The sequence below is a fragment of the Micromonospora sp. NPDC053740 genome, from assembly GCF_040677775.1.
In the GTDB taxonomy this organism is placed as follows: Bacteria; Actinomycetota; Actinomycetes; order Mycobacteriales; family Micromonosporaceae; genus Micromonospora; species Micromonospora alfalfae.
Genome location: NZ_JBFASO010000003.1, coordinates 394,305 through 451,753, shown reverse-complemented (window position 1 = coordinate 451,753; position 57,449 = coordinate 394,305). Strand labels below are relative to the sequence as shown.

53 protein-coding genes and 1 pseudogene (2 of these 54 cut by a window edge) are annotated in these 57,449 nt (G+C 71.7%); 21 read left to right on the top strand and 33 right to left on the bottom strand.

The features are described 5' to 3' along the window. On the top strand, window positions 1-851 hold the 3' portion of the coding sequence (locus tag AB0K35_RS10930) for an AMP-binding protein (RefSeq protein ID WP_238672744.1). Its footprint begins 712 nt before the window's first position; only the last 851 of its 1,563 coding nucleotides appear in the window; the start codon falls outside the window, past its left edge; the stop codon is at window positions 849-851. 55 nt (window positions 852-906) lie between these two features. Here AB0K35_RS10930 and AB0K35_RS10925 read toward each other — a convergent pair whose 3' ends face one another. From AB0K35_RS10925 to AB0K35_RS10900, 6 genes and pseudogenes are all read right to left on the bottom strand, one after another. Further along, a complete protein-coding gene (locus tag AB0K35_RS10925) occupies window positions 907-2,109 on the bottom strand; it encodes a hypothetical protein (RefSeq protein ID WP_363884916.1) in 1,203 nt (400 codons plus the stop codon). Between the two features lie 5 nt (window positions 2,110-2,114). Further along, on the bottom strand, window positions 2,115-2,699 hold the full coding sequence (locus AB0K35_RS10920; protein WP_238672742.1) for a SigE family RNA polymerase sigma factor: 585 nt from the start codon (window positions 2,697-2,699) through the stop codon (window positions 2,115-2,117). Window positions 2,700-3,190: 491 nt separating this feature from the next. After that, a complete protein-coding gene (gene purD, locus AB0K35_RS10915) occupies window positions 3,191-4,441 on the bottom strand; it encodes a phosphoribosylamine--glycine ligase (RefSeq protein WP_363884914.1) in 1,251 nt (416 codons plus the stop codon). A gap of 105 nt (window positions 4,442-4,546) precedes the next feature. Continuing rightward, window positions 4,547-5,266, bottom strand: coding sequence for an endonuclease domain-containing protein (locus tag AB0K35_RS10910; RefSeq protein WP_238672881.1), 720 nt, complete (start codon window positions 5,264-5,266; stop codon window positions 4,547-4,549). 72 nt (window positions 5,267-5,338) lie between these two features. Continuing rightward, window positions 5,339-5,476 (bottom strand): annotated as a pseudogene (locus AB0K35_RS10905) (type IV toxin-antitoxin system AbiEi family antitoxin domain-containing protein); the annotation flags it as partial. 202 nt (window positions 5,477-5,678) lie between these two features. Then, window positions 5,679-6,968 (bottom strand): adenylosuccinate synthase, encoded by a 1,290-nt coding sequence (locus AB0K35_RS10900; protein ID WP_238672740.1) that lies wholly within the window; start codon window positions 6,966-6,968, stop codon window positions 5,679-5,681. Window positions 6,969-7,092: 124 nt separating this feature from the next. Here AB0K35_RS10900 and AB0K35_RS10895 point away from each other — a divergent pair, with 124 nt between their 5' ends. Further along, a complete protein-coding gene (locus AB0K35_RS10895) occupies window positions 7,093-8,172 on the top strand; it encodes a diacylglycerol kinase family protein (RefSeq protein WP_363884911.1) in 1,080 nt (359 codons plus the stop codon). Between the two features lie 683 nt (window positions 8,173-8,855). Beyond that, entirely contained in the window at window positions 8,856-10,823 is a 1,968-nt protein-coding gene (locus AB0K35_RS10890; protein WP_363885267.1) for a chromosome partitioning protein, read from the top strand. Window positions 10,824-10,868: 45 nt separating this feature from the next. Here AB0K35_RS10890 and AB0K35_RS10885 read toward each other — a convergent pair whose 3' ends face one another. After that, complete coding sequence (locus tag AB0K35_RS10885) at window positions 10,869-11,297, bottom strand: DUF3151 domain-containing protein (protein WP_238672738.1); 429 nt, start codon at window positions 11,295-11,297, stop codon at window positions 10,869-10,871. A 249-nt stretch (window positions 11,298-11,546) separates the two neighbouring features. Between AB0K35_RS10885 and AB0K35_RS10880 the strand changes: the two genes are divergently transcribed. Next, complete coding sequence (locus tag AB0K35_RS10880) at window positions 11,547-12,740, top strand: hypothetical protein (protein WP_363884909.1); 1,194 nt, start codon at window positions 11,547-11,549, stop codon at window positions 12,738-12,740. A 59-nt stretch (window positions 12,741-12,799) separates the two neighbouring features. Here the strand turns inward: AB0K35_RS10880 and fbaA are convergent, their stop codons facing one another. Together fbaA and AB0K35_RS10870 are read right to left on the bottom strand one after the other, a co-directional pair. After that, window positions 12,800-13,825 (bottom strand): class II fructose-bisphosphate aldolase, encoded by a 1,026-nt coding sequence (gene fbaA, locus AB0K35_RS10875; RefSeq protein ID WP_124853722.1) that lies wholly within the window; start codon window positions 13,823-13,825, stop codon window positions 12,800-12,802. A 135-nt stretch (window positions 13,826-13,960) separates the two neighbouring features. After that, window positions 13,961-14,344, bottom strand: coding sequence for a phage holin family protein (locus tag AB0K35_RS10870; RefSeq protein ID WP_030491363.1), 384 nt, complete (start codon window positions 14,342-14,344; stop codon window positions 13,961-13,963). A gap of 123 nt (window positions 14,345-14,467) precedes the next feature. On the opposite strand from AB0K35_RS10870, the gene AB0K35_RS10865 reads away from it, so the two are divergent. Together AB0K35_RS10865 and AB0K35_RS10860 are read left to right on the top strand one after the other, a co-directional pair. After that, the gene (locus tag AB0K35_RS10865) at window positions 14,468-14,680 is read left to right on the top strand and encodes a hypothetical protein (RefSeq protein ID WP_238672736.1); all 213 of its coding nucleotides are present in this window, start codon (window positions 14,468-14,470) and stop codon (window positions 14,678-14,680) included. Window positions 14,681-14,827: 147 nt separating this feature from the next. After that, window positions 14,828-16,399 (top strand): LPXTG cell wall anchor domain-containing protein, encoded by a 1,572-nt coding sequence (locus tag AB0K35_RS10860; protein ID WP_363884906.1) that lies wholly within the window; start codon window positions 14,828-14,830, stop codon window positions 16,397-16,399. Window positions 16,400-16,473: 74 nt separating this feature from the next. On the opposite strand, the gene AB0K35_RS10855 is transcribed toward AB0K35_RS10860, so the two are convergent. After that, window positions 16,474-17,535, bottom strand: coding sequence for an LCP family protein (locus AB0K35_RS10855; RefSeq protein WP_363884904.1), 1,062 nt, complete (start codon window positions 17,533-17,535; stop codon window positions 16,474-16,476). Between the two features lie 2 nt (window positions 17,536-17,537). Next, window positions 17,538-18,017, bottom strand: a complete 480-nt coding sequence (locus AB0K35_RS10850) for a SigE family RNA polymerase sigma factor (RefSeq protein WP_112586142.1) — start codon at window positions 18,015-18,017, stop codon at window positions 17,538-17,540. Between the two features lie 28 nt (window positions 18,018-18,045). Between AB0K35_RS10850 and AB0K35_RS10845 the strand changes: the two genes are divergently transcribed. Beyond that, the gene (locus AB0K35_RS10845; protein WP_363884902.1) at window positions 18,046-18,681 is read left to right on the top strand and encodes an LPXTG cell wall anchor domain-containing protein; all 636 of its coding nucleotides are present in this window, start codon (window positions 18,046-18,048) and stop codon (window positions 18,679-18,681) included. Between the two features lie 130 nt (window positions 18,682-18,811). Then, entirely contained in the window at window positions 18,812-19,633 is an 822-nt protein-coding gene (locus AB0K35_RS10840; RefSeq protein WP_238672732.1) for a DedA family protein, read from the top strand. 166 nt (window positions 19,634-19,799) lie between these two features. Here AB0K35_RS10840 and AB0K35_RS10835 read toward each other — a convergent pair whose 3' ends face one another. The 15 genes from AB0K35_RS10835 to AB0K35_RS10765 form a co-directional block, all read right to left on the bottom strand. Continuing rightward, window positions 19,800-20,177 carry a metalloregulator ArsR/SmtB family transcription factor gene (locus AB0K35_RS10835; protein WP_030332125.1) on the bottom strand — a complete coding sequence of 126 codons (378 nt, stop codon included), beginning with the start codon at window positions 20,175-20,177 and terminating at the stop codon, window positions 19,800-19,802. A gap of 57 nt (window positions 20,178-20,234) precedes the next feature. Continuing rightward, window positions 20,235-20,774 (bottom strand): orotate phosphoribosyltransferase, encoded by a 540-nt coding sequence (gene pyrE / locus AB0K35_RS10830; RefSeq protein WP_112586136.1) that lies wholly within the window; start codon window positions 20,772-20,774, stop codon window positions 20,235-20,237. Window positions 20,775-20,943: 169 nt separating this feature from the next. Next, window positions 20,944-21,753, bottom strand: coding sequence for an SDR family oxidoreductase (locus AB0K35_RS10825; RefSeq protein ID WP_238672731.1), 810 nt, complete (start codon window positions 21,751-21,753; stop codon window positions 20,944-20,946). Window positions 21,754-21,763: 10 nt separating this feature from the next. Further along, complete coding sequence (locus AB0K35_RS10820) at window positions 21,764-22,420, bottom strand: hypothetical protein (protein ID WP_363884899.1); 657 nt, start codon at window positions 22,418-22,420, stop codon at window positions 21,764-21,766. Window positions 22,421-22,492: 72 nt separating this feature from the next. Then, entirely contained in the window at window positions 22,493-23,257 is a 765-nt protein-coding gene (locus tag AB0K35_RS10815; RefSeq protein ID WP_238672729.1) for a hypothetical protein, read from the bottom strand. A 102-nt stretch (window positions 23,258-23,359) separates the two neighbouring features. Further along, entirely contained in the window at window positions 23,360-23,938 is a 579-nt protein-coding gene (locus tag AB0K35_RS10810; RefSeq protein WP_238672728.1) for a DUF4178 domain-containing protein, read from the bottom strand. An 82-nt stretch (window positions 23,939-24,020) separates the two neighbouring features. Further along, window positions 24,021-24,872: a hypothetical protein gene (locus AB0K35_RS10805; RefSeq protein WP_363884897.1), complete on the bottom strand. Its 852-nt coding sequence runs from the start codon at window positions 24,870-24,872 to the stop codon at window positions 24,021-24,023. Window positions 24,873-24,941: 69 nt separating this feature from the next. Then, window positions 24,942-25,313 carry a hypothetical protein gene (locus AB0K35_RS10800; RefSeq protein WP_238685262.1) on the bottom strand — a complete coding sequence of 124 codons (372 nt, stop codon included), beginning with the start codon at window positions 25,311-25,313 and terminating at the stop codon, window positions 24,942-24,944. Window positions 25,314-25,434: 121 nt separating this feature from the next. After that, the gene (locus tag AB0K35_RS10795; protein WP_363884895.1) at window positions 25,435-27,027 is read right to left on the bottom strand and encodes a polyamine aminopropyltransferase; all 1,593 of its coding nucleotides are present in this window, start codon (window positions 27,025-27,027) and stop codon (window positions 25,435-25,437) included. A 52-nt stretch (window positions 27,028-27,079) separates the two neighbouring features. Continuing rightward, window positions 27,080-27,502: a DUF350 domain-containing protein gene (locus AB0K35_RS10790; protein WP_363884893.1), complete on the bottom strand. Its 423-nt coding sequence runs from the start codon at window positions 27,500-27,502 to the stop codon at window positions 27,080-27,082. A gap of 33 nt (window positions 27,503-27,535) precedes the next feature. Next, on the bottom strand, window positions 27,536-27,961 hold the full coding sequence (locus tag AB0K35_RS10785; RefSeq protein WP_238672724.1) for a DUF4247 domain-containing protein: 426 nt from the start codon (window positions 27,959-27,961) through the stop codon (window positions 27,536-27,538). Continuing rightward, the gene (locus tag AB0K35_RS10780) at window positions 27,958-28,470 is read right to left on the bottom strand and encodes a DUF2617 family protein (RefSeq protein ID WP_363884891.1); all 513 of its coding nucleotides are present in this window, start codon (window positions 28,468-28,470) and stop codon (window positions 27,958-27,960) included. Before AB0K35_RS10780 ends, AB0K35_RS10785 begins: the two co-directional genes overlap by 4 nt. Window position 28,471: 1 nt before the next feature. Next, complete coding sequence (locus AB0K35_RS10775; RefSeq protein WP_238672722.1) at window positions 28,472-29,098, bottom strand: DUF4178 domain-containing protein; 627 nt, start codon at window positions 29,096-29,098, stop codon at window positions 28,472-28,474. 178 nt (window positions 29,099-29,276) lie between these two features. Beyond that, window positions 29,277-31,868, bottom strand: coding sequence for an ATP-dependent chaperone ClpB (gene clpB / locus AB0K35_RS10770; RefSeq protein WP_238672721.1), 2,592 nt, complete (start codon window positions 31,866-31,868; stop codon window positions 29,277-29,279). A gap of 85 nt (window positions 31,869-31,953) precedes the next feature. Beyond that, a complete protein-coding gene (locus AB0K35_RS10765; RefSeq protein ID WP_363884889.1) occupies window positions 31,954-32,598 on the bottom strand; it encodes a helix-turn-helix domain-containing protein in 645 nt (214 codons plus the stop codon). Between the two features lie 85 nt (window positions 32,599-32,683). Between AB0K35_RS10765 and AB0K35_RS10760 the strand changes: the two genes are divergently transcribed. The 4 genes from AB0K35_RS10760 to AB0K35_RS10745 all read left to right on the top strand — a co-directional run bounded on the left by AB0K35_RS10760 (window position 32,684) and on the right by AB0K35_RS10745 (window position 36,519). Then, window positions 32,684-33,820, top strand: a complete 1,137-nt coding sequence (locus tag AB0K35_RS10760) for an epoxide hydrolase (protein ID WP_363884887.1) — start codon at window positions 32,684-32,686, stop codon at window positions 33,818-33,820. A gap of 255 nt (window positions 33,821-34,075) precedes the next feature. Beyond that, the gene (locus tag AB0K35_RS10755) at window positions 34,076-34,576 is read left to right on the top strand and encodes a TrkA C-terminal domain-containing protein (RefSeq protein ID WP_030332098.1); all 501 of its coding nucleotides are present in this window, start codon (window positions 34,076-34,078) and stop codon (window positions 34,574-34,576) included. Window positions 34,577-34,581: 5 nt separating this feature from the next. Next, window positions 34,582-35,796: a cation:proton antiporter gene (locus AB0K35_RS10750; protein WP_238669753.1), complete on the top strand. Its 1,215-nt coding sequence runs from the start codon at window positions 34,582-34,584 to the stop codon at window positions 35,794-35,796. Between the two features lie 291 nt (window positions 35,797-36,087). After that, the gene (locus AB0K35_RS10745; protein ID WP_030332093.1) at window positions 36,088-36,519 is read left to right on the top strand and encodes a hypothetical protein; all 432 of its coding nucleotides are present in this window, start codon (window positions 36,088-36,090) and stop codon (window positions 36,517-36,519) included. Between the two features lie 310 nt (window positions 36,520-36,829). On the opposite strand, the gene AB0K35_RS10740 is transcribed toward AB0K35_RS10745, so the two are convergent. The 5 genes from AB0K35_RS10740 to dnaK form a co-directional block, all read right to left on the bottom strand. Further along, window positions 36,830-37,024 carry a hypothetical protein gene (locus AB0K35_RS10740; RefSeq protein WP_238669752.1) on the bottom strand — a complete coding sequence of 65 codons (195 nt, stop codon included), beginning with the start codon at window positions 37,022-37,024 and terminating at the stop codon, window positions 36,830-36,832. Between the two features lie 136 nt (window positions 37,025-37,160). Beyond that, window positions 37,161-37,601, bottom strand: coding sequence for a helix-turn-helix transcriptional regulator (locus AB0K35_RS10735; protein ID WP_030332087.1), 441 nt, complete (start codon window positions 37,599-37,601; stop codon window positions 37,161-37,163). A gap of 30 nt (window positions 37,602-37,631) precedes the next feature. Continuing rightward, a complete protein-coding gene (gene dnaJ / locus AB0K35_RS10730) occupies window positions 37,632-38,813 on the bottom strand; it encodes a molecular chaperone DnaJ (protein ID WP_238669751.1) in 1,182 nt (393 codons plus the stop codon). A gap of 85 nt (window positions 38,814-38,898) precedes the next feature. Beyond that, complete coding sequence (gene grpE, locus AB0K35_RS10725) at window positions 38,899-39,654, bottom strand: nucleotide exchange factor GrpE (RefSeq protein ID WP_238669750.1); 756 nt, start codon at window positions 39,652-39,654, stop codon at window positions 38,899-38,901. 48 nt (window positions 39,655-39,702) lie between these two features. Beyond that, complete coding sequence (gene dnaK / locus AB0K35_RS10720) at window positions 39,703-41,580, bottom strand: molecular chaperone DnaK (RefSeq protein ID WP_112621243.1); 1,878 nt, start codon at window positions 41,578-41,580, stop codon at window positions 39,703-39,705. Between the two features lie 220 nt (window positions 41,581-41,800). Between dnaK and AB0K35_RS10715 the strand changes: the two genes are divergently transcribed. Genes AB0K35_RS10715 through AB0K35_RS10705 form a run of 3 tightly spaced genes read left to right on the top strand, consistent with a single transcriptional unit; the run spans window position 41,801 to window position 46,584 of the window. After that, complete coding sequence (locus AB0K35_RS10715; protein WP_363884883.1) at window positions 41,801-43,621, top strand: ABC transporter; 1,821 nt, start codon at window positions 41,801-41,803, stop codon at window positions 43,619-43,621. After that, entirely contained in the window at window positions 43,618-45,303 is a 1,686-nt protein-coding gene (locus AB0K35_RS10710) for a GTPase (RefSeq protein ID WP_363884881.1), read from the top strand. The genes AB0K35_RS10715 and AB0K35_RS10710 overlap by 4 nt, the downstream gene beginning before the upstream one ends. 57 nt (window positions 45,304-45,360) lie before the next feature. Continuing rightward, entirely contained in the window at window positions 45,361-46,584 is a 1,224-nt protein-coding gene (locus AB0K35_RS10705) for a hypothetical protein (protein ID WP_238669747.1), read from the top strand. A gap of 85 nt (window positions 46,585-46,669) precedes the next feature. On the opposite strand, the gene AB0K35_RS10700 is transcribed toward AB0K35_RS10705, so the two are convergent. Further along, window positions 46,670-47,293: a phosphatase PAP2 family protein gene (locus AB0K35_RS10700; RefSeq protein ID WP_238669746.1), complete on the bottom strand. Its 624-nt coding sequence runs from the start codon at window positions 47,291-47,293 to the stop codon at window positions 46,670-46,672. A gap of 65 nt (window positions 47,294-47,358) precedes the next feature. Beyond that, window positions 47,359-48,300, bottom strand: coding sequence for a hypothetical protein (locus tag AB0K35_RS10695; RefSeq protein ID WP_363884879.1), 942 nt, complete (start codon window positions 48,298-48,300; stop codon window positions 47,359-47,361). 524 nt (window positions 48,301-48,824) lie between these two features. On the opposite strand from AB0K35_RS10695, the gene pdhA reads away from it, so the two are divergent. From pdhA to AB0K35_RS10665, 6 genes are all read left to right on the top strand, one after another. Next, window positions 48,825-50,000: a pyruvate dehydrogenase (acetyl-transferring) E1 component subunit alpha gene (pdhA, locus tag AB0K35_RS10690; RefSeq protein ID WP_238669744.1), complete on the top strand. Its 1,176-nt coding sequence runs from the start codon at window positions 48,825-48,827 to the stop codon at window positions 49,998-50,000. Further along, on the top strand, window positions 50,000-50,989 hold the full coding sequence (locus AB0K35_RS10685; RefSeq protein WP_357360986.1) for an alpha-ketoacid dehydrogenase subunit beta: 990 nt from the start codon (window positions 50,000-50,002) through the stop codon (window positions 50,987-50,989). Before pdhA ends, AB0K35_RS10685 begins: the two co-directional genes overlap by 1 nt. After that, window positions 50,986-52,494, top strand: coding sequence for a dihydrolipoamide acetyltransferase family protein (locus tag AB0K35_RS10680; protein WP_363884876.1), 1,509 nt, complete (start codon window positions 50,986-50,988; stop codon window positions 52,492-52,494). Before AB0K35_RS10685 ends, AB0K35_RS10680 begins: the two co-directional genes overlap by 4 nt. A gap of 218 nt (window positions 52,495-52,712) precedes the next feature. Continuing rightward, window positions 52,713-52,850, top strand: coding sequence for a hypothetical protein (locus AB0K35_RS10675; protein WP_165435866.1), 138 nt, complete (start codon window positions 52,713-52,715; stop codon window positions 52,848-52,850). 343 nt (window positions 52,851-53,193) lie between these two features. Then, window positions 53,194-55,920, top strand: a complete 2,727-nt coding sequence (locus AB0K35_RS10670; protein ID WP_363884874.1) for a hypothetical protein — start codon at window positions 53,194-53,196, stop codon at window positions 55,918-55,920. 117 nt (window positions 55,921-56,037) lie between these two features. Further along, on the top strand, window positions 56,038-57,449 hold the 5' portion of the coding sequence (locus tag AB0K35_RS10665) for an NHL domain-containing thioredoxin family protein (RefSeq protein WP_363884872.1). It continues 421 nt past the right edge of the window; 1,412 of the gene's 1,833 nt are visible here — the first part of the coding sequence; its start codon is at window positions 56,038-56,040; its stop codon lies beyond the right edge, outside the window.

Below are 57,449 nucleotides of genomic sequence, written 5' to 3'. Positions count from 1 at the left end.
CCGCCCTCCAGGTCTGTTTCGCGCTACGGGCCACCATCGTGCTGCAGCGCCGCTTCGACCCGGCCGCCACGCTCACCGCGCTGCACCAACACCGGTGCGACGCGCTCTTCGCCGTACCCGTGATGGTGCAGCGACTGCTGGAGGTGCCCGCGCCAGACCCGCGCCCGCCACTCAAGGTCGTCGCCGTCAGCGGTTCGGCGCTGCCTGGTGGGCTCGCCCCGAAGTTCATGGACGTCTACGGAGACGTCCTCTACAACCTCTACGGCTCCACCGAGGTCTCCTGGGCCTCCATCGCCGGTCCCCAGGATCTGCGCGAGGCACCCACGACGGCAGGCCGACCACCACACGGAACCCGGCTGGAGTTGCTCGACGACAACGGCCAGCCGGTCGCGAACGGACAGGTCGGGCGGATCTTCGTCGGCAACGAGATGCTCTTCGAGGGGTACACCTCAGGTGCCAACCGGGAGACCCGCGACGGGCTGCTCGACACCGGTGACCTCGGCCGACTCAACCCCGACGGGCTGCTCTTCGTCGACGGCCGGGCCGACGACATGATCGTCTCCGGTGGTGAGAACGTCTTCCCGTCCGAGGTGGAGGATCTGCTCGCCCAACTGCCACAGGTCCGCGAAGCGGCCGTGATCGGCGTGCCCGACCCCGAGTACGGCCAGCGACTGTCCGCGTTCCTCGCCCTGCACCCCAACGAGACGCTCGACCCCGAGGCGGTACGCGAGTACGTCCGGCACTACCTGGCCCGATTCTCCGTCCCCCGAGACGTGATCTTCGTGAAGTACCTGCCCCGGAACGCCACCGGCAAGGTGCTCAGCCGGGAGCTACGCCGCTACTACGGCTGACCGCCCCGAAACCGTCAGCGAAAGCCGACGAGTTCCGGGGCGGTTACCGCCCCCGTCAGTCGACCATCAGCGAAGGCCGCCAGTCCGGCTTGGCCTCGGCGAGGTCGAGGCGCTGGAACAAACCCTTCGTGCCCTGCTCATCGAGCGTTCCGCTGTGTGCGTCGATCTTGACCACCATCCCCCGTACGTCGAGCACCTCCAGCGTCTCCGACGAACTCGGATCAGCGGCAGCGGAGAAGGACGCCTGATGACCGTCGACTGTGGTGTTCGGCGGCCGGAAGAATTCCTTACCTTTCAACTCGGCCCGAACCTTGTCGGTCATCTCGACGTACGGAAAGAAGCCGACGTCCACCGTCTTCGCCCGCTGCCTACCGGGATCCGCCGTGGAGGGTTCGGCGCTGTACGTGACGCCGGCATACCACCGCCAGCCGTCCGGGGTGAGCGGCCCGGAGACGTCAGTCTGGATCGGCCGCACCTTCTGCGGCACCCCCTTCACCTGGGCCGGCATCCGCACCAGCTCGGTCGTACCGAACCTGAGCCTCTGCGCCACGTGCAGGGCGATCTCGCGGGCATCCTGCCCCGCCGCCCAGGGTGAGACATCGACAGCGGCCCAGCCGTCCGGGGCGTACTGCCAGCGGAGGGAGAGCCGGTCAGTGCCGTCGACGTCGTACTGGATGAAGGTCGCCGATGTGCCCCGCACATCTGGCGCGGGCGCCTTACTCAGGGTGGGTGCCCGTTGGTCGATGCCCATGACCTGCGGCGCGGGCGGCGTCACCCCCTGCGGGTGGAGACTGACCGCAACCCCTGCCCAGTTGGGGTTCGGCGAGTCGGCGGCGTGCGCGATCAGGACGACACCCGGCCCGCTCAGCAGCAGACCCGACTGATACTGCAAGCTGTCCAGACCCGACGGCAACCAACCGAACCGAACGTACTGAACGGTCGGATCGATCGTCTCCAGCGCAGCCGGGATCCGGGACGTGTCGGGTGACGGCACCTCCCCGGTGTACGGCTCCAACGGCGCCAGCGCACCGACCATCTCCAGCGACGGCGGCGACGACCCGTCCGGCGCGACCAGGCCCGGCACCGTGACCGCGCCGACGGCAACCGCGACCACCGCCAGCGCGGCACCCGCGCCCCGTGCGTACCAGCGCTGCCGCCGCCCGACGGTCATCGCCCGTTCGATGTTCACAACGACCGACGGTGTCTCGGCCGCCTCGACCTCGGCGCGCATCAACCGCGCCACATCCGTGTCATCCATCATCGTCAACCTCCGTGGGCCAACACACTGGTCGGCGTACCACTCGCCATGCCGGTCTGCATGGTGGTCGGCACGTCATCTCGGGCGGGGGCGAGCAGGCCTCGCAGCGTCGCCAGCCCCTTGGCGGTCTGGCTCTTGACGGTGCCCGGCGCGCAGCCGAGCGCCTGCGCCGTCTCCTCCACCGTCAGGTCCTGAAAGAACCGCAGCACCAGGACAGCGCGCTGGCGAGGCGCGACCTGGCGCAGCGCCGCCACGAGATCGAGCCGTTCAGCGGCGTCCGGGGCGGTCGGTGCGGGCCGCTCCGGTAGCAGGTCGGTGAGCCGCACCCGCGCCCAGCCGCGTCGCCGCTCGTCGATCAACCGTCGCATCAGCATCGTCCGCACCAGTGCGTTCAGGTTGCCGGCCCGCCGTGCCCGGGACCAGTTGCGGTACAGCTCGGTGAGCACCCGCTGCACGATGTCGTCGCCCTGGTGCCAGTCACCGCTCATCAGGTACGCCGTCCGCCGCCACTGCGGCAGACCAACCCGAACGCACTCGGTGTACTCGGCATCGGCCGCTGCCCTCTCGGCCGATGTCCGGCTCAGCGGCATCCTCGGACCTGTCCTCCCACCGGCCACCAACAGCACGGCGATCGTCCGCAAACCCGCATCTCCACTCCTCGCGTCGCTGTGCCTCCGACACCGCTAAGTCGTGGCCGGAGCAACGCCGGGTTGCCCCGCGGGGGGCGACAACCTCACCGGACTGGCGCAACTCCTGCCCGCACCGACACGCGACCCGACCGACCGGGCCACTCGGCCAGGCGACGGATCGGCACGCCGGCTGGACTGTCGGCGGCCGTCCGGCCGTGGTGGGGACAGAACGTGCCCGGGTGAGGCCCTTCAGGGTGCCGTTCGGCGGGACCGGAGCGTGGCGAACCCGCCGACCGCGCCCACGGCGATCCGCTCCGCCCGCCCGGATCAGGACATCGAGCTACGCGATCATGGACGACCTGCAAGGGTGGCCCGGAACCGGGTAGGGCTCCATCAGCCCGACCCACACCGCCGACGTTCGCGGTCGAAACCCAGCCCGCCGACACGGGGGCTCAGCTGGGGATCGTGATCCGGTTCTCGATCGCGGCGGCGGCGATGTCGGTGCGATGCTGCGAGCCGGCCAACTCCACCCCGTCCACCAGCGCGTACGCGGCGTCCCGAGCGGCGGCCAGGTCGGCGCCGGTGGCCGTACCGCAGAGGACCCGACCGCCAGCGGACAGCAACGCGCCGTCGCTGGCCCGGCGGGCGGTGCCCGCGTGGATGATGCCCGGACGGTCCGCGCCGGTGATCACGTCGCCGGTGCGCGGCGCCGCCGGATAACCCGCCGAGGCGAGCACCACCGTCACGGCGCTACCGTCGCGCCACCGCAGCGGCGGGTGCTCGGCCAACGAGCCGGTGGCCGCCGCGTGCAGCAGCCCACCCAGCGGGGTCTCCAGCAGCGCGAGCACCACCTGGGTCTCCGGGTCACCGAAGCGCGCGTTGAACTCGATCACCCGAGGGCCGGCGGCGGTGATCGCGAGCCCGACGTAGAGCAGGCCGGCGAACGGGGCGCCCCGGCGACGCATCTCCGCGAGCGTCGGGTGGACCACGTCGCGCATCACGTCGTCGACCAGCCCGGACGGGGCCCAGGCCAGCGGCGCGTACGCCCCCATGCCACCGGTGTTCGGCCCGGTGTCGCCGTCACCGAGCCGCTTGAAGTCCTGTGCCGGCACCAGCGGCAGCGCCGCCTCGCCGTCGGTGACCACGAAGAGACTGACCTCCGGGCCGTCGAGGAACTCCTCGACCACGACACGTCCACACTCGTTCGCGTGCGCCAACGCGGCGGCCCGGTCGTCGGTCACCACCACGCCCTTGCCGGCGGCGAGCCCATCGTCCTTCACCACGTACGGCGCGCCGAACTCATCCAGGGCCCGAGCGGTGCTCGCCTCGTCCGTGCAGACGTACGCCCGGGCGGTCGGCACGCCGGCGGCGGTCATCACGTCCTTGGCGAACGCCTTGGAGCCCTCCAACTGCGCGGCAGCACCGGATGGACCGAACACGGCGATGCCCTTCGCGCGCACCGCATCGGCGACCCCGGCCACCAGTGGCGCCTCGGGCCCGATCACCACCAGGTCAGCGGCGGTCTCCACGGCCAACGCCGCCACCGCCGCCGGATCTGAGGCGCTCACCGCACGCAGCTCAGCCACCGAGGCGATCCCCGGATTACCAGGCGCCGCAACAACCGCGGAAACCCCCGAGTCGCCAGCCAGCCCGAGCGCGAGCGCATGCTCCCGCCCACCACCACCCACCAAAAGAACCCGCACGCCCGAGATCCTACTGTCCCCCACTCCAACCCCCACCCCCGTAGGGCCTCGGTGATCAAGAGGTTTGCGTCAGCGGTGGACTCGTTCTTGACGGAAACCTCTTGATCACCTCCGCTGGGCGGCCGCGATTGCTTGGCGGACCGTGTGCGGGATGTAGGTGGGGTTGAGGGTGTCCTGCCAGGTGAAACGGAGGATGGTCCAGCCGGCGTTGACCAGGCGGTTCTGGCGACGGCGGTCGGCGTAGGCGGCCTCCGGGATGCCATGCGCGTCTCGGCCGTCCGCTTCGGCGATCAGCCTTGGGCCGCGCCAGCCCAGGTCGCCAATGCCGAGCAGATAGCCGTCATCATCACGCACCTCCAACTGCAGCGTGTCCGGCGGCACCCGGCCATCCACGCACCGCAGCCGGCTACGCGTCTCCAACGGCGACTGTGCCCGCTCGTCCGCCTCGGCGAGACAGGCCCGTGCCATGACCGCGCCCCGACGTCCCCGGATGAGGTTCGGAATGGCCGCCAACTGTGCCGGATCGATGCGGCCCTGGTTCAGAGCTGAGTCGAGGACCGAGACCGCTGGATAACGATCAACCCGAAGGATGACGTCTGAGACGGTGCGAAGCGGAGACGTCGCCGGAATGCCCGCAACCTTGACGATGTCGCCAGGGCCGACGGTCACCTGGTGCACCGTCAACCACGGCACCAGGGAGCGCTGGGGTCGGGGTCGATCGACTGGCACCGAGACGTGGACCTGTGCTGTCCGGCGGAGACCCGCGATGCCGTGCAACTCCAACGCGGAGTCCAGAACCGCGAAGGCGCCTGGGCCGAGGCTCATGACCGCAGCGCGGATTCGCGCCCGCCGAAGCGTCAGATCACTCGACTCCGCTTCTGGAACGAAGCACCCACGGAGAACCCGCTGCCACCTGCCGGACCGGTGTAACTGTCGGATCTGGTCCCTGGTCAGGCCGGCACGCAATGCCTGGTCCAGGGTGACCGTGCCGTCCTGCCCGGCCGCAATGTGGCGAAGAAGTTGATGTGCACCCACACCCACACCCTGCCCACCCACCCCACCCGAGCAAAGCCCCTGTGGACAACCCTCAACCCCCTGTGGACAACCCCACCCTTCGCCTCGGTGATCAAGAGCTTTACGTCAACCTCGCGAGGAAATCTGACGCAAACTTCTTGATCACCGGGGCAGAGGGGGTGGGGGGTGGGCAGGGGGGCAGGGGGGCAGGGGGGTCGGGGGGTTAGGGGAGGAGGGGGTGGAGGACTACGTTTTCTTCTCGGCCTGGGCCTACGCCCACGACGCTCACCCTCGTGTTGCAGATCTCTTCGACCCTCGCGATGTAGCGGCGGGCGTTCTCCGGGAGGTCGTCGATGGTGCGGGCCTTGGTGATGTCCTCCCACCAGCCGTCGAGTTCCTCGAAGACCGGCTTGGCGTGGTGGAAGTCCGTCTGGCTCATCGGCATGTCGTCGACCCGGACGCCGTTGATCTCGTAGCCGACGCAGATCGGCACCTTGGGCAGGCCGGTGAGCACGTCGAGCTTGGTGATGACCAGATCGGTGACGCCGTTGAGGCGGCAGGCGTACCGGGCGACGACAGCGTCGAACCAGCCGCACCGGCGCTCCCGCCCGGTGGTGGTGCCGTACTCCGCGCCGATCTTGCGCAGGTGGTCACCGTTGGCGTCGAACAGTTCGGTCGGGAACGGCCCGGCACCGACCCGGGTGGTGTACGCCTTGCTCACCGCGATGACCTTGTTGATCGCGGTCGGCGGGATGCCCGCCCCCACACAGGCGCCACCGGCCGTCGGGTTGGACGAGGTGACGAAGGGGTAGGTGCCGTGGTCCATGTCGAGCATGGTGGCCTGGGCGCCTTCCAGCAGCACCGTCTCGCCCCGGTCCAGGGCGTCCCAGAGCATCGCCCGGGTCTCCGCGATGTACGGCTTGAGCCGCTCCGCGTACGCAAGGTACTCCTCGACGGTCGCCTCAACGTCGATCGCCTTGCGGTTGTAGACCTTGAACAGGATCTGGTTCTTCTCGCGCAGCGCGAGTTCCAGCTTCTTGCGCAGGATGCCCGGGTCGAGCAGGTCCTGGAGGCGGATGCCGATCCGGGCGACCTTGTCGCCGTACGCCGGGCCGATGCCACGGCCGGTGGTGCCGATCCGGGACGAGCCGAGGTAACGCTCGATGACCCGGTCCAGCGCCCGGTGGTGCGGCATGATCAGGTGCGCGTCACCGGAGATCCGCAGCCGGGACACGTCGACGCCGCGTTCCGCCAGGCCGTCGATCTCGGCGAGCAGCACCTTCGGGTCGACCACCACACCGTTGCCGATGACGATCATCGCGTTCGGCGAGAGCGCGCCGGACGGCATCAGGTGCAGCGCGTACTTCTGGCCGTCCGGGGTGATCACCGTGTGCCCGGCGTTGTTGCCGCCGGAGTAGCGCACGACGTAGTCGACCCGCTCACCAAGCAGGTCGGTAACCTTGCCCTTGCCCTCGTCGCCCCACTGAGCGCCGATGAGCACGATCGCTGGCATCTTTTCCGCCTCCAGAAGGCTCGGGTGCCAGGTGGCGACCGCTCGGCGAGCCCGGGGTGTCAGGTTAACAAGTAGTGACGGCGTGGCCGGCAGGGGTCGCGTCGAGAGGCAGGAGGCTCCTTCCGTGTACGACGTGGTGCTGCTCACCCTCGGTTCGGAGCGGGACGCTCCCGGGGGCTGTGGCAGCGGCGGGGCCTGCTGCGGCGGCGCGACCGGGGGCGACACCGCCCCGACGAGCCAGACCGACACCGGCCAGGCCGACAGCAGCCAGGCCAACAGCAGCCAGGCCGACAGCAGCCAGGCCGACACCGACACCGGGCAGTGCGCGACGGAGCGGCCACGGGTGCCGGTGCTGGCCTGCGCCGACGCGCTGAACGCCCGGGGTGCCCGGGTGGAGACGGTCACCGCCCGCTCCGACGCCGAGATCGACGCGGTGTTGGCCCGGCTCGACGGCCCGGCCCGACCGGACGGCCTCACCTGGCCGGACCCGGACAGCAAGACCCGGCTGGTCGTCGCCACGGCCAGCGACGGGCAGTTGCGCGCCGTGCTGCGCCGGCTGGTCAAGCGGTACGCCCCGGCGCCGAGCAAGCGCCCGGCGGATCTGCCCGGCAACCGGACCCTGCCCGACCTGCCGCCGGTGGCCGTACTCCCGCTCGACCCGGCCCGTGGCGGCACCCACCGGGACCTGGCCGCGCAGCTCGGGCTGCCCCGTGACCCGGCGGCGGTGGCCGCCGCTGTGCTGGACGGCACGCCGCGCCGGTTGGACCTGCTCCGCAACGACGGTGGCTCGGTGACCCTGGACGGCGCGCTCCTCGGCGCGGCCGATGACGCCGGCCGGCCGCTGCACTGGCGCGCCCGGGTGGAGGTCGACGACACCATCCTCAGCGACGGTGCGGAACCGCTGCTGGCCTGCGCGGTCGGGAACGCCGGCGGGTACGCGACGCTCAACGACGTGACGCTGTTGACCGCGCCGGACCCGGCCGACGGTCAGGTCGAGGTCGCGGTGGCCGTGCCGGTGGTCGTCCGCTCGGCGTGGGGGCGCAAGCGGGTACGCCTCGAAGTTCGGCGGGCTCGTGGACGGGCGGTGTCGGTGCTGCCCAGGGAGGGCAAGGTGCCTTATCTCGACGATGGTGTCGAAGGCGAGCTGACCCGTAAGCGTTCCTGGTGGGTCGAGCCGGGCGCCTGGGCGGTCTGGTCGAGCTGACCTCGACCGCACCGACCGGCCGACCTGCCTGCACCGATCGGCCCTGGTGGGCGATTGGGCCTATCCTCGCAGGAGGACTGGGGAGGGCCGTAATGGACGAGAACGCCGACCGGGCGCAGGTGCCCGGCCAGCAGCCGGTGCCGGAGCGGGACGTCGAACCACTCTGGCCGCCAGATCCGGGCGACCAGGGCGCGGTGCCGCCGTGGGCTGCGGTCGCCGAGCAGCGGGGTGGGCCGTCTCCGGTCACCCATCCGGTCACGCCGCCGGTGGCCGCGCCGCCGATCGGGCGACCGCCGGTTCCCGGCCAGCCCGGCGCTGCCGCCCAGTCGCCGCCCTCGCCGTCGGACTACCCGTCGCTCACCGGCGCCGTCCCGGCACCTGGGGGGTGGACGGCAAGCGGCCCGTCCGGCGTCGGGTCGGGTTGGGCGCCGGCGCAGCCGAGTTGGCCGCCGCCGACCGACCCTGCCGCTGCGTCACCGCCGGCCGCTCCGCCAGCTACCGGTGTCCGGCCGACGCCGTCGGCGACCGGCCCGGGGAGCAACGGCGGGCCAGCCGGCCCCGGCATCCCGGCTGTCGCCGCGACACCGAGCACCACCTCCGCGCCGAGGGACGGCCGGCCCGCAGCGATCGACGGAGGCAGTGCCGCGCCCGATGCGGCCGGCCAGATCGGTGACGCGGCGCAGGTGCAGCCCGGCGACCGGGGCCCGACTGCCGCGCCGGTCACCCCGGGCGGCGTCGACCTGAATCTGCCGTTCACCCTGGACCACCCGGCCGCCGCCGACCGCACCGCCGCACCGGCACCCGCCGAACGGCCCACCACGGCCGCAGCCACCGACCACCCCGCCGCACCCGCACCCGCCGGCCGGCCCACCACGGCCGCAGCCACCGACCGACCCATCCCGGCGGCCACCGCGTCCGCCGCCGGTCCGAACGCCACCGACAGCCCGCGCGCCACCGACAGCCCGACGGCCGCCGGTTCCGCGCCGGCAGACTTCTCGGCCACAGCCCTCGCAGCGGCCGGACCGGCACCACGGCCTGCCGGGTCGGCATCACAGCCTGCCGGGTCGGCACCAGAGCCTGCCGGGTCGGCACCACAGCCTGCCGGGTCGGCACCACAGCCTGCCGGGCCAGTGCCGCAGGCTGGCCGCCCGACACCACAGAATGGCGGGACCGCGCCGCAGGCTGGTGGGCCGGCACCACAGCCTGGCCAGCAGGCACCACAGCCCGGTGGTCCCGGTGCGGACGGGTCCGCCGACGGGCCGGCGCGGCCGATTGCCGAGTCGCCGTGGGCGTACCCGCCGCAGCGCCCGGCCGGAACGGCCGCGCCCGCTCAGGACGAGGCCGGCGCGACGCCTCCGATTCCGCCTCCGCCTCCGGTCGTCCCACACGCTGGTCCCGCGCAGGCACACCCCGGGCAGCCGTTCATCCCCGGCCAGGCCGGCTCGGCGCAGATTCCGCCGCCACCCGACGTGACGCAGTTCAGCAGCCCACCGCACGGCCTTGCCGCACCGCAGCACGCTCCCGGGCAGGCCGGGCCGGCGACCCCACCGCCGGGGCCGTTCCCGCCCTCGCCGGGTTGGTACCCGCCGCCCTGGCAACAGGGCTCGCCCGGCGGCACGCCCGGTCAGCAGTACCAGGAGGCCGACGGGGTGACCCGGGTCCCGGCGCCCGCGTACCCGGACGCGACCGCGTACCCGGACGCCAGCTGGACACCGGACACCACAGCCGCGCCGACCGCCGAGGACTTCGCCCGGCGCCGTCAGGTTCGACCCGCCGACCCGGTGGCGACCATGGGTGTACGCGCGGTGGTCAACAAGATGGGCCTGCTCCGGCTCTCTCCGGGGCGGCACGAGCAGGAGCTCAAACGGGACATTGAGATGGTGCGCCGCAACTTCGGTGGTCTGCGGCAGGTGACGGTGGTCAACCCGAAGGGCGGCGCCGGTAAGACGGTGGCCATCCTGCTGCTCGCGATGACGTTCGGTCAGAAGCGCGGCGGCTACGTGCTGGCCTGGGACAACAACGAAACCCAGGGCACCCTCGGGATGCGCGCCCAACAGGACTTCCACTCCCGCACGGTGCGGGACATGTTGCGGGACCTCGGGCAGTTCCAGGGCGCGCACGGGCGCGTCGGCGACCTGTCGCAGTATGTCCGTTCGCAGGGCGAGGGGATGTTCGACGTCCTGGCCTCGGACGAGTCGGCCACCGGTGGCGAGATGTTGACGGCTGCCGCGTTCGCCGAGATCCGTGAGGTGGTCAGCCGGTTCTACAAGTTGATCTTCGTGGACACCGGGAACAACGTCCGGGCGCAGAACTGGCAGGCGTCGATGGACGCCACCGACCAGTTGGTGGTCACCATGTCGGCCCGTAACGACTCCGCCGAGACCGCCGCCCGGATGCTCGACCACCTGGAGCAGAGCGGCCGGCAACGGCTGGTCCGTCAGGCCGTGACGGTGGTGTCGATGCCGCCGTCCCGCAAGGAGATCGACCTGCCGGCCATCCAGGAGCACTTCGCGGCCCGCACCCGGGCGGTGCTGCTGGCCCCGTACGAGCGGCTCATCGACAGTGGCGAGCCGATCCGGTACGGCGGGCTCTCCTCGGCCACCCGGGACGCCTGGCTGAAGATCGCCGCCGCGGTCGCCGAAGGGCTGTGACCCGCCGACGGCCGGCCCGATGTCGGGCCGGCCGTCGGGACGGGATCAGTTGCTCGCCAGCGCGTCCGCCGCTTCCGGGTCGCAGTCGCGCAGGAACTGGGCACAGCGGGCCGCCTCGTCGGCCTCGCCGATCTCGTCGGCGGCGCGGGACAGCACGTACAGGCAGCGGAGGAAGCCCCGGTTGGGCTCGTGTGACCACGGGACCGGGCCGTGCCCCTTCCAACCGCTGCGGCGCAGCTGGTCGAGGCCCCGGTGGTAACCGGTGCGGGCGTACGCGTACGCCGCCACCACCTGGCCCTGCGCGAATGCCCGCGCCGCGAGCTCCGCCCAGGCCGCACTGTAGGTCGGGAAGCCGGCCGCCACGTTGGCGTACGCCTCATCGGTGCCGGCCTCGTCGGCGGCGGCCAGGGCGGCGTCGGCCTCGTCGTTCACGGGCAGGCGGGTGGCCGGTGGCTCTGGCAAAAGGTTCTGCATCGCCCCATTCAACCCGCTGGACAGGGCGACACGCGAGCGGGTCGGCCGACGTGTCCCGCTGAACGGCTGAGGAGTTGGTCACGCCTGCGGCCTATGCCGCTGCCTGGTGTTTTCCACTACAACTAATGGTCCGGAGCCTCCCCAGGAACCGGTAATGCAGGAGCCCGGTGGCCACGACCATCGGGCTCCTGTCCGTTCCACCACTGGCCCGAGGTTTGACCGGCCCTCGCGGAGGGGCAGGATGGCCCGGTGCCGACCCCACCTCCCGCGGACGTCATCGAGCCGCACCTGCATCCCGGTGAGATCCAGACCCGGTCCGAGTTCGACAGCCAGCTGAGCACCGGTCGGCTGGCCGGGCTGACCGTGCAGGGCCTGCGACTCGACCTCGCGCCGGTGCCCGACCTGACCGGCGTCGACGTCGCCGGCACCCTCTTCGTCGGTTGCCGGTTCGCGTCCCGGGACGTGGGCGCCGACCTGGTCCGGCGTGGCGCGAACGTGGTGCCACCGTTCTCCGGGTTGCCGTACCCGACCCAGCCGACGCACCTCTACACCCCTGACGACCTGGCCGCCGGGTTCGCCGAGGGCGGGTTCACCGGGATGTACGACACCCGGGTGTACGACCACTACCGGGCGCACGGCGGCGCGCTGCCGGACGTCAAGGAGGCGCTGGGTCAGCGGCTGCACGACCACGGCGTGGACAACGCGCTGGCCGACGCCACGAGGGTCTGGCTGGCCGCGTACGGGCCGCAGTCGGTGGTGGGCATCATGGGCGGGCACGCGGTGCGGCGCGGCAGTCCCGCGTACCGGATGGCGGCCGTGCTGGGTTGGGAGCTGGCGCGGGCCGACCGGCTGGTGGTGACCGGCGGCGGCCCGGGTGTGATGGAGGCGGCGAACCTGGGCGCCTACCTGGCGGACCGGCCGGAGACCGATGTGACGGCGGCGATCGACCTGCTGGCCACCGCGCCCGACTTCACCGACCACCACCGGTACACGGCCACGGCGCTGACGGTCCGGCAGCGCTACGCGGGGGTGCCCCGGCAACGCGGCGACGACCTGGGCTGGGCGCGTGCCGGTGGTCTGGCCATTCCGACCTGGCTGTACGGGCACGAGCCGGCGAACCTGTTCGCGGGGCGGATCGCGAAGTACTTCTCGAACGCGATCCGGGAGGACACCATCCTGCGCCTCGCCCGGGGCGGCATCGTCTTCGCGCCGGGGCGGGCGGGCACCGTGCAGGAGGTGTTCCAGGCGGCCACCAAGACCTACTACGGCACCGACGGTGCCAGCGGGGCGTACATCTTCCTGGACCGCGCCTACTGGACCGGAGAGCTGCCGGTGGAGGCGCTGTTGCGTCCGCTGCTGGCCGCGTCCCCGTTCGGTGATCTGTCGTCGACGATCCACCTCACCGACGACGTTCGCGAGGCGGTACGCCTGCTGACGACCTGACGACCTGACGACGACGGCCGACTCCCCGGGTGGGGAGCCGGCCGTCGGGTGGGACGTCGTTACTTGGTCATCGTGGTGCCGGTCGAGCGCAGGTGCTCGCAGGCCTCGACGACCCGGGCGGCCAGGCCGGCCTCGGCGGCCTTGCCCCAGGCGCGCGGGTCGTACTGCTTCTTGTTGCCGACCTCGCCGTCGATCTTCAGCACGCCGTCGTAGTTGCGGAGCATGTGGTCCACGACGGGGCGGGTGAAGGCGTACTGGGTGTCGGTGTCGATGTTCATCTTCACCACGCCGTAGTCCAGAGCCTCGCGGATCTCGCTCAGCAGGGAGCCCGAGCCACCGTGGAAGACCAGGCTGAGCGGCTTGTCCTTGCCGTACTTGGCGCCGACGGCGTCCTGGATCTGCTTGAGGATCTCCGGACGCAGCTTGACGTTGCCCGGCTTGTAGACGCCGTGCACGTTGCCGAAGGTCAGCGCCGCCATGTAGCGGCCCTTCTCGCCGAGGCCGAGCGCCTCGACCATGGCAAGGCCGTCATCGGTGGTGGTGTAGAGCTTGTCGTTGATGGCGTTCTCGACGCCGTCCTCCTCGCCACCGACGACACCGACCTCGATCTCAAGGACGATCTTGGCCTTGGCGGCCTCGTCGAGCAGCTGCGCGGCGATCTGCAGGTTCTCCGCGACCGGCACTGCCGAGCCGTCCCACATGTGCGACTGGTACAGCGGCTCCTCGCCGCGCTTCACCCGCTCCTGCGAGATGCCCATCAGCGGACGCACGAACCCGTCCAGCTTGTCCTTCGGGCAGTGGTCGGTGTGCAGGGCGATGTTCACCGAGTACTTCTTGGCGACCTCGTGCGCGTACGCGGCGAACGCCACCGCGCCGGTGACCATGTCCTTGATCGAGGGGCCGGAGAGGTATTCGGCGCCACCCGTGGAGACCTGGATGATGCCGTCGCTCTCCGCGTCGGCGAAGCCCTTGAGCGCTGCGTTCAGCGTCTGGGAGGAGGTCACGTTGATCGCGGGGTACGCGTACCGGCCAGCCTTGGCGCGGTCCAGCATCTCCGCGTAAGCCTCGGGGGAAGCGATGGGCATGTGATGTGCTCCTTACTTACCACTCTCGGCCGTGCTGGCCGCTGTTCTTCATTTGTGCGCCGGACCGCGCTGTCCTCCACCCGAAGTATCCCGTAGGTGAGGTGCACCGGAGAAACCGACCCGGGTGCCAGCCGCTCACCGGCGGTCGAGGTTGTCCGGCACGATGACGCTGATCAACCAGGTCACCACTGTCATCACGATGGCTCCCCAGAACGCCGGCCAGAATCCGTCCACCTGGAACGGCAGGTCGAGCCCGCGGGCTATCCGGTCGGTGAGCAGGAACAGCAACGCGTTGACCACCAGCGCGAACAGGCCCAGGGTCAGCAGGTAGAACACACAACCGACGACCCGGATCACCGGTTTGAGCACTGCGTTGATCACGCCGAAGATCAGAGCCACCACGATCAGGGTGAGAACGGTGTTGCCACCCGAACGACCGTGCACGTCGACCCCGGGCACGATCAGCGTGGTTATCCACAACGCGACAGCGGTGATCGCCAGTCTGATGAGGAAGCCCACTGCACCATCCTGGCACCGGGTCGCGTCGCCGAGGGCTGATTCCGCCTACTCCGCTTCCGGGCGGCGCGCCGGCCCAACCCGTACGGTGGTGGGGACCGTGCCCCGAGACTCCCGGGAGGGATGATGGGTCAGCCCGACGAGGACTTCACCCCCGGCGACCACCTCGCGCCCGACGAACGCGACCCCGAGGCAGACCCGGCCGACGCGGTCGAGCAGGCCACTGTCGCCGGCCCGGCCGACGTCGACAGCGAGCCGCACCGTGGCCTGGAGGTCGGCGACTGGGACGCGATGGAGCAGGCCCGGGTGGTCACCGGGGACGAGGACGACTACCGCTGATTCCGTCGCGGGGTCGGTTGCCCGTTGCGACAGGGGTGTTCAGCCGTTCGGGTCATTAGATGAATATCGATCCGAAAGGGGTTACCGGAGGAGTCTGGGCGTCCCTAGGTTGGACGAGCGCCACCTGTACCCCCACGGGAGGACCTCATGCTCAAGCACTCGCTCCGCTGGCTGACCGGGCTCGGCGCCGCAGGCGCGTTGATCGCCGCCTCCGCCACCCCTGCCGTCGCCGCACCCACTATCGAGCCCTACTTCCAGGACGCCACGCTGGCCATCGGCTCGGAGGCGACCATCCGGGGTCTGTTGCTGCACGCCGACGAGCCGACGGTCCTCACCGACGTCTCCGTGCGGTACGACTACCGCTCCCTGGCCAACAAGGTCACTGTGACTCCTGCCGACGGCCAGGAGTGCACCGCGCCGGAGCCGGGCGTTCTCGTCTGCACTGAGCCTTCCGATGTCGTCCTGTACGAGATGCCGCCGCTCGGCAGCGGGATCTACCGCAACGGAACCAAGCGGGTGCACCTCGGCCTCACCGAGGATGCGCAGCTCGGCGACTCCGGCGACGTCGTGGTCAGCTTCCAGGCGGCCGGCGGTCAGCGCGGCAGCTACACCTCCCGGGTCCGGGTCGGCGAGGGGGTCGACCTGGCCGGCGGACCGTTCACCAGCCTCTCCGCCAAGCCGGGTGGGATGTTCACTGTGCCGCTGGTCGTGGCCAACGCCGGCGACATGACCGTCACCGGGTTCGTCGCGGTCTTCGACCTCCCCTACTCGATCCGAACCAGGGACCGCTTCAGCAACTGCCGCTACTCCGACGACCACCTGGTCTCCTGCCACTTCGACGAGGACATCCCGGTCGGCACCGGGCTGGCCACCACGCTGAACCTCGAATTCGGCAAGGACACCTACGCGCCGGCCAACCACTCCGGCTACGCCCAGTTCATGACCACTGCCGACTTCGAGGACCTGACCCGGGTGCGGACGGCCGTCGGCACCCGAGCGGCCACCCCCGGCAGCGGCCCGAAACTGACTCTTGCCGAGGCCCCCGACAGGGTGCGGCAGGCCGACCAGACCGATGTCGGCCCGGGTAACGACTACACCGGGTGGACCATCAAGGCCACCGGCAGGAACGGCACCGACCTCGCGGCGATCGGCGCCACGCTCAAGGGCACGGCCGGCACCGTCGTCACGGCGACCGTCGGCTTCCGGAACAACGGCCCGGCGACGCTCGACAGAACGAACGGGGACTTCGAGGCCGCCACCCACACCGACGTCGAGCTGCCGCCGGGCACCACCGCCGTCGAGGTCCCCGACAGTTGCCAGTTGCGGCAGGGCACTCGCACCTACCAGTGCGCGTCGGAGATGCTGCTGGTGGCCGGGCAGAGCTACCCGCTGAAGTTCCGGCTGCGCATCGACAGGGTCATTTCCGACGCCCGGGGTGCGGTGCGGGTCAACGCGCCGTGCGAGTGCTCCGCCGGCGGCGGCTTCAAGGACGACACCAAACCGGCAAACGACACCGCCCCCATCGTGGTCAACGCGGCCCAGGGCGGCGGTGGCCAAGGCAACGGTGATGGTGATGGTGATGGTGGCGGTGGCGGTGGCTCACTGCCCATCACCGGTGCTCCCACCACCCTGATCGCCGGCATCGGGGCCCTGCTGCTCGTCGCCGGTGCGGCGAGCTGCCTGCTGGCCCGACGCCGCAGCCCTCGCTCCGTGGCCTGACCCCGGCCCGCTCCGAGCGACGCCCCGCCGGCCCGTACCGGGCTGGTGGGGCGTCGTCGTGATGTCCTCGTTCGTCAGCGGACGGGATCGACCTGCTCCGGGTGCTGCGCCACCCACTGCGCCAACCGATCCTCACGCAGCGCGGCGAGGAACTCCGGGCCCTGCCTCGGGTCCAGCGGCAGCCGCGAAGCGTCGTCCACCGGGGGGCCGACCGGGAGGCTGAGCCCCACCGGGTCGACGCTCTTGAGCTCGGGTAACACCGCCACCAGCCTGGTCAGCGGCAGACCGTCGTCGTCGACCGCCAGACCCGTGCCGGCCGCCGACAGCAGCCGGGCGAGCCGGACCGGATTGGTCAGCACGTCCTGCGCGACCGCTCGCCGGACCAGCCCGGCGACGTAACGCTGGGCGTTGCGGTCCCGGTCCAACGCGCCGTCGGGCAGGTACCGCCGTTGCCGCAGCAGGTCGACGGAGGCAGCCCCGTCGAGCACCTGACAGCCGGCCGGGAAGGTCCGGCGGGTGTGCCAGGACCGAACCTCCTTCGGCAGGCACACCTCCACCCCGTCGACCGCCTCGGTGATCCGACGCAGACCGGCGAAGGTCAGCACCGCGCCAGCGTCGACGCGTACCCCGGTCACGTCGGCGACCACCCGGCGGGTCAGGTCGTAGCCGGCGTCCAGGTCGGGCCGGGGCTCGCCGGCACCGCTGTGGAACGCGCTGTTGAGCTTCTCGATCCCCCGGCCGGGGATCGAGACCTCCAGGTCGCGCGGCAACGAGATGAGGTACGGCCGGCTCCGGTCGGCCGGGATGTGCACCAGCAGGACGGAGTCCGCCAACCGGTACGACGGTTGCTCGCCGAAGCCGTCCACCCCGAGCAGCAGGACGTTCAACGCCCCGGGCTGCCCCCCAACCGGCTGACCGGACAACGACGGGCCCTCCGCCGGTCGATCGGGCCGCAGTTGCGGCACCCCGATTCCGAGCGCGCCGAGCAGGGCGAGCGTGACGCCAGCGGCCTGGAACCGCTGCCGACGGCGACGGCGGACAGCGGCGAGCCGGTCGATCGCTACCCGCAGCGGGCCGGTCGGCGGGGTGGACGTCTCGTGCCGGGCGAACGCGGCACGCAGGTCATCCTCGATCATGTTCACGCCTCCACGTACTCGGCCCGGAGCGTGGCCAGGGCTCGGGAGATGGACGAACGGACGGTCCCGACGGCACAGCCGAGAATGTCGGCGATCTCGACGTCGGGAAGGTCCTCGTAGTAGCGCAGCACCAGAGCGGCCCGCTGCCGACGCGGCAGCCGGGACAGCCAGGACCAGACCTGGTCCCGGTCCACGGCGGACTGGGCGTGGTCGGTGGGCACCGGCACCGACGCGTCGGGCTCCCCGCGCAACAGCACCCGGCGCACCCACGAGCCGCGCCGCCAGTCGACGTACTGGTTGGTGAGCATCCGGCGTACGTAACGCTCGGGCGAATCCGCGCGGGCGACCCGACGCCAGTTGAGCTGAACCCGGACCATGGTCTCCTGGACCAGATCCTGAGCCTGGTGTGGTTCGCCGGTCAGCATCACCGCGTACCGCAGCAGCGGGGCCAGCCGCGTGTCCGCGAACTCCTCGTACGTCACTGCACCTCCCGGGGGGCTCCTGCCTCAGATGACGGAAGCGGACCGACCGAACATTGCGGTGACTCTGATCAACCTTTTGGTTTGTCTTGCTCAGCGGGCGGCTTTGCGGGCTGCCGCCAGTCTTAGCGGTTCCGTCGGCGCCACCGTCGGGCTCGCTGTCGGTTACGTCAACAACGGGCCGGCGACCGTCAACACGGGTGGCAGCGAGTCGCCCTGGATCGGCACCACCGTCACGCTGCCGAAGGGCGTCACCGCCGTCCGTGCTCCGGAGAACTGCTTCGACTCCGAGGACGACGCGTGGGAGCCGGGCAAGCCCGGCGCGCGGGTCTACCGGTGCTTCGTGGACGGCTCGATCAAGAAGGGCGAGAAGGCCGACTACGAGTTCCAGGTGCGGATCGACCAGGCCGGCGACCAGGCCGGCGAGGTCAGGCTGCGCACCGGGCACGAGGAGACCGAGATCAAGGACCTGAACCCGGCCAACGACGTCGCCAAGATCCTGGTGACCGCGACCGGCGGCAACGGCGGCGGTGACGGTGACGGCGGCTCGCTGCCGATCACCGGTCAGTCCACCGGGCTGATCGCCGGCCTCGGCGCGCTGCTGCTCGCCGCGGGCGTCGGCGGCTACCTGGTGGCCAAGCGTCGCCGGACCCGCTTCGTCGCCTGACCCACCCCGCACCACAGGTGCCCCGTCGACCACCACTGGTCGGCGGGGCACCGTCGTTGGACCCCACGGCGCGGGCGGGTGGTGACGGGCCGGTCCGGCGCGGGCGGGGCCCTGGGCTTCGGTACCCTTTGTGGCCGTGGACACAGCTGAGAAGACCCGCGCTCTCGTGGAGAGCGTCGCCCTGAACCCGCTCGATCCCAAGGATCTGTTGCAGACCTTCGGGCTGATCGGCGTGTGGGTGATCCTCTTCGCCGAGACCGGCCTGCTGGTGGGCTTCTTCTTCCCGGGTGACTCGCTGCTGTTCCTCGCCGGGGTCGCCTCGTCACCGGTGGCGGACGCGATCTTCGGCGACGGCACCCGCCTCTCCCTTGCCGGCCTGCTGATCGGTGGGCCGATCTGCGCGGTCGTCGGCGCACAGCTGGGGCACTGGCTCGGAGCGCGGTACGGCCGGCCGATGTTCGAACGGCCGAACTCCCGGCTCTTCAAGAAGGAGTACGTGGAGAAGGCCGAGTACTACTTCCAGAAGTTCGGCCCGGCGAAGGCCGTCGTGCTGGCGCGCTTCATTCCGATCGTCCGGACGTTCCTCAACCCGGTCGCGGGCGCGCTCGGGATGCCGGCCAGGAAGTTCCTGCTCTGGAACATCGTCGGCGCGGTCCTCTGGGTGGACGGCATCCTGCTGATCGGCTACCTGCTGGCCGAGCAGATCTACCAGGCCATCGGCGACAAGATCGACCACTACATCCTGCCGGTGGTGGCCCTGATCATTCTGATCTCGGTACTGCCGATCTTCTTCGAGTTCCTGCGTGACCGGCGGGCTCGCAAGCGCGGCGAGGCGGTCGCTGTGGTCGCGGCGGCCAGTGCCGCCGGTGCTGTGGAGGCGGCCCGCGAGGCGTTCGACCACGACGGGCACCAGCACGGTCGTCAGCGCCCGGAGCACGGTCAGGACCGTTGAGCGGTACGACGACGGCCGGCCCCCTGGCAAGGGGGTCGGCCGTCGGCATGTCGAACCCGGCCTCCGGTGGTGCGACCGGGGACGAGCAGGTGTCAACCACCGGTGGCGCCACCCCTGGCTCGCCACCGGACGCCGCCCCGGCTCGGGACGGCGTGTAGTGCCTACGTCAGCGGGCCTTCTTGGTGGCCCGCTTACGCGGCGGGGTCAGCAGGTCGGCGATCGTCGCGATCGCACTCGGGACCAGGCTGTAGTACGCCCAGACACCGCGCTTCTCCCGCTGCAACAAGCCAGCCTCGGTGAGGATACGCAGGTGATGACTGACCGTCGGCTGAGAGAGGCCGAGCGGCGCCGTCAGGTCACAGACGCACGCCTCGCCCTCGGGGGCCGACTGGATCAGGCTGAGCAGCCGCAACCGAGCAGGATCAGCAAGGGCCTTGAGGACCCCGGCGAGACGCTCGGCATCGGCACGTTCGATCGGCTCGCCGTTTAGCGGCGAGATCTGAGGCATAGTCATTTCGGCCAACGCAGTTCCCACGTATTCCATCCTTCCACCAGCAGCATCGATCCGCCTGCATATCAGCAGATCCGAATCGGCAGACTTTTACGCCACAAGGCCGAGGTCAGCCAACGTATAGGCCGCCCGGTACGGCAATCCGGCGGCTCGCACCGCGTCGCCGGCGCCTCGATCAACAATAACCACCACGCCCACGACTTCCGCCCCGGCCTCGCGAAGCGCCTCGACAGCTGTCAAAACACTTCCGCCCGTCGTGGATGTGTCCTCCACCGCCAACACTCGACGGCCAGCCACCTCCGGTCCCTCGATCCGCCGCTGAAGACCGTGGGCCTTGCCCGCCTTGCGCACCACAAAGGCGTCCAGGGCCCGGCCGGTCGGAGCGGCGGCGTGCAGCATCGAGAGCGCGACAGGGTCCGCGCCCAGGGTGAGGCCCCCAACGGCGTCGAACTCCCAGTCGGCGGTGAGGTCCAGCAACACCCGGCCGACCAGAGGAGCGGCCCGGTGATGGAGCGTGACGCGCCGCAGATCCACGTACCAGTCTGCCTCGCGCCCCGACGAGAGCACGACCCGGCCGTGGACCACAGCCAGGTCGGTAATGAATTTACGCAGGTCGTCGTGGTCCCCCATGGCGATAGAGGTTACTGCGCAACTCTGAACGCCGTGTGCGGGGTCCACCCTGATCAGCCCCGAGGGGAACCGATGACTGGCGATGTTCGACTACGCTCAGCAACTGGCCCGACAGCGGCGCGCCAACGTCGTCCCACCACGTGATCGGTGTCGGCGGGCGGGTCGAAGCTCAGCGCTCGTCGCGACCGATCCGGCCGCGGGTGTCCCGCGCGACCGCCTGGAGCAGTCGCCGCGGTGCGTGTCGCATGCCGGCGACGACCACCTTGTACTTCCACGCCGGGATGCTGACCATCTTGCCTTTGCGCAGGTCACGCAGGGCTTCGTCCACCACATCCTCGGCCCGCAGCCACAGCCACTCCGGCGTCTTGGACATGTTGATGCCAGCCCGCTGATGGAATTCGGTGCGGGTGTAGCCGGGGCAGAGGGCCATCACCTGGACGCCGAACGGCCGCGTCGACTGCCCGACGGACTCACTGAAGTTGGTGACCCACGCCTTGCTGGCGGAGTACGTCGATCCGGGCATCGCCGTACCGAACCCGGCGACCGAAGAGACATTTATCACTGCCCCATTTCGCCGTTCAGTCATCGGACGGAGCGCCGCCAGGGTCAGCCGCATGACCGCGTGCACGTTGAGTCGCAACAGTCGCGCCTCGTCCTCCGCCGTGGAGCGCAGGAACGGTTTGTTCAGGCTGATCCCCGCATTGTTGACCAGCAGGTGCACCGGACTGCCCTCGGCGAGCCGCTGCTCCACGGTGGCGCAGCCGTCGTCGGTGGACAGATCCGCCGAGATCGTCTCCACCTCGTGTCCGTGCGTGGAACCCAGCTCGGTGGCCAGCTCGGCCAGCCGCGCCGCGTCGCGGGCAACAAGCACCAGGTGCCAGCCGTCGGCGGCCAACCGCCGCGTGAACGCCGCGCCGATGCCGGCGGTGGCCCCGGTGATCAGGGCCCGGCGCTCGGCAGTCGTGGGGTCGAGCGTCACGGAGTGGTCCTCACCTGGGCGGGTACGGGGGCGTGTGCGGCGCCGACGGGGGCTGGTGCGGGGCGGGCGGGAACATGGGCGGGGCGGTTGGCGCAGTCGAGCGGTGGCGGCCGAACCACCTGTTCGCCGCCGGCAGCACCAGCAACGTAGCTACTACAAGGTAACCGAGCGCCTGTGCGACGGAAAGCCCGGCGTTGAGCGGGATCCACCAGGACGGGTACGCGTCGCCGATCAGACCCAGCAACTCGGCGAGAGCGTGCTCGTCGGCGCCCAGTTGCAGTGGCGCGGCCCGTTCGCCGACCACCACCGCCACGCTGCAACAGCCGGCGAGCAAACCGAGCCCGCTGACCACCCAAGTCGCCACCCGGACACCGTTGCGACCGGCCAACAGACCGAGGGCCAGGCCGGCGAGCAGCGGCGCGGAGAGCACCGCTACCACCGCCGACAGCACCGCGGACGCGCGGAGCAGAGTCACCACGTCGTCGATCTGCTCCGGGCTCGCCGAGGTGTCGCGGGCGGCGGAGCGGAACGCGTCGACAGTCCCGCCCAGCACCACAAGGTCGACCACGGCGTACGCCAGCGCGGCGACAGCCATCACCAACAGCACGGTCACGGCCGACAGGACGGCGGCGGGCCGGCGGGCCGGTGCCGATTCCGGGTACGACACGACGAATCCCTCCGGTAGGCGTCGGGTTGCAACCTACTCGGAGGGATCGTCGGCGTCGTGCTTATCGAGCCGTCAGCTCGTCGACGGCGGGGTTGACCCGGGCCGATCCGTGGGCGGCGTGTCGTCCGGCCGGTTCGCTGCCGGTGGCGGCGGGTAGCTCGGCTCCCCACTCGACGGATAACCCGGCTCACCCGATGCCTGCGGGTAGCCCGGCTGACCGGGCGCCTGCGGACCCGGGTAGCTGGCGCCCGGGGTCGGCGGCTCCCAGCCCGCTGTGGGCTTGCGGAAGAACGGGTTGGCCTTCGGCAACGCCAGCAGGACCAGCGCCGCGATCAGCGCGATCAGGCTGAGCACGCCGAGCACGAGGCTGACCGGGGTGACCCAGGAGGGCAGGGCCTCGTCCAGGCGGCGCTGGATCTCCTCGGGGCTCGGCCCGTCGCCGGTGGTCCCGCCACCGGTGTTGAACCCGCCGGCCGCGTTGCTGAGCAGGCCGCCGCCCACGCAGCAGACCATGATGCCGCCGACGATCCAGGTGGTGATCCGGGCGCCGTTGCGGCCCTGGTTGTTGAACAGGGCCAGCACGCCCAGCACGACCGCGAGCAGCAGCAGGACGATGCTCCCGCCGATGCCGACGACGGCGAAGACGTCGGCCACCTGGTCACCATCGGTGGCGCTGTCCGCGTACGCCGCACGGACCGCGTCCCGCGTCGTGCCGAAGGTGCTGAGCGTGACGATCAGACTGATCACCTGGAGTGCCAGGAACAGGAAAAGCAGGTAACTGGAAATCGACACAATGGATGGCCGCTGACGGGCCGGCGTGCTCTGGGAATCGACCACGATTCTCCTTCCCTAAGATCGCGCCCACACCGTATCGACAACCGGCCAGTTCGGCATGCCGTGACGAGCCCGGCGCGTCCGCCCGGTCCGGCTCAGCGGGCCTCAGGCACGGGGCGGGCGGATCGTCAGGTCGGCGCTGTCGAGCAGCTTGCCGCGCGCGACCCGCCAGCCCTCTTCGCCGTACGCCTCGAAGGAGAGCCGCGCGGCGCCACCGGACTGGTAGTCGTGGTAGCGCATCGTCCCGGTCGACGGCAACTCGGTCTCGCCGGTGGCGGTGTAACGCGCCTGCCCGGTCTCGGCCCAGGTGTAGCGCCGCCCGCCGAGCTCGATGGTCGGGGCGCCCGGGGTGACTGTGGCGCCTGGTTCGGCGGTCCAGAACACCAGCTCAAGTTCGGGGCCGTTCTCCACGGAGAGCCGGTGGCGGGTGCCGGAGTCGTCGTCGATGAGGTGCTGCACCCAACTCCAGTCGCCCTCGACGAGGCGGATCGTGGCAATCACCGCGTACTCCCGCTCGCGGATCCGCACGCGGTCACCAGGGGTCAGTCGGAGCGGGCCGCCGCGTGGTGGCTCCGCCGGCTGGCCGTCGGGCCGGCCCGTCGGCCGTCGGCGGGCCCGCACGACGACCACTACCACCGCGAGTACGGCAACAGCCGCCACCAGGCACGTCACCAGCGCTTCCATGCGACCACCTCCCCAGGTACGTCGGCGCAGACGGTAACAACCCTCGGCACCAGGAAGGCCCTTGCTGTGGCCGACAGCTCAGCTAGCGAAGGTGGTCGGGCAGGTCGTCCGGAGGGGCCGCCGGCGGTCCGGTCGGCCCTGGTGAGGTGCCCGGCGCTCCCGGCGTCAGGTGCGCGGCCGGGTCGGGGCAGATCAGGTAGCCGGGTGGGAGCGGCTGGTTCGGCGGCAGGAAGCCCGGCACGAGCGGAGCTGTCGGGTATCCGTAACCGGTAGGGGCGTAGGCGGGGACTGGCATCACCCAGGCCGGGCCGGGCAACGTCTCGTTCGCGGTGCGCGGCACGAACCAGCGGTTCGCCGGCGGCAGGGCCAGTAGCAGGACCACTGTTGCGGAGAGGGCCAGAACGGTGAGCACACCCAGCCCGGCCGCGGGGAAGAACAGGTCGTCCCAGGGATCGGTGCCGGAGTAGAGCGTGTCGAAGAACGTCGAGGTCTCCCACTCGTCCCAGTCCGGTGACGGCTCGTCGCCGATGTCCGGCATGGTCAGCGCCGGCACGAGAAACCCTCCGGAACAGCACTGCGCGAAGCAGACCAGCAACTGCCCGCCACTGGCCACGAAGACCAGGACCCGTGCGACGTTGACGCCCCGCCGGACCGGGACGGCGGTGGCCGCCAGCCAGACCGCGAGCAACACCGCCGGCACGCCGAGGACCAGCGTCATCGCGATGTTGCCCTGCCGCTCGCCAGCCACCTCGTCCGGGTCGGCGTCCGGCACCAGCCGTACCGCGCGGTCGATCTGGCCGTCGAAGTGCACCGCCTCGGCCACCGTCAGCGCGGCCAGGCCGAGCAGCACCAGCACCACTGCCAGTTGCAGCCAGAAGGCGACGGTCACGGTGATCGGGCGGGGCGGACGCGGCGCGGTGGCGGGCGGGCTCATGGCTCGCAACGTACGGCGCGTCGTCCGCGACCGGCAGCACCAATCGGGCAGCACCGACCGGCGAATGGATCATGCTGCGGCGAGCCGCCGACTGGCGTACGTGCCAAGGGTTTCCCGGTCCATCACGCAGCCGACGAAGGTGGTGAACTCGCTCGGATCGTCCCGCAGCGACGTCCAGGCCGCTCGAGCCGCCTCCGGGTCGACCCGCTCCAGCAGCGTGGCCGCGTACGCCCGGCCGGCGGGTGTGCCGTCGGCCAGCACCCTGTCGAGCTGACGGCGTACCTCCTCGGGGTGGTCGCTGAGGGCGGCCTCGACCCGGTGGTACGCCTCGGTCACCGGCAACAGCGTGCCCGCGATCCCCACCCCACCAAAGGCGAGCGTGTCAGCCGCCACCAACTCGTCGACGGCGGCACCCAATTCGCGCTCCCAAGCCTTCCGCATCCCAAACATGCCTCCACCCTTTCCCCGTCCGCCCCCACTCCACCCTGTTAATCATGAGGTTTGCGCCATGAGCGGACACTTTCCTGACACAGCCGCCTTGTTCAGGTGCCAGGCGGTGGGGTCAGTAGCCGCGCCACTCCGCGCGGGCGTAGTCGAGGACCCTCGGTTGGAGGAGGGTGCTGGGGGGCACGTTCAGACGGGCGCGGTCGGCGGGAAAGGCCGCCGCCGCCCGCAGCACGCCCGGGTCGAGGAAACGCAGCCGGGGCGCGTCGGCCGGCAGTTCCAGCACCGGCGGGACTGTTCCCGCCGCGGCGAGCAGGAACCCCCAGTCGCCGAAGGACGGCACGTCGACGTGGTACGGCACTGTGGCGAAGCCGGCTTCCCGCACCGACGCATCGATCGACCAGTAGGAGCGGGGCGCGAAGTACGGCGAGCCGGACTGCACCACCAGCCGTCCCTGCTCGGCGAGCACCGACCTGATCAGCGCGTAGAACTCGACGGTGTAGAGCTTGGCGGTGGCCGTCTCGTCCGGGTCGGGCAGGTCGGCGACCACCACGTCGAAGCGCTCGGCGGCGGTACGCAGCCAACCGAACGCGTCAGTGTTCAGCACCCGTACGCGGGGGTCGTCGAGCGAGCCGCCGTTGAGCGTTCGCAGCTGCGGCACGGTGCGGGCCAGCGCCACCACCGCCGGGTCGAGGTCGACAACTGTCACCCGGCGGACGTCCGGGTACCGCAGGATCTCCCGGACGGCGAGGCCGTCGCCGGCACCGAGAACCAGTACGTCGCCGCGCCTGCCGCGCATCGCCGGATGCACCAGCGCCTCGTGGTAGCGGTACTCGTCGACAGAGCTGAACTGGAGATCACCGTTGAGGAACAACCGCAGGTCGGTGTCGGCGTGGCCGACCTCCCGCACCGACCGGGTCAGCACGATCTCCTGGTAACGGGAGCGTTCGGCGTACACCACGGGGTCCCGGTAGAGCTGCTGCCGGGCGGTCACCTCGAAGTCGGCGGCGGTCACCCAGGCGTACCCCAGGCAGAGCGCGACCACTACAGAGCCGGCGCCGAGGACGAGCCGGGCGCGGCGGCTCAGCTCCCTCCGGAACACCGTGCAGACCAGGGCGAGGCCGGCCACCGCATTCACCGCGCCGACCACCAGGGCACCCTTGAGCTGGCCGAAGACGGGGATCAACAGGAACGGGAAGGCGAGCCCGCCGAGCAGCGCGCCGACGTAGTCGGCGGCGAACAGGTCGGCCACCGCACTGCCGGCGGCCTGCTCGCGGATGCGCTGCAGCATCACCATCAGCAGCGGAATCTCCGCACCGATCAGCAGTCCCAGCACGAAGGCGGTTCCGACCAGCGCCGGGCCGTACAGGTCGAGCCAGGCGAAGGCGGCGTAGAGGCCGAGTACGGACAGACCACCGAGCAGGGCCAGGGTCAGTTCGATCACCGCGAACGCTGCGGCGGCCCGGGGCTGCAACGGCTTCGCGACCAGCGCGCCGACCCCCATCGCGAAGACCATCACGCCGAGCACGATCGATGCCTGCCCGACCGTGTCGCCGATCAGGTAGCTGCCGAGCGCGACCAGGGCCAGCTCGTAGACCAGCCCGCAGGCGGCGCACACGAAGACAGCGACCAGCACCGCCGCGCGGGCCAGCCGCCAGTGCGGCCGGGCCTCGGTGCCGCCGTCGACCACCGGAAGCGCCCCGGTGCTCATGACTTCCCCGGGTACGGCCGGCCGGCACCGCCCGGTCGCGGTCCCCCGGTCATCAGAGGATCGCGGCGGCGATGATCGCGCCGGTGGCCAGGTGCACCACGGCCGACACCCACACGGCGGGGTGCGGCTCCGGGTCGACCAGCAGCTCGCCGAGCCGGCCCGGGGTCACCGCGTCGAGCAGCAGGAACGCCGCGGCCATGACGACCAGGCCGACGATCCCGTACGCCGCCGCGCCGACCAGCCCCAGGGCGAAGTCGTCGTCGCTGGCGACGATCGCCGCGACCACTATGGTGCCGACGCCGAGCAGGTTGGACGCGAGCAGCAGCGCCGCGTTGCGGTTGCGCCCGGTCCAGATCAGTTCGTGCAGCTTGCCGGGAGTGGTCAGGTCGACCAACGCGTAGCCGACGCCCATGAGGACGACGCCGACCGCGCCGAAGGCGAGGGTGGCCAGCAGATCGGTGACGAGGTTCTGCACGGAGGGCTCCAGGTGAAGGGGGGAGGCGTCGGGCTACTTGCCGGCGCCGGGGCCGCCGCCCCGAACGCTGCTGCCGCGTCCCCAGCCCCAGTACGACCCGACGGTCGAGTGGTAACGGGGGTGAGCGGTGTCCATGTCCTCGAGCAGGATCACCGAGCCGGTGGCGATCGGCAGGATCACCACCGAGTCGTCGTCGTAGCGCAGGTAGACGCCGCTGCCGTCGGCGTACCGGTCGGACGGCTTCCACGCGTCGGTCAGTTCCTTGGCGACAGTGGTCGGTGACTTGGACGAGGTGTACGCAATCGCTTCCCGACCGATGTCCCGGCTGGCCGCTCGCGAGTACCTGTCCTGCACGTAGGCGCGCGCGGAGAAGGTGCCGTTGACGAGGGCGAAGGTCGCGACCAGCACGCCGACCACGGCCGCCGCCGCGCCCACCACGAACCAGCGTCGGTACGTCATCGCAGTGCCACCACCGTCTCGGTCAGGACCAGCTCATTGCTCTGGGGGTACGCGTGCCAGGTCCGCCAGCCGACCGACCGGTGCGGCAGGTCGGTGCGCACGGCCAGCGCGGTGACCGCGTCCGGGTCACCGGGAAAGACTCCGACCAGGGCGTACGGGTCGTCGGCCAGGTCGGCGCGGAGCCCGACGATCCGGGTGTGCAACTCACCGTCGGCGGGGCGCAGCACGCTGGCGGTGAAGTGGTAGCCGCCCGCCTCGTCGTCCAGGGCGCCGGGCAGGTGCGGCGGCCGACCAGGCAGGCAGGCAACCGTCTCGGTGAGTCCGGCCGCACCTCCGGGTTCGGCCAGCACGACCTGGTGGGACGCGCCGAGCAGGCGCAGCCGTATCCGGACGTCCCCGGGCAGCGTGAGGTCGCGGACGTGCAGCGCGGGCCGCTCCGGGCCGCCAAGTGCCAGGCTCAAGTCGGCGGCGCAGGTGTCGACGTATGGGGCGTGGAGGCTCACCAACACGTCAGCTGGCCTCCGGCCCGGCCTGCGGGTACACCATCACATCGGCGCGGTGCAACTGCTCGCCCCGGGCGACCTCCCAGCCGGCCTGGCCGTACGCCTCGAAGGAAAGCCGTTCGCCGCCCTGGGCCCGGTAGTCGTGGTATCGAAGGGTGCCGCTGGGGTCGAGGCCGGTGCTGCCGGTGGCCGTGAAGCGGGCCTGACCGGACTCCTCCAAGGCGTAGCGGCGGCCGGCAAAGTCGAGGGTGGACGCGCCCGGGGTGATCGTGGCGGCCGGCTCGGCGGTCCAGAGCACCAACTCCAGGTCCGGGTCCTCCTCCACGGAGAGCCAGCGCTTGTCGCCATCGACGGTGTCCAGCAGGTGCTCGGCCCAGCTCCAACTGCCCTCATTCAGATGCACCGAGCCCCGGACCGCGTACGACACCCGGCGGATCTCGACGATGTCGCCGGGCTTGAGCCTGCGCGGGTCGCCGCGGAGCGCGTCGCTGTCGGTGTCCCGGAACGGGTCTGCGGGTGCCGCCGGCCGGGCGGCCTTACGGCCCTTGCGCAGCGCCACCACCGCCACCACTACCCCGGCGACACCGATCAGACACCCCAGCGTCGTCACCAGGTACGCCACGGGACCGTTCATGCCGACCACCTCCCCAAGTGCGTCGGCGGGAACGGTAACAACCCCGCGCACCTGGAGAAACTCATCATCGCCTGGTGATACGGCGGCTACGGAGCGTCCCGGTGGGACGCCGTCGGGGGCGGAGAGACGGGTCGGGCCGACCCCGCCGGCGAGGCGGGATCGGCCCGGGTGCGACGGATCAGGCGGAGGTGACGGCCAACCCTTCCTTCGCGTCGGCCAGGTCGACCTTGACGGTGTCGCCGTCCCGGATCGTTCCGGAGAGCAGTGCCTTGGCCAGTTGGTCTCCGATTGCCGTCTGGACCAGGCGACGGAGCGGTCGCGCGCCGTAGATCGGGTCGTAGCCGTGCTCGGCCAGCCAGTCCCGGGCGGCATCGGTGATCGCCAGACCCAGCCGGCGATCGGCCAACCGCCGCCGCATCCGGTTCAACTGGATGTCGACGATGGAGCGCAGGTCGTCCCCACGCAGCGAGGCGAAGACCACGATGTCGTCCAGCCGGTTGAGGAACTCCGGCTTGAAGTGCGACCGGACCACCGCCAGCACTCCCTCCCGGCGCTGCTCATCGGCGAGCGTCAGGTCGCTGATCACCGACGACCCGAGGTTGGACGTGAGGATCAGGATCGCGTTACGGAAGTCCACGGTGCGGCCCTGGCCATCGGTGAGCCGGCCGTCGTCGAGCACCTGGAGCAGCACGTCGAAGACGTCCGGGTGAGCCTTCTCCACCTCGTCAAGCAGCACCACCGAGTACGGCCGTCGGCGCACCGCCTCGGTGAGCTGACCACCCTCGTTGTAACCGACGTAGCCGGGCGGGGCACCGACCAGGCGAGCGACCGAGTGCTTCTCGCCGTACTCACTCATGTCGATGCGGACCATGGCCCGCTCGTCGTCGAAGAGGAACTCGGCGAGGGCCTTGGCCAGCTCGGTCTTGCCGACGCCGGTGGGGCCGAGGAACAGGAAGCTGCCGGTCGGGCGATCCGGGTCGGCGATGCCGGCCCGGGCACGGCGTACCGCGTCGGAGACCGCGCCCACCGCCTCGATCTGGCCGACCACCCGGCCGCCCAGCGACTCCTCCATCCGCAGCAGCTTGGCCGTCTCACCCTCCAGCAGGCGGCCGGCGGGGATGCCGGTCCAGGAGGCGACCACCGCGGCGATGTCGTCCGCGCCGACCTCCTCCTTCAGCATCGCGCCGTCGGCCTGGAGCTGGGCCAGCTCCTCCTCGGCCTGCTTCAGCTCGACCTTCAGGGCGGGGATCCGGCCGTAGCGCAGCTCGGCGGCGCGTTCCAGCTCGCCGTCCCGCTCGGCCCGCTCGGCCTCACCGCCGAGGCGTTCCAGCTCCTCCTTGGCTGTGGAGAGCTTGGTGATGTGGCTCTTCTCCGTCTGCCAGCGCTCGGAGAGCACTGTGAGCTGCTCGCGCTTGTCGGCCAACTCCTTGCGGAGTCGTTCCAGCCGCTCGGCCGAGGCGGCGTCCGGCTCCTTGGCCAGCGCCATCTCCTCGATCTCCAACCGGCGGACCGCCCGCTCGATCTCGTCCACCTCGACCGGACGGGAGTCGATCTCCATCCGGAGCCGGGACGCGGACTCGTCGACGAGGTCGATCGCCTTGTCCGGCAGGAACCGGTCGGTGATGTACCGGTCGGACAGCGTCGCGGCGGCCACCAGCGCGGCGTCGGTGATCCGTACGCCGTGGTGCACCTCGTAGCGCTCCTTGAGCCCACGCAGGATGCCGATGGTGTCCTCGATGGTCGGCTCACCGACCAGCACCGGCTGGAAACGGCGCTCCAGCGCCGGGTCCTTCTCGATGTGCTCGCGGTACTCGTCAAGCGTGGTGGCGCCCACCATCCGCAGCTCACCACGGGCCAGCATCGGCTTGAGCATGTTGCCGGCGTCCATCGAGCCCTCGCCCTTGCCGGCGCCGACGACCGTGTGCAGCTCGTCGAGGAACGTGATGACCTGCCCGTTGGAGTTCTTGATCTCCTCCAGGACGGACTTCAGCCGCTCCTCGAACTGGCCGCGGTACTGCGCGCCGGCGACCATCGCGCCGAGGTCCAGCGAGATCAGCTTCTTGTCGCGCAGGGACTCGGGCACGTCGCCGGTGACGATCCGCTGGGCCAGGCCCTCGACGATCGCGGTCTTGCCGACACCGGGCTCGCCGATCAGCACCGGGTTGTTCTTGGTACGCCGGGAGAGCACCTGGATGACCCGACGGATCTCGGAGTCCCGGCCGATGACCGGGTCGATCTTGCCGTCCCGGGCGCTGGCGGTGAGGTCGACGCCGTACTTGGTCAGGGCCTGGTAGGTCTGCTCGGGGTCGGCGGTGGTGACCCGGCGGTCCCCGCCGCGGACGGTCGGGAAGGCGGCGACCAGTGCCTCCTCGGTGGCGCCGGCGGTCTTCAGCGCGCCGGACACCGCTCCGCCCACCCGGGCCAGGCCGGCGAGCAGGTGCTCGGTGGAGGTGTACTCGTCGCCCAGCGGCCGGGCGATCTGCTCGGCGGCGCCGATGGCGTTGACGAACTCCCGGGCCAACGTCGGCTCGGCGATGCTGGAGCCGCGCGCGGCCGGCAGGTTGTCGACAGCGCGCTGGGCGGCCTGGCGCAGCTCGGTCGGGTCGGCCCCGACGGCGCGCAGCAGGCCGGTGGCGGTCGAGCCGTCGGTGTCCAGGAGTGACAGGAGCAGGTGCCAGGGCTCCACTGTGGCGTGACCACGCTGGTTGGCCAGCGCGACAGCGCCCGTGATGGTTTCGCGGCTCTTTGTGGTGAGTCTTTCGGTGTTCATGGGCTCCCCCGGATCGGCGTTGTCCACTGGATTGGACACAACCAGAGTTGAGCGTATTCCGCTCAACCTTAGCGCGTGACGCCCATCACTCCCGGCGCCGCCACCGCCAGTCGAACTCGCCGGCCGCCGGAGGCGGGCCGGGCAGCGGGTCCGCGCCCGACGCCGACGACAGACCGGCCAGCAGGACCGCGAGCTGCCGGCGGCGCAGTTGGCGGGTCCGCTCCGGATCGGGTACGCGGACCGCCGCGCACGCCTCCAACAACAACCCCAGGTCGTGTACGACAGCGTCGGGGCGCAGCCGCCCACTGGCGTGGGCCCGGTCGACCAGGGCGGTGGCCAACTCACCGGCGCGCATCGCGTCCCGGCCCATCTCCTCGGTCGGAGTGAAGGTGCCGGCCAGGTGGACGGTGAGCGAGTGCACGTCGGCATCGACCACCCGGGCCAGGAAACCGGTGAACGCGGCCCAGTCGTCCGGCTCGTCGAGGGCGGCCTCAGCCTCCGCGACGTACCGGCGCAGCCCGTCGTGGCAGAGCTGGCGCAGCAGGTCCTCCTTGCCCGCGTAGCGCCGGTAGAGCGCGCTGATGCCGACGCCCGCGCGGTCCGCGACGGCGGCGATCGGGGCCTTCGGGTCGTCGAGGAAGACCGCGCGGGCGGCTTCGAGGATGACCTCGTCGTTGCGGGCGGCCTGGGCGCGGCGACCGCCCAACATCTTGCCGGAAGTCGTTGACATGCCCTCAGCCTACCAGTGGAACGGATCGTTCCGCTCTGCTATGGTGATTGCAGAACGAAACATTCCGTTCCGAAGGGGTTCCCTCATGAGCGACACCGCAATCCGCCCGTTCCGCGTCGAGATCCCGCAGACCGCCCTCGACGACCTGGCCGCCCGGCTGGCCCGCACCAACTGGCCCGCCGACCTGCCCGCGACGGGCGACTCGTACGGGATGAGCAGCGACCGGGTACGCACCCTCGTCGACCACTGGCAGGGCAAGTTCGACTGGCGGGCCGTCGAGACCCGGCTGAACGCCCACCCGCAGTTCGTCACCGAGATCGACGGCGAGCAGATCCACTTCCTGCACGTCCGGTCGTCCCGGCCGGACGCCACCGCGCTGGTGCTCACCCACGGCTGGCCCGGGTCGGTGCTGGAATACCTCGACGTGATCGCCCCGCTCACCGAGCCGACCGACCCGGACGCGCCGGCGTTCCACGTGGTCATCCCGTCGCTGCCGGGCTACGGCTTCTCCGGCCCCACCCGCAGCGCCGGCTGGAACCGGTTCCGCATCGCCCGCGCCTGGGCCGAGCTGATGAACCGCCTGGGGTACGACAGCTACGGCGCGATCGGCAACGACGCCGGCTCGATGATCGCGCCGGAGTTGGGCCGAGTCGATCCGGAGCGGGTGCTCGGCGTACACGTCACCCAACTCTTCTCGTTCCCCTCCGGCGACCCGGCCGAGTTCGCCGGGCTCTCCGAGACGGACCAGGCGGCGCTCGGGCACCTCCAGTGGTTCTACGAGAACAAGTTCTCCTTCAACCAGGTGCACAGTCAGCAGCCGCAGACCCTGGCGTTCGGCCTGGTCGACTCGCCGGTGGGGCTGCTCGCCTGGAACGCCCAACTCTTCGACGAGAGCCTGGACGCCGACTTCATCCTGGCCAACGTGGCGCTCTACTGGTTCACCGGCACTGCCGCCTCGGCGATCCGGCTCTACTGGGAGGACGCGCACGCTGGCGAGGCGCCGACCGAGCCGACCACCGCTCCGACCGCGCTGGCCATGTTCCCCGGCGACTTCCAGTCCATCCGCCGCTTCGCCGACCGCGACCACGCGAACATCGTCCGGTGGACGGCGTACGAGACCGACGTTGACGGCCGGGGCGAGGTCGGCGGCCACTACGCGGCCCACCAGGCCACCGGGGTGCTGGTCGCCGACATCCGCGAGTTCTTCGCCAGCCTCCGCTGACCGTAGGCGTGCCCAGGTGCCCGCGCCCGCTCTGCCGGCGCGGGCACCAACGCGTCCCAGCCCCGGCCCTCGGCCCGTCCGGCCCTCGGCGCGTCCGGCGCGGTTGATCGACTCGGCTTTCAGGAAGTCGGGGCATCCCGCCACGTCGGATACCGCGGTTTCAATGAAGTCGAGTGGACCATGGTCGCTGCGGTACGCCGGGGGCGCCGTCCGTCCAAGATCTGCGCTCTGTTCACGAAGCGGTAGCCTTGGAGAGTGCGAGTACGTGTCGAGCAGACCGCCCTACCCGGGATCGGGGTACGTCACGATCTGGTGACGGAGTCCGGACGCCGCCTGGGCGTCGTTTCCCACCGCAATGGCCGCCGTGATCTCGTTCTCTACGATCCCGACGACCCCGACGCCTGCCAGTCGGACATTCCGCTGACCGACGACGAGGCTGAGGCTCTGGCCGACATCCTCGGCGCGTCGCTGATGCTCGGCCAGCTCTCCGGGCTCCGCGAGCAGGCCGCCGGTCTGCTCACCGAGCAGATCGCCATCACGGCCGGTTCCCCGTACGTCAACCGGAAGCTCGGCGACACCAAGGCGCGTACCCGCACCAGCGCCTCCATCGTGGCTGTACTGCGTGAAGGCGAAGTGATCGTCTCGCCACTCCCCTCCTTCCGCTTCGCGGCCGGCGATGTGGTGGTCGTTGTCGGGACCCGTAGAGGTCTCGACGGCGTGTCCGCCATCCTCGCCGACAGTGACCCGGACGGCTGAGGCGGATGCACGATTCCACCACTCTGCTCGTCGAAGTCGGCGCGCTGCTGTTGCTGCTTGGCGTCCTCGGTCGGTTGAGCCGCCGGGTAGGCCTGTCGCCCATCCCCCTCTACCTGCTCGCCGGGCTGGCGTTCGGGCACGGTGGGCTACTTCCGCTCGCCGCCAGCGAGGAGTTCTTCGCTGTGGGCGCCGAGATCGGCGTCATCCTGCTGCTGGTGATGCTCGGCCTGGAGTACTCGGCCAACGAACTGGTCGGCAACCTCCGGTCGGCGGCCCCGGCCGGGCTGATCGACGGCGTGTTCAACGCGCTGCCCGGTGCGGCCTTCGCCCTGCTGCTCGGCTGGGACTGGGTCGCCGCCCTGGTGCTCGGCGGCATCACCTGGGTCTCCTCCTCCGGCGTGATCGCCAAGGTCCTCGCCGACCTGGGACGACTGGGTAACCGGGAAACCCCGGTGATCCTGTCGGTCCTCGTGATCGAGGACCTGGCGATGGCGCTCTACCTGCCGCTGGTCACCGCCGTGCTGGCCGGTACCGGCCTGCTCGGTGGCGGCATCGCACTCGCCGTCGCGGTGGGCACGGTGCTGCTCGTGCTGGTCGTCGCCATCCGGTACGGCCACCTCATCTCCTCCGCCCTGTCGGCGAAGGACCCGGAGGCGTTGCTGCTCGGCGTACTCGGTCTGACCCTGCTGATCGCCGGGCTCGCGGCGAAGCTCCAGGTGTCGGCGGCGGTCGGCGCGTTCCTTGTCGGCATCGCGCTCTCCGGCCCGGTGGCACACCACGCGACCGAGTTGCTCTCACCGCTGCGGGACCTGTTCGCGGCGGTGTTCTTCGTCTTCTTCGGCCTGGTCACCGACCCACGGGACATCCCGCCGGTGTTGCTGCCGGCGCTCGCGTTGGCAGTGGTCACCATGGCGACGAAGACGCTCACCGGCTACCTCGCCGCCCGCCGGGTCGGTATCGCCGAACCCGGTCGATGGCGGGCCGGCCTGGCACTCGTACCCCGAGGTGAGTTCTCCATCGTCATCGCCGGGCTGGCGGTGGCCGCCGGGAGCGTCGAGCCGCGGCTGGCAGCGCTGGCCGCGACGTACGTCCTGATCACCGTGGTGACCGGGCCGATCCTGGCTCGGCTTCCCGACTTCCCGTGGTTCAAGCGGTGGCTGCGCAACCGCGCGGCGGCCCAGCGGCGGGAGCAGACCCCGGTCGTCGACTCAGTGGGCTGAACTCCACCGGTCGCGGTCCCAATCCCCGGGACAGCTACCGGGAGGGGCGAAAGGCCACTCCAGCCCCATGACGAACTCGGCGTCGGCACCCGCTGACACCGCCTAACGTGGATCGTCATGGGAGCATGATCGGCTGCGCCGTCGATGCAATTGACCCACCCGTGCCAACGGTTGCGGAATTGCTCCTCGCGGGTACTACCGCAGCACCCGACGGCGGGTTACCGTTTCGCCCCAGCAGCCAGGGTCCGCAGGCAGCGTTGCCAAACGCGGGCGAGAGCGGAAGGTTGGCCGGTGAGCGTGCAGGAGTCGACGTTCCACGGCTTCGCCAACCCCGTCGATCCGACTCCGGCGGAGTTGCGAGCTTGGGCGTACAAGCCCGATTCGGTCCCGTTGGCCTCGATGCCACCCGACTGGGACCTGCTGGTCTCCGGCGACCGGCTGGTGTTGACGCTCTTCGAGTTGGCGATGGATCCAACCTGCCCGGCCCGGCGTTTTGCGTTGCACTGCCTCTACATCTACGCGGCCGACGGCATCCGGACGAACTTCCGCGCCCACCCCAAGCGCCGCTTCCGCAAGCTCGTCGAGCAGGCCGAGCGGGACGGCGACGAGCTGATGAAGATCTGGGCGCACAACGGCCGGGTGCTGTTGGCCCGACCGGACCTCTTCGTTTACCGGGACTGGTGCGAGGGCGGCCTGGTCCGCGAAAACCGCCGCCTCGGCTGATTCGCCGGATTCGCCGACCAGCGGCGGCGGGTAAAGGGCGACTAAGCCCCTTTGGAGCTGATGTCGCAAACGATTCACACCCGCGAGTCCCGATCAGTCGGCACAACGAGGCGGTTCGGGGCCAGAGCCGCCGCGCGATGTCGTAGACGATTCAGCTCCAAAGGGCCTGCGAGTCGATTGCCGGCCTCCGCGGGCGGCAAGGAACCAAGCCGCGTCCCGGCCCGCAGGCAACCCGACGTCCCGGCCCGCCCCGATTACGACGAACGGGCCGGGACCCCCCGTGGGTCCCGGCCCGCACGTCGGTCACCGGTTATTCCTGCTTGCGTTCCGTCTCGGCTCGGGCCGGTTCGTCGGCGTGGTCGCCGTCTTCGGCGAACCGGCCGGCGATGATCCGGTCCCGGTAGGTCCCCTCGGTCACCTTGTCGAACTTCTTGCGGACCGTCTCGGCCAGGTCCTCCAACCGGTCCTCGGTCTGCTGGGCCACCTTCTTCGCCGGTTCCGCCATCGCTCCCCCTCGCCATGCCGGTAGGTCCGGATTAAGCCGATTGGACCCTTATCGACAGGCTAACCGAAGCGGCCCGGACCGCGCCGGGAATCCAGCGCGGTCCGGGCCGAGAAGACAGGTCCGGGTGAGCAGCAGGTCAGCGATCGGGGGTCCGGCGGGGGCGCCACACCACCAGGGCCGTGGAGGTGCGGTTGGTCGGCACCAGATCCCGGCCCGGGAAGCGGGCCAGCGACTCCAGCTCCGCCACCCGGCGGTACGCGGCGTCCAGCTCCGCCTCCAACCGGGCCACCCGCTGCTGCGCCTGCTCCAGCAGCCGCTCCAGCCCGATGATCCGCTTGACGCCGGCCAGGTTGATCCCGTCGTCCTGGCTGAGCCGCTGCACCTCGCGCAGCAGCACCACGTCGCGGACGCTGTAGCGACGCCCGCCACCAGCGGCTCGGCCGGGCTGCACCAGCCCCAGTCGGTCGTACTGGCGCAGGGTCTGCGGGTGCATCCCCGCCATCCGTGCCGCTACCGAGATCATCAGCACCTTGGCCTCGTAGGCAGGGTCGCCCGAACCGAGGAACTCGCCCGACATCCCGCTCACCTCCGCGTCCATTCCACCGGACTAACTGACTCGACGCACCCGTGCGTCGAGATGTTCCCGGGCCGCCGGCGGGGTCTGCTCGGCGAACGACTCCAGCGCCGTGCGGGCCTCGTCCGACAAGCGGGCCGGCACCACCACGTCCAGCGTGACCAGCAGGTCACCGGCCTGCCCGTCGCGGCGGACCACACCCTTGCCGCGGGCCCGCAGCACCCGCCCGCTCGGCGTCCCCGGCGGCACCCGCAGGGTCATCGCACCGTCGAGCGTGGGCACCCGCAGGTCCGTGCCGAGCACGGCCTCCGCGAAGGTGACCGGCACGGTCAGCGTCAGGTCGTCCCCGGTACGCCCAAACAGCTCGTCCGGCCGAACCTTGACGTGCACGAAGAGGTCGCCGGCCGGGCCACCGCGCTCGCCCGGCTCGCCCCGCCCGGCCAGCCGGATGCGTTGACCGTCGGCCACGCCGGCCGGGAAGCGCACGTTCATGGTGCGGGTCTTTGTGACACCGCCGCTGCCGTGGCACTCCGGGCACTTCTCCTCGACCACTGTGCCGACGCCCTGGCAGTTGCGGCACGGCTCGGAGAAGCTGAACGACCCCTGGTTGCGGGTGGTCACGCCGGCACCATGACAGACCGGACAGGTACGCGGCTGGGTGCCGGGCTTGGCCCCGTTGCCGTGGCAGGTGTCGCAGACGCCCGGCGCGCGCAGCGTCAGGGGCAGCGTCACTCCGCGCACCGCGTCGCCGAAGTCCAGCGCCACCTCGGTCTCCACGTCCCGACCACGGGCCGGACCGCGCGGTGCGGCCTGCCCACCGGCCTGACCGCCGCTGAAGATCGAGCTGAACAGGTCCTGGAAGCCGGCGCCGCCGAAGCGACGATCGCCGCCTCCGCCGCCACCGAACATGTCGGAGACGTCGAACGGCACGCCGCCCGGCTGACCCTCACCCCGGGCGTTGCGCCGGAACGCGCCCGAGCCGAAGAGCGACCGCATCTCGTCGTACTCGCGACGGCGGCCGCTGTCCGACAGCACGTTGTACGCCTCGGACGCGGCCTTGAACCGCTCCTCGGCCTTCGGGTCGCCCGGGTTGTGGTCCGGATGCGACTCCCGGGCCACCTTGCGGTACGCCTTCTTGATGTCATCAGCGGAGGCGGCCTTGTCCACGCCGAGCACGGCGTAGAAGTCCTTCTCGATCCAGTCCTTCGAACTCACCGGTCCACCTCCTTCCGACCCTGGTGGCCCGGCCGTCCCGCCCACCGCTGAACGGTGGACGGGACGGCCCGGTCACTGCCTGGCACTATTCCGGATCCGCGACCGCGACCAGCGCGGGGCGCAGCAGCCGCTCACCGAGTTGGTAGCCGCGTCGCATGACCTGTACGCAGGTCGGCTCGCTGACGTCGGCCGAGGTCTGGTGCGCTACCGCCTCGTGCCGGGTCGGGTCGAACGGGTCGCCCTGCTCGCCGAAGGCGTTCAGGCCGAACTTGCCCAGCGCGGTGGTGAGCTGTTCGGCCACAGTGCCGAACGGCCCGACCAGGTCGCCGTGTTCCCGGGCCCGGTCCAGGTCGTCCAGGATCGGCAGCAGCGCGGCCAGCACCGAGCCGGTCGCCTGCTCCTGCACGAGGCTGCGGTCACGGTCGACCCGCTTGCGGTAGTTGGCGTACTCCGCCGACACCCGCTGCAGGTCCCTGGTCCGCTCGTCCAGCTCGGCCCGGAGCGCCTCCAGCTCGGCACCGAGCGAGGTGCCCGCGCCGCCGCCGTCCACCGGCTGCGCCGGGGCGTCCACCACCGGCGGACCGGACGGCTCCGGCCCGTCGGTGGAGTTGACCTCGACCTCGATCTCGTCGACCACCACCTCGGCGTCCTCGACCAGACCCTCGGCCGGCACACCGGTCTCCGCGTCGGCGGCGGTCCCCTCCGGCTCGGCGGTGTCGACGAGCTTGCGCTTGTTGCGGATGACGACCCGCTCCCCGTCGCCGGTCGGCTCCGTGGTCGCGGAGCCACCCGGCGTCGACCCGGTGTCGCCCGGGTCGGCGGCTCGTGGCTTCTGCGTCATGCGGCTACCTCATCCCCTTCGCGGTGGAAACGTGTCGGAGGCCGACGGTCACTTCTTACCGTCCTCGTCAACGATTTCCGCGTCGACGACGTCGTCGGCGCCGCCGGCCTGCGCGCCGGTCGCACCGGTCGCGCCGGTCGCGCCGGTCGCACCCGGACCGGGCTCGCCACCCGGCTGCTGACCCTGCTCGGCCTGCTGCGAGTAGAGCAGCGAACCGGCCTGCTGGGAGACCTGCGCCAGCTTCTCGTGCGCCGACTTGATCTTCTCGATGTCCTGACCGCCGAGGGCGCCACGCAGCTCGCCGAGCGCCTCGTTGAGCTGCTCGCGGTTCTCACCGGGCAGCTTGTCGCCGCTCTCGGCGAGGAACTTCTCGGTCTGCCACTGGAGCGCCTCGGCCACGTTGCGGGTCTCGGCGTCGTCGCGGCGGCGCTTGTCCTCCTCCGCGTGCTCCTCGGCGTCCCGGCGCATCCGCTCGATGTCGTCCTTCGGCAGCGAGGAGCCGCCGGTGATCGTCATCTTCTGTTCCTTGCCGGTGCCCAGGTCCTTGGCGTGCACGTTGACGATGCCGTTGGCGTCGATGTCGAAGGCGACCTCGATCTGCGGCACGCCGCGCGGCGCCGGCGGGAGGCCGGTCAGCTCGAAGGTGCCGAGCTTCTTGTTGTACGCCGCGATCTCCCGCTCACCCTGGAACACCTGGATCAGCACCGACGGCTGGTTGTCGTCAGCCGTGGTGAAGACCTCGGAACGCTTGGTCGGGATGGTGGTGTTGCGCTCGATCAGCTTGGTGAAGATGCCGCCCTTGGTCTCGATGCCCAGGCTCAGCGGGGTCACGTCGAGCAGCAGGACGTCCTTGACCTCACCCTTGAGCACACCGGCCTGGAGGGCGGCGCCGACGGCGACGACCTCGTCCGGGTTGACGCCCTTGTTGGGGTCGCGGCCGGTGAGCTGCTTGACCAGGTCGGTCACGGCGGGCATCCGGGTCGAACCGCCGACCAGGATGACGTGCTCGACGTCGGAGATCTTGATCCCGGCGTCCTTCACGGCCTGCTCGAACGGGCCCTTGCAACGGTCCAGCAGGTCCTGCGTCATCCGCTGGAACTCGGCGCGGCTGAGCGTCACGTCCAGGTGCAGCGGGCCGGCCGCGCCAGCCGTGATGTACGGCAGGTTGATGTTGGTGGTGGTGGCGGCGGACAGCTCGATCTTGGCCTTCTCGGCCGCCTCGCGGAGCCGCTGGAGGGCCATCTTGTCCTGGGAGAGGTCGATGCCGTGCTCACCACGGAAGGTCTTGACCAGGTGGTCGATGATCCGCTGGTCCCAGTCGTCGCCACCGAGCTGGTTGTCACCGCTCGTCGACTTGACCTCGACGACGCCCTCGGCCAGCTCCAGCAGCGACACGTCGAAGGTGCCGCCACCGAGGTCGAAGACCAGGACGGTCTGCTCCTTGGAGCCCTTGTCCAGCCCGTACGCCAGGGCGGCGGCGGTCGGCTCGTTGACGATCCGCAGCACGTTGAAGCCGGCGATCTCACCGGCCTCCTTGGTGGCCTGGCGCTGGCTGTCGTTGAAGTAGGCCGGGACGGTGATCACCGCGTCGGTGATCTGCTCGCCCAGGTACGCCTCGGCGTCCCGCTTGAGCTTCATCAGCGTCCGGGCCGAGATCTCCTGCGGGGTGTACTTCTTGCCGTCGATGTCGACGGACCAGTTCGTGCCGACCTCCCGCTTGACCGACCGGATCGTCCGGTCCGGGTTGGTCACTGCCTGGCGCTTGGCGACCTCACCGACGAGCACCTCGCCGTTGCGGGCGAACGCGACGATCGAAGGAGTCGTCCGCGACCCCTCAGCGTTGGCGATGACGGTGGGCTCACCGCCCTCGAGAACGCTGACGCAGGAGTTCGTCGTGCCGAGGTCGATACCGACCGCACGTGCCATCTTCGCTTCCTCGCTTCGTAAGGTTGTGCAGGTGACGGGCGTCGCCCGTGGGCTGCTGGCGAGCACCGCCCGCAGCGGGCCCCACCACAAGTTGAGTGAACTTGACTCAATAGTGCCACGCGTTGGCCAATCGTCAAGTTGACTTGAGTCAACCCGACGCAACCCAGCCGTTATTACCGTCCGGTTGTCTTCCCTTGCATCGGTCGGGCACGCTTTAGCGGTGACGACGCACGGCGATCCCGCCACCCGTTCCGGTGCGCCCGCCGTCGCAGCCCGCACCGACCCGCCGGACGCCGCGGGGGAGCCGCCCGCCACTACCGGGGACGACAGCCTCCCCGGCGCACTGTCGGGCCTCCGGGAGGCGATCGGCGCGGCCCGGTATCCCCTCGCGCTGCCCTCTGCCAACTCTGCCCGGCACAGCGCCACAGCACTCACCGACCAGCTCGACGACTACCTGCTGCCCCGGCTCGCCCGGTTGGACGCGCCACTGCTCGTGGTGGTCGGCGGCTCCACCGGCGCGGGTAAGTCGACCCTGGTCAACAGCCTGGTCAAGGCCCGGGTCAGCGCGGCCGGCGTGCTCCGGCCGACCACCCGCTCCCCGGTGCTGGTCTGCAACCCGTCCGACGCGGCCTGGTTCCGGCAGGGTGACCTGCTGCCCGGGCTGACCCGCACCACCGAGCCGAGCGACGATCCGCGCGCCCTGCACCTCGTCACCGCCCCGGCCCTCCCCGCCGGGCTGGCCTTCCTCGACGCGCCCGACATCGACTCGGTCGTCGACGCCAACCGGGCGCTGGCCACCCAACTGCTGGCCGCCGCCGACCTGTGGCTATTCGTCACCACCGCCGCCCGGTACGCCGACGCGGTGCCGTGGGAGCTGCTGCGCAGCGCCCGGGCGCGCGGCGCGGTCATCGCCATGGTGCTGGACCGGGTGCCCGCCGAGGCCACCGACGAGATCGCCGCGCACCTGACCGAGATGCTCGCCGAGCAGGATCTCAGCCGGGCGCCGCTGTTCGTGTTGCCCGAGACCTGGGTCGACGGTCAGGGGCTGCTGCCCGAGGGAGTCACCGCCCCACTGGCCGACTGGTTCGCCCGGTTGGCCGCCGACGTGGACGCGCGGGCGGCGGTGGTCCGTCAGACCCTCGACGGGGCGCTGGCCGCACTCCACCCCGCCGTGGAGGATCTGGCCGACGCCGCCGACGAGCAGCTCGCCGCCGCCGACGGGCTGGACGAACGGGTCCTCGCCGCGTACCGGGCCGCCGAGCGCACCGTCGAGCAAGGGCTCCAGGACGGCCGGCTGCTCCGGGGTGAGGTGCTCGCCCGCTGGCAGGAGTTCGTCGGCACCGGCGAGCTGTTCCGCACGCTGGAGGCACGGATCGGCCGCCTCCGGGACCGGGTCGTGGCCGCCGTCACCGGTCGGCCGGCGCCCGCCGCCGAGCTCCGCAACGCCATCGAGTCCCAACTGGTGACGCTGCTACGCGGGGTGGCCTCGGAGGCCGCCGAATCCGCGTACACCGGGTGGAAGGCACACCCGGCCGGCGCCGGGCTGCTCGACCCGGCGCTCGCCCACCCGAGCGACGACCTACCCGAACGCGCCGAGCGCATGGTCCGGGACTGGCAGCGCGGTGTGCTGGAGCTGGTCCGGGTCGAGGGCGGTGACAAGCGGTTCGTGGCCCGCACCGCCGCGTACGCGGTGAACGCCACCGGGCTGGCCGTGATGATCGCCGTCTTCGCCTCGACCGCGTTCATCCCGACCGGGCTGGAACTGGCCACCGGGGCCGGCACCACTGTCGCCGCACAGGCCGTCCTCCAGGCGATCTTCGGCGACCAGGCGGTGCGTACCCTCGCCGCCAAGGCCCGCACCGACCTGCTGGACCGGGTGCGGACGCTGCTCGCCGCGGAGGCCGACCGCTTCCTGAGCCGCACCGCCGACGCCCGCCCCGCCGAAGACGCCGGTGACGGTCTGCGCCGGGCCGCCGGCCGGGTCGAGCTGGCCCGGCACCGCAGCGGCCTGTCCGCCGCCCACGAGGAGGGTTCCCGGTGAGCAACATCGCCGGCCGGGTACGCGAGGTGTTCCGCGGGGACCAGCGGGTCGACGCCGACGCGTTGATCGCGCGCCTGGACGCGGTACGCCGGTTCCTGACCGCCGTGGACGGTCTGCTGCCGGACGCCGACCTGGTGCCCGCGCACACGGTGGTGGAGCGGGCCGGCACCCGGCTCACGCTGTCCCGGGACCACACAGTGGTCGCCCTGGCCGGCGCCACTGGCAGCGGCAAGTCCAGCCTCTTCAACGCGCTGGCCCAACTGGAGCTGTCGCCGGTCGGGGTCCGCCGGCCGACCACCGGCGTCACCCACGCCTGCGTGTGGGGGCCGCTGGAGGGCGCCAACCATCTGCTCGACTGGATCGGCGTGCTGCCCCGACACCGCTTCGTCCGGGAGAGCGCCCTGGACGCTGACGACGAGACGGCACTGCACGGGCTGATCCTGCTCGACCTGCCCGACTTCGACTCGGTGCAGCGATCGCACCGGCTGGAGGTGGACCGGCTCCTGGGCCTGGTGGACCAGGTGGTCTGGGTGGTCGACCCGCAGAAGTACGCCGACCGGGTCATCCACGACAGCTACCTGCGCGAGTTCCACAGGCACCGCGACGTCACAGTGGTGGTGCTCAACCAGGCCGACCGGCTGCCCCCGGCCGAGGTGCCCCGGGTCCTGGACGATCTTCGTCGGCTGCTCGACACGGACGGGCTGACCGGGGTGCCCCTGCTGGCCACCACCGCCATCGACCCGGCCGGGATGGTCGGGCTGCGCAACGCGCTGGAGCGCACTGTCGCCGAGCGGCAGGCCGCGTTGCGTCGGCTCGCGGGTGACGTCGACACTGTCGTCGCCGGCCTGGACGAGCTGGTCGGTTCGGCCCGGCCGCCGGGCGGGCCGGACGACACAGCCGTCAACGGGCTGAACCGGGCGTTGGCCGGGGCGGCCGGGGTGCCAGCGGTGACCGAGGCCGTGGAGCGGGCGTACCGGCACCGGGCCGGCGCGGCCACCGGCTGGCCCGTGGTCCGGGGCTGGCGGCGGTTGCGACCCGACCCGCTGCGTCGGCTGCACCTGCCCGGCCCCACCGGCGACCAGGCCGACCCGGCGGAGAGCCTGGTAGCGGCCACCTCGGTACCTGACCCGACGGCCGCCCAACGTTCGGCGCTCGGCCTCGCCATCCGCGCGGTGGCCGACCGGGCCGCCGACGACCTGCCCGCCGCCTGGCCCGGCGCGGTGACCTCCGCCGCCCGGTCCCGCCTCGGCGACCTGCCGGACGCCCTGGATCGCACGATCGCCGGCACCGACCTCGGCCTCGACCGTCGCCCGATCTGGTGGCGGGTCGTCGGCGGTGTGCAGTGGTTGGTCACCCTCGCCGCGGTGGTGGGGCTGGGTTGGCTGGTGCTCGGCTACGCGCTGCGAGCGCTCGGCCTGCCGGCGCTGGACAACCCGATGGTCGGCCAGGTGCCGCTGCCGACCGTCCTGCTGCTGGGCGGCCTGCTGGCCGGGCTGCTGGTGGCGGCGCTGACCCGGCCGGTGGTGCGCTGGGCCGCCCGGCGCGCCCGGGCCCGCGCCGACCAGCGGCTGACGGCGCGGGTCGCCCAGGTGGGCGACGAGTACGTGCTGGCTCCGGTACGGATCGTGCTCGGCTCGTACGCCCAGGCACGCGACGCGCTGCGGGACGCCGCACGCCGCTGACGCTCCGCACGGCTCGCTACCGCTCTGCGTACGCCTCGGGCGGCGTAGGGTCGGAGCATGGCCACGCCTCAGACCCCCTACGACGCGGTGCTGCACGCCGCACGCGACGTGACCAAGCTGGAGTCCGCCCTCGACGCCGAGATGCTCGGCAGCGCCCTGCTGGGCAGTGTCTACGCGATCGCGGAGACCGACCGCGACGCCGCCGTACGGGAGTTCGTCACCGGCTTCCTCGCCGCCACCGCCCGCCGCAGGGTCGCGGCGGCGACCACCATCCGGCAGGTCTTCGCCACGCTCGTCCCGACCGCCGAGGGCACCGATCGGGTGCGCGCGGGCAGCCAGGCGCCCACCTGGACAGCCCAGCTCGGCCGGGTGCACCTCACCGGCACCTGGGCGTACGGCGACGTGTACGGCGACCAGACCTCCTACCTCGCGACCTTCGCCTACGACGACGAGTCCGGCGGCTCGGAGCACGCGCTGGTGGCCCTGGTGGACCACAACATCGGGATCACCAAGGACATCTTCGTGGGCGGGCCGGCTGAACGGATCCTGGACCAGGTCCGGCAGATGTGCGCCGACGACGAGCTGACCTGGTTCCGGACCGAAGATCCAGCCCGGTTCCGGGGCGAGGTGGCTCGCCATCTGGCGGTCACCGACGACCTGGGCGAGTTGCCCGGCGAGGGGTCGCTCGCCACCGACCGAGCGTTGGTCGGGGCCCGCCTGGCGGTGCTGCCCACCGCTGCCGACCCGACCGGTCCGGCGGAGGTCGAACCGCTCTCCGCGGCCGAGCGCACCGACCTGGTCCGACGGTTCCTCGGCGCGCCGGAGGCCGCCCGCTTCGGGCTGGACACCGTCGACGGCCCGGAGTTGGCCTCCCTGCACTTCTGCCTGAGCCTGCTGCTGGACCACTCGGCGAGCTTCCCGGACGCCGACCCGATGCGCTGGAGTCCCGCGGTGTCCGGGCTCTTCCTGCTCGACTGGGTGCACCGCCGGGCCGTGCTGGACATGGACGACGCGGCGATGCTCCCCCGGGTGCTGCGGGCCTGGGCGCGGTACGCGTCGCGCCAGCGCGGGCTGCCCGAGGCGGCGGCGACGCGCACCGACGAGGCGATCGAGGAGATGGTGCCGGAGTTCGCCCGGCTCTACTCGACCGGTGAGCGGCGCAGCGCGGCCACCGCAGCGGTGGCGCAGCTGATGGCCGACGGGGTGGACCCGGACGACCCGGCCGCGCTGGACGCGTGGATCGAGGCGAACCGCCACCGCCTCGCCGACGACGGCGCCTGACGATGTCCGAGGGTGGGTGGCTCCGCGCCGCCCTCCCTCGGCTCGCGCAGCGGGACCTGGGGGCTAGCGCAGCGGAGCCTGAGGGCTAGCGCAGTGGGCCGAAGATCACCGCGGCGATCAGGGCGCCGAGCGCACCTCCGGTCAGCACCTGCGCCAGCGTGTGGTCTTTGAGCCGTACCCGGGACCAGCCGACCACCGCCAGCAGCGGTGCGGCGACGACCAGCCGGGTCCCGAAGGTCAGGATCAGGATGACCAGCGTGCCGGCTGCCACCGCCGAGTGGATCGACATCTTCCACCAGTGGCTGACCGACACGGCGACGACGAGGCCGACGAGGCCGGACACCGCCAGTGCCAGCACCTGGCGGGGCGCGCCGAGCACGGCGAGCAGGGCGAGCCCCGCAGCGACCGAACCGAGGCCGACCAGCAACGGCGCCCGGCGCTGCTCCCGGCGGCCGACGTGGTGGTCGGTGAGCCGGCCACGGCGTACCCCGCCGACGATGTAGGCGAACGGAATGCCGGTCACGAAGAGAGTGGCGAGCAGACCCCAGACCAGGCCCTGACCGGGTCGGCTGGCGCTGTGCCAGCTCACTGTGATGATCAGCAGCGACACGAGCACCGCCGGGGCGGTCACCTCGGTGACCAGCCGGGCGATCCGCAACCCTGGGCCGGGCCGGGTGGCGACCGGGCGGGGTTCCGCACCGCCGCCCACGCCGCCCCCTCCGGTACGCGCCTACCGCCGAACGCCGCCGTCGCCGGACTGGCCGCGCCTGATCGTCACCGTACCGTCGGCGACGCCGCGGGGTCTGTCGGTCCGGGCAGTGGCGCCGGGCTGACGCTGGGCGTCGAGGCGACGACCGACGGCGACGGGGGCGCCGGGCCGGGTCGGCGGGTCGGTACCGCAGGCGGCGTGGGTGTGGGGGCCGGGACGGACCGGGTGCTGGTCGGCACGGCGGTCGCTGTCGCGTCGTCGGTCGGCGTGGGTGTCGGGCCCAGCGTGGGCGTCGGTTCCACGGTCAGGGTCGGGGTCGGGGTCGGATCGGGATCGTCCGAGCCGGTCGGGTCCGGGCCCGGCGAATCGGTGGGGTCCGGCGAGTCGGTCGGGTCGGGGTCGGTCGGGGTCGGGTCCGGCGGGTCGGTGGGGTCGGGGTCGGTCGGGTCCGGGCCCGGCGGGTCGGTCGGGTCGGGGTCGGTCGGGTCCGGGCCCGGCGGGTCGGTCGGGTCGGGGTCGGTCGGCGGTGGCGGAGCAACGGGCGGGGGTACCGGCGGCGAGGTGCTCCGCGTGGGTTTCGGTGCCGCCGGCGGGGCGGTCGTCCACCGGGCGGGCCCGGCATCGGCGGCGGGCCCTTCCCGTGGACGAGACGGGGCGGCCGGGAGCCAGCCGCTGGTCGGGTCGACGCTGGGTGTGCCGAGCGGGGGAAGCGGTGGTTGGCTGGTCATCGGCATGGGGATCACCACCGGCCCGACGGACGGGGTCGGCATGAACGGGGTGCTGCTGTCCGGTAGGGCGGTGCTGCCCGGGGTGGCCGAGCCCGCGCTGATCGCGGCGAGGATGGGCATCGACGCCGTGCCGGCCAGCAGCGCGACGGTGAGCAGGTAACCGCGGGAGGGGCCACCGGCGCCGGGGGCCCGGTGGACACCGACCACCCGACGGTAGCCGCCGGCCGACCGGTGCCGACCAAGCGCTGGTGTGCCGGGACCGTCACCTGGCTCGTACACCGCACACCCCTAGTCGTCGGCCGTCGGAGGACATGAATGGACGCCACCGCGGGCAAAAAACCGACAATTAACCCGATAGGCGCGATCCTGCGGGAATCAGCCTCGCGCAGTCACAGTGGGTCAGCCAACCTCCACCGCGTGTCGACACGCAGTGCTGCCCGAACGGTGACGAATCGTGGCGCAAAGCACGGGAAACGCGGGCCGGCATGATGGCGACAAACGGCGTCAAAGCATGGGCTGTCGGATTGCGGAGGCAGGCGTACTGTGGGCGCGCTCACCTGCTCTGCGAATATGGAGCACGACGGCAACGCAGCCGTGACCTCCGCGCACCCTCGCGGCAGGCGCGGTTGAGCGCCGGCGCTCCCGATCCGGGTTCGGCCAGAACCCGGATCACGCCGTGCGGCAACCCCCACCGGGGCTAGGCGCGGCCGCCAGGAACCGGTCCGGCAGCAGCCGGGCAGGCGCACGAGTTGCGCGGCCGGGTGACCCCCCGGTGCCGACGCAGACACGACAGGGAGAGACCGATGGCAAAGGGCGACCCCGGGGGCACCACCCGCAGCAGGCGGGCTGCACCCCGCTCCAGGAAGGGCGCGGCCGGCGACCCCGCGCTGGTGCAGCTCCTCACCCCCGAAGGCGAACGGATCGACAGCGCCACCGGGCCGGACGGCACCGAGTACCGCGTCGACTTCACCGACGAGGAATACCGCGGTCTCTACCGCGACCTGGTGCTGGTCCGGAAGCTGGACGCCGAGGCGACCGCTCTCCAGCGCCAGGGCGAGCTGGGCCTCTGGGCCAGCCTGCTCGGCCAGGAAGCCGCCCAGGTCGGCTCCGGGCGGGCGCTGCGTACCCAGGACATGGCCTTCCCGACCTACCGGGAGCACGGCGTCCTCTACTGCCGGGGCATCGACCCGATCATGCCGCTCGGCCTGTTCCGCGGCGTCGACCAGGGCGGCTGGGACCCGAACGAGTTCAAGTTCAACATGTACACGATCGTCATCGGGGCGCAGACACTGCACGCGACCGGCTACGCGATGGGGATCACCATCGACGGCAAGACCGGCACCGACGACGGCGAGGCGGCGATCGCCTACTTCGGCGACGGCGCCACCAGCCAGGGCGACGTGAACGAGGCGTTCGTCTGGGCCAGCGTGTTCAACGCGCCGCTGGTCTTCTTCTGCCAGAACAACCAGTACGCGATCTCCGAGCCGCTGGAGCGGCAGACCCGTGTCCCGCTCTACCAGCGGGCCGCCGGCTTCGGGTTCCCCGGCGTACGGGTGGACGGCAACGACGTGCTCGCCACGTACGCGGTCACCCGCACCGCGCTGGACAACGCCCGCCTCGGGCAGGGCCCGAGCCTGATCGAGGCGTACACCTACCGGATGGGCGCGCACACCACCTCCGACGACCCGACCCGCTACCGCATCGCCAGCGAGGTCGAGGCGTGGCAGGCGAAGGACCCGATCGCCCGGGTCAAGGCCTTCCTGGAGAAGCAGCAGATCGCCGACGCGGGCTTCTTCGCCGAGGTCGACGAGCAGGCCCGCCGCGAGTCGGTGCACCTGCGCGAGCGGGTGCTCGAAATGCCGGACCCGGAGCCGGTGACGATGTTCGACAACGTCTACCCCAACGGGTCTCCGCTGCTCGACGAGCAGCGCGCGAAGTTCAGCCGCTACATGGAGTCGTTCGAGGGGAGCGCGCACTGATGGCCACGGAGACGCTCACCATCGGCAAGGCCCTCAACACCGGTCTGCGCCGCGCCCTGGAGAACGACCCCAAGGTCGTCATCATGGGCGAGGACGTCGGCAAGCTCGGCGGCGTCTTCCGGATCACCGACGGTCTGCAGAAGGACTTCGGCGACCAGCGGGTGATCGACACCCCGTTGGCCGAGTCCGGCATCATCGGCACCGCTGTCGGTCTGGCCATCCGCGGCTACCGGCCGGTCTGCGAGATCCAGTTCGACGGCTTCGTCTACCCCGCGTACGACCAGATCGTGTCGCAGGTGGCGAAGATGCACTACCGCTCGGGCGGCCGGCTCAGCATCCCCATGGTGATCCGGATTCCGTTCGGCGGCGGCATCGGCGCTGTCGAGCACCACTCCGAGTCGCCGGAGGCGTACTTCGCGCACACCGCCGGCCTGAAGGTGGTGACCTGCGCCAACCCGCAGGACGCGTACGTGATGATCCAGCAGGCCATCGCCTCGGACGACCCGATCGTCTTCCTGGAGCCCAAGCGGCGTTACTGGGAGAAGGGCCAGGTCGACCTGGACGCGCCGCTGTCCGACGCGTACCCCCTGCACTCGGCCCGGGTCGTGCGGCCCGGCACCGACGTCACCGTGCTGGCCTACGGCCCGATGGTGCGGACCTGCCTTGATGCGGCGACCGCCGCCGCCGAGGACGGCCGGGAGCTGGAGGTCATCGACCTGCGCTCGCTCTCGCCGCTGGACCTGACCGCGGCGTACGAGTCGGTGAAGCGCACCGGCCGTGCGGTCGTGGTGCACGAGGCGCCGTCCAACATCGGCCTCGGCGCCGAGTTGGCCGCCCGGATCACCGAGGAGTGCTTCTACTCCCTGGAGTCGCCGGTGCTGCGGGTGACCGGCTTCGACACCCCCTACCCGGCCGCCCGGGTGGAGGAGGAGTACCTGCCCGACCTCGATCGGGTGCTCGACGCCGTCGACCGCACCTTCGGCTGGTGAGCGACATGTCCCGGATCAAGACGTTCAACCTGCCCGACCTGGGCGAAGGGCTGACCGAGGGCGAGATCCTGGCCTGGCTGGTCAAGGTCGGCGACACCATCGAGCTGAATCAGCCGATCGTCGAGGTGGAGACGGCGAAGGCGGCGGTGGAGATCCCGGCGAAGTGGGCCGGCCAGGTCCAGGCGATCCACCACCCGGAGGGCACCACTGTCGAGGTCGGTACGCCGATCATCGCGATCGACACCGACCCGGGCGCCGGGCCGCTGGACGCGCCGTCGACCACGGCCACGCCCAGCGGTGACCTGCCCACCCCGTCGGCGGCCTCGCTGGCGGCGGTGGAGGTGGCACCGGCCGAGGGCATGATCGAGCCCGGCCTGATCGGCGGTGCGGCCCCGGGTGGGCGGACGGCGGTGCTTGTCGGCTACGGCCCGCGTACCACCGCCGCGAAGCGTCGCCCCCGCAAGGGCGCGGTCCCGGCGCAGGCCGTGACGGCGCCCGCCGCCCCCGCTGGGGTCGATCAAGGAGTTGTGGTGGGTGACAAAACAGTCGCGACCCCCACGGTTCCGGCACCACAAGTCCATGATCGACGCGGTGAGGCGGTGGCGAGCCGTGGGTCGACCGGCGGGGTGCTGGCCAAGCCGCCGGTGCGCAAGCTCGCCAAGGATCTCGGGGTCGACCTCGCCACGTTGACCGGGTCGGGGCCGCTCGGCTCGATCACCCGGGAGGACGTGCAGCAGGCGGCGAGCGGCGCGAGCGTGGTGGTCGCCGAGCCGATCGCGGCGACGACCGCGCCCAGCTTCGGCGCGGACCGGGAGCAACGCATCCCGGTCAAGGGCGTCCGCAAGCTGACCGCCGAGAACATGTCCCGCTCGGCGTTCACCGCCCCGCACGTGACGGAGTTCCTGACCGTCGATGTGACCCGGGCGATGAAGGCCCTGGACCGGCTGCGCGGCCGACGGGAGTGGCGCGACGTACGGGTCTCGCCGCTGCTGCTGGTGGCGAAGGCGGTGCTGCTGGCGGTGCAACGGCACCCGATGGTCAACTCGACCTGGGCGGGCGACGAGATCGTGGTCAAGGAGTACGTCAACCTCGGCATCGCGGCGGCCACCGAGCGCGGTCTGATCGTGCCCAACGTCAAGGACGCCGGCCGACTCTCGCTGCGGGAGTTGGCGGACGCGCTGACCGACCTGGTGCAGACGGCGAAGTCCGGCCGCACCTCGCCGGCTGCCATGTCCGGCGGCACCCTGACCATCACCAACGTCGGCGTGTTCGGGGTGGACACCGGCACACCGATCCTGCCGCCGGGAGAGTCCGCGATCCTGGCCTTCGGCGCGGTGCGGGAGATGCCCTGGGTGCACAAGGGCAAGGTCAAGGTTCGCCAGGTCACCACGCTGGGGCTGAGCTTCGACCACCGGATCATCGATGGTGAGCTGGGCTCGAAGTTCCTGCGGGACATCGGCGACTTCCTCACGGATCCGGAGGCGGCGCTGCTCGCCTGGACCTGATCGTTTCGAACGCCAGCCACGGCCGGTGTGCCACGGGTTAACGCCCGGCACACCGGCCGTGTCCGTTGGGCGACGAAACCGTCGGCCGGATGGCCTGTTGACCTTTGATTGTTAGGCAGGTGTCTCAGCTCACCTAATAATCGATGGAATTTCCTCGGCTTCTCCTGTTGAATAGATGCATCAGGGGCTGACAACCGAATAGCTAGGGGGACCCACCAATGAGCATGATCGAGCGAATCCGCAACCACCGCGACGCGACCCGCCGCGCCCGTGCCATCGAGCACGCGCTGCGCTCGGCGAACTCGCCGGCGGTTCGCGAGGAAATCCTCGTCATCGCCCAGCGTCACATGAGCTGACGCTCCACTACATTCCTCACCCTCCTCCAGATCGATGGCCCACCCGGCCCACCGGGTGGGCCATCGGCGTTTCCCAACCACCACCACCGGGATTCCGCCCTGCCGCAGCGCCCGGTACGGTGGGCTTCGGTCGCCGCCCGCCGACCCGGCAGAGGCCGAGCCGACAGAACTGCTCGACATCAACCGGCAACGGTGAGTGACGGCCAGTGCTCCTTGGACGTGTCGTGCCACCACCCGATACCGTGCGGGGAGCCGGCACAGCGGTACGCCGGTGACGGCGGCAGCCGCGCCGAGGAGACCGATCGGCACCGGCGAGCCGACATGTGATGGAGGAGGCGCACCCATGACGTCCGAGGGCCCGCACCGACCCGGCCAAGAGCCGGACGAGGTGTCACCGGGCGCCGGCGGACCGGCGCCGTACGGCGACCGCCCGGCGCAGCCGGACAACGGCCAGAACGCCGCCGGCCCCGACCTGGGCTGGGCGCCCCCGCCCCCGACGCGGCCAAACCCGTCGGCGCCGGCATGGGCGACCCAGTCCGAGCAGCCCACAGCCCCCGCCTGGGGTGCCGCCGCTGCGCAGCCCAACGACCCGGCGCAGCCCGCCTGGGCCGCCGGTGGTGGCGCGAGCGAGCCGCCGCAGCAGCAGCCCGCCGGGTGGTCCGGCAACGACGGCGCGCAGGCTCCGGCACAGCCCGACCCCTGGGCCGCGCAGCAGCAGGGCTGGACCCCCGCCGAGCAGGGCGCACAGGCACCGACCTGGACCCCGAACGCCCCCGCCGAGCAGCCGGACTGGGTGCAGGCCCAACCAGCCGCACGGGGCGCCGCGCAGGTTCCCCCGGCAACCGCCGCCTGGCCCGCCCAGGAGGACCCGGCCAACGGCTGGGGCGGCGCGGCGCAGGCCAACCCGCCCGCAGCTGACTGGCGGGCGACCGAATCTCCGCAAGCCGACGCGCCGCAGGCCGCCGGCTGGTCCGGCGGTGCCCAGCAGGACCAGGCCACCGGCAACGGCGGCTGGCCCGCCGGCGGCGCCGCCCGCGACGACCAGCCGGTGTGGACGCCGGCGGAGCAGTCGCCACCGACCTGGGGCCAGCCCGCCGAAGCGACCGAGCAGCCCGCCCCCGGCTGGGGTCAGGCCGCCCAGCCGAGCCCGGCCCGTGGCGCCGCCCAGGTCCCGGCCCCGACGACGAACTGGCCAGCGCAGGACGATCCGGCCAACTCCGGCGGGTGGGCCGCGCAGCAGCAGCAGGCGCAGCCCGCACAGTGGAACGACGCCGGCGACGCACGTCAGGACCAGCCTGCGCAGCCGGCCGCCTGGGGCGAGGCCGAGGGCCGTCCGCAGCAGCCCGACTGGGTGCTCTCCCAACCGGAGCAGCCGACCGAGCGGCCGGAGCAGGCAGGGTGGACCCCGGCGGAGCCGAGCAACCTCCCCGCCCGGGCCAGCGCCAGCGTGCCCACCAGCGGCGGCGCGCCCAACTGGGCCGCCGGCCCGGACAACGCCGCCCAGGGCAACTCCGGCGGCGTGCCGGCGGCCGAGCCGTGGGCCCCCGGTGAGGTGTGGGGTCGCGCGGAGGCCGAGGCTTCCGCCCAGTCCCGTGGAGGCTGGGAGGCGGACCGGGGCGACGAGGCACCGGCCTACCAGCCCGGGCCCGCGCCGGGCATCTCGCCGGCGAACGCGGTGCCGCTGCCTCCGCAGGAGCAGCGCGTCCCCGGCGCCAGCCTGGCTGCCGCCCCGCCGTCCGACTACGCGCCCCAGGCCCAGTTCGCTCCGATCCCCGAGCAGCCCGCCTACGCCGAGCGGGAGACCCCGGACGCCCCCGCGCAGTACGGTGGCCGCCCCGAGGACGTCTCCGCGAGCGGCGCTGTGGTGCCCGCCCCGCGTACCTCTCCGGAGTCCGGAGCGGGCCGCGCGGTCGTACCGGTGGCGGACGCCGAGTCGGCAGCTGGCGCAGCGGCCCGGGCCACGGCGAGCGCTTCGGTGCCGCTGGCCAGCCGGGTCATGCCCCCGACCGACCAGGCCATCCGTCCGACCGGCACGGCCAACCCGCAACCTCGGGTGTACGGCCGTCCGGCACGACCGGAGCCGGAGGCCGAGCCGGAGCCGGAGGCGTTCCAGGGCGACTCGGGCACCGACCGCCAGGGTGCTCCGGAGTGGCAGAACGACGCGCCCCGGCAGGCCACGCCCGACTGGCAGCACGAGGGGCAGCGGCAGATCGCTCCCGACTGGCAGAACGACGCGCAGCGGCAGCAGTCCGCACCCGACTGGCAGAACGACGCGCAGCGGCAGGCTGGGCCCGGCTGGGGCGGCGAGTCCCCGGCCGATCCGCGCTTCGACGACCGGCAGCCCGCACCGAACGCGTTCAACGAGGCCCCGTCCGCGCCGCCGGCGTTCCCGCCGGGTGTGCCGTCCTTCGTCGACGCCCCGGGCAACAACAGGCCGATGAACGGCACCCGCCCGCACTCCGGTGCCGAGCCGCCGGCGGACCAGTTCGGCGGCCCCGGGGCGCCTGCCGCCGGCACCGCGAACGCAACGGCGACCTTCGGTGCGCCGAACTTCGGCGGCCCGGGCTCGGGCGCGCCGGGCTTCGGCGGGCCGGCGACCGAACCAGTGCCGGGCGGGGGCTTCCCGCCATCGTTCCCGCCACCGTCGCAGTCCGCGCCGTCCTGGGGCCAGGAGGCCGGCCAGAAGGACCAGGGCCGATTCGACGCGTTCAAGCCGGACGCCGACGAACCGAAGGTGGAGCCACCGACGCCGAAGGTCCGCAACGGCCGGGTGCTGGCCGCAGTGCTGATCGCCGCGATGCTCATCCTGGCGGTGCCGCTCGGCCTGCTGCTGCTGCTCGGCAAGGTCGGCGGAGAGGACACGCCGTCCTTCGACCCGGCGGTCGGCACCTGCGTGAAGCAGTCCGGGCAGGGCGGCGCCTCGGCGGCGGACTGCGGCGAGGCGGGCGCGTTCACGATCGTCTCGAAGGTGGACGCCAAGGAGAAGTGCACCGACACGACGCAGCCCCACGTGGTGCTGCCGGGTGAGGGCACCAACCGGGTGCTCTGCCTGAAGCCGGCCACGAAGTAGCTGCACCGACGGCGGGGTCACGGGCAACCGTGACCCCGCCGTCGTCGTACCCGCAGGTGGTACCGAATCTCGCCCCCTCCGGCCGGACGCGGGCCGATGGTCAGGCACGATGGGTGCATGAGCGCACGAGTACGGGCTCCCGAACTGCGCGGTCGGGGCTGGCTGAACACCGGTGGACGCGACCTCAAGCTCGCCGACCTTCGCGGCAAGATCGTCATCGCGGATTTTTGGACGTTCTGCTGTATCAACTGCCTGCACGTGCTCGACGAGCTGCGCCCGCTGGAGGAGAAGTACGGCGACGTGCTCGTCGTGATCGGCGTGCACTCGCCGAAGTTCGAGCACGAGAAGGACGCCGACGCGCTCGCCGCCGCGGTGGAGCGGTACGGGGTGCACCACCCCGTACTCGACGATCCTGAGCTGGACATGTGGCAGCAGTACGCGGCCCGGGCCTGGCCGACCCTGTCGGTGATCGACCCCGAGGGTTACGTGGTGGCCACCATGGCCGGCGAGGGGCATGCCGAGGGGCTGGCCCGACTGATCGACGAGTTGATCGCCACTCACGAGGCCAAGGGCACCCTGCACCGGGGGAACGGCCCGTACGTCCCGCCGCCGGCACCGGAGACCGCGCTGCGCTTCCCGGGTAAGGCGGTGCAGCTGCCCAACGGCAACCTGCTGGTCTCGGACTCGGCCCGGCACTCACTGGTCGAGATCGACCCGGACGGCGAGACGCCGGTGCGTCGGATCGGCTCGGGCGAGCGCGGCCGGGCGGACGGGCCGGCCGCCGCGGCGACGTTCTCCGAGCCGCAGGGTGTGTGTCTGCTGCCCACGCACGTCGCCGAGGTGGCCGGCTACGACCTGGTGGTGGCCGACACTGTCAACCATCTGCTGCGCGGCGTTCGGCTGGAGTCCGGCGAGGTGGTCACGGTGGCCGGCAGTGGGCGGCAGTGGCGCGCCGAGGTCGACGACCACGCCCATGACGCGTTCGCCGTCGACCTGTCCTCCCCGTGGGACCTGGCCTGGTACGACGACAAGCTGATCATCGCGATGGCCGGGATCCACCAGCTCTGGTGGTTCGACCCGATCAAGCGGACCGCCGGCATGTACGCCGGCACCACGGTGGAGGCGTTGCGCGACGGCCCGCTGGCCGAGGCGTGGATGGCCCAGCCGTCGGGGCTCTCGACCTCCGCCGACGGCACCCGACTCTGGGTGGCCGACAGCGAGACCAGTTCCGTCCGGTTCGTCGAGAACGGTGTGCTGAGCACCGCCGTCGGGCAGGGCCTGTTCGACTTCGGGCACGTGGACGGTCCGGCGGAGTCGGCGCTGCTCCAGCATCCGCTGGGCGTGTGCGCGCTGCCGGACGGCTCGGTGCTGATCGCGGACACGTACAACGGCGCGGTGCGCCGCTTCGACCCGGCCAGCAACCAGGTCTCCACCGTCGCCGACGGGTTGGCGGAACCGAGCGACCTGGTGCTCACCCCGTCCGGTGAGGTGCTGGTGGTGGAGTCCGCCGCGCACCGGTTGACCCGGCT

Bases quoted from the DNA above. Each gene is read 5' to 3' on its own strand.
- AB0K35_RS10835 (WP_030332125.1), bottom strand. From the start codon at position 20,177: ATGGAATACGTGGGAACTGCGTTGGCCGAAATGACTATGCCTCAGATC.
- fbaA (WP_124853722.1), bottom strand. From the start codon at position 13,825: ATGCCCATCGCTTCCCCCGAGGCTTACGCGGAGATGCTGGACCGCGCC.
- AB0K35_RS10900 (WP_238672740.1), bottom strand. From the start codon at position 6,968: ATGCCAGCGATCGTGCTCATCGGCGCTCAGTGGGGCGACGAGGGCAAG.
- AB0K35_RS10705 (WP_238669747.1), top strand. From the start codon at position 45,361: ATGGCCACGCCTCAGACCCCCTACGACGCGGTGCTGCACGCCGCACGC.
- AB0K35_RS10740 (WP_238669752.1), bottom strand. From the start codon at position 37,024: ATGGCGGAACCGGCGAAGAAGGTGGCCCAGCAGACCGAGGACCGGTTG.
- AB0K35_RS10795 (WP_363884895.1), bottom strand. From the start codon at position 27,027: ATGAGCACCGGGGCGCTTCCGGTGGTCGACGGCGGCACCGAGGCCCGG.
- AB0K35_RS10735 (WP_030332087.1), bottom strand. From the start codon at position 37,601: ATGTCGGGCGAGTTCCTCGGTTCGGGCGACCCTGCCTACGAGGCCAAG.
- pdhA (WP_238669744.1), top strand. From the start codon at position 48,825: ATGGCAAAGGGCGACCCCGGGGGCACCACCCGCAGCAGGCGGGCTGCA.
- grpE (WP_238669750.1), bottom strand. From the start codon at position 39,654: ATGACGCAGAAGCCACGAGCCGCCGACCCGGGCGACACCGGGTCGACG.
- AB0K35_RS10855 (WP_363884904.1), bottom strand. From the start codon at position 17,535: ATGATCGAGGATGACCTGCGTGCCGCGTTCGCCCGGCACGAGACGTCC.
- AB0K35_RS10925 (WP_363884916.1), bottom strand. From the start codon at position 2,109: ATGGATGACACGGATGTGGCGCGGTTGATGCGCGCCGAGGTCGAGGCG.
- AB0K35_RS10805 (WP_363884897.1), bottom strand. From the start codon at position 24,872: ATGAGCCCGCCCGCCACCGCGCCGCGTCCGCCCCGCCCGATCACCGTG.
- AB0K35_RS10765 (WP_363884889.1), bottom strand. From the start codon at position 32,598: ATGTCAACGACTTCCGGCAAGATGTTGGGCGGTCGCCGCGCCCAGGCC.
- AB0K35_RS10785 (WP_238672724.1), bottom strand. From the start codon at position 27,961: ATGACGTACCGACGCTGGTTCGTGGTGGGCGCGGCGGCGGCCGTGGTC.
- AB0K35_RS10810 (WP_238672728.1), bottom strand. From the start codon at position 23,938: ATGGAAGCGCTGGTGACGTGCCTGGTGGCGGCTGTTGCCGTACTCGCG.
- pyrE (WP_112586136.1), bottom strand. From the start codon at position 20,774: ATGGGGGACCACGACGACCTGCGTAAATTCATTACCGACCTGGCTGTG.
- AB0K35_RS10920 (WP_238672742.1), bottom strand. From the start codon at position 2,699: ATGCCGCTGAGCCGGACATCGGCCGAGAGGGCAGCGGCCGATGCCGAG.
- AB0K35_RS10885 (WP_238672738.1), bottom strand. From the start codon at position 11,297: ATGCAGAACCTTTTGCCAGAGCCACCGGCCACCCGCCTGCCCGTGAAC.
- AB0K35_RS10750 (WP_238669753.1), top strand. From the start codon at position 34,582: ATGCACGATTCCACCACTCTGCTCGTCGAAGTCGGCGCGCTGCTGTTG.
- AB0K35_RS10800 (WP_238685262.1), bottom strand. From the start codon at position 25,313: ATGCGGAAGGCTTGGGAGCGCGAATTGGGTGCCGCCGTCGACGAGTTG.
- AB0K35_RS10775 (WP_238672722.1), bottom strand. From the start codon at position 29,098: ATGAACGGTCCCGTGGCGTACCTGGTGACGACGCTGGGGTGTCTGATC.
- AB0K35_RS10910 (WP_238672881.1), bottom strand. From the start codon at position 5,266: ATGAGCCTCGGCCCAGGCGCCTTCGCGGTTCTGGACTCCGCGTTGGAG.
- AB0K35_RS10860 (WP_363884906.1), top strand. From the start codon at position 14,828: ATGCTCAAGCACTCGCTCCGCTGGCTGACCGGGCTCGGCGCCGCAGGC.
- AB0K35_RS10845 (WP_363884902.1), top strand. From the start codon at position 18,046: ATGACGGAAGCGGACCGACCGAACATTGCGGTGACTCTGATCAACCTT.
- AB0K35_RS10865 (WP_238672736.1), top strand. From the start codon at position 14,468: ATGGGTCAGCCCGACGAGGACTTCACCCCCGGCGACCACCTCGCGCCC.
- AB0K35_RS10685 (WP_357360986.1), top strand. From the start codon at position 50,000: ATGGCCACGGAGACGCTCACCATCGGCAAGGCCCTCAACACCGGTCTG.
- AB0K35_RS10675 (WP_165435866.1), top strand. From the start codon at position 52,713: ATGAGCATGATCGAGCGAATCCGCAACCACCGCGACGCGACCCGCCGC.
- AB0K35_RS10670 (WP_363884874.1), top strand. From the start codon at position 53,194: ATGACGTCCGAGGGCCCGCACCGACCCGGCCAAGAGCCGGACGAGGTG.
- dnaK (WP_112621243.1), bottom strand. From the start codon at position 41,580: ATGGCACGTGCGGTCGGTATCGACCTCGGCACGACGAACTCCTGCGTC.
- AB0K35_RS10760 (WP_363884887.1), top strand. From the start codon at position 32,684: ATGAGCGACACCGCAATCCGCCCGTTCCGCGTCGAGATCCCGCAGACC.
- clpB (WP_238672721.1), bottom strand. From the start codon at position 31,868: ATGAACACCGAAAGACTCACCACAAAGAGCCGCGAAACCATCACGGGC.